The sequence below is a fragment of the Anaeromyxobacter terrae genome (assembly GCF_022690685.1).
Classification (GTDB): Bacteria; Myxococcota; Myxococcia; order Myxococcales; family Anaeromyxobacteraceae; genus Anaeromyxobacter; species Anaeromyxobacter terrae.
Map to the genome: position 1 here is coordinate 1 of NZ_JALCYY010000037.1, position 53,031 is coordinate 53,031.

General features: G+C 74.0%; 43 protein-coding genes and 2 pseudogenes. 20 read left to right on the forward strand and 25 right to left on the reverse strand.

The window, feature by feature from the left end:
- A partial coding sequence (locus tag MNY62_RS16380; RefSeq protein WP_242345262.1) for a M16 family metallopeptidase occupies positions 1-1,486 on the reverse strand: 1,486 nt, incomplete at its 3' end.
- A 157-nt stretch (positions 1,487-1,643) separates the two neighbouring features.
- Between MNY62_RS16380 and MNY62_RS16385 the strand changes: the two genes are divergently transcribed.
- Both MNY62_RS16385 and MNY62_RS16390 read left to right on the forward strand, forming a co-directional pair.
- The gene (locus MNY62_RS16385) at positions 1,644-4,250 is read left to right on the forward strand and encodes a DUF5916 domain-containing protein (RefSeq protein ID WP_242345263.1); all 2,607 of its coding nucleotides are present in this window, start codon (positions 1,644-1,646) and stop codon (positions 4,248-4,250) included.
- A gap of 80 nt (positions 4,251-4,330) precedes the next feature.
- Positions 4,331-4,720 carry a response regulator transcription factor gene (locus MNY62_RS16390; RefSeq protein ID WP_242345264.1) on the forward strand — a complete coding sequence of 130 codons (390 nt, stop codon included), beginning with the start codon at positions 4,331-4,333 and terminating at the stop codon, positions 4,718-4,720.
- 26 nt (positions 4,721-4,746) lie between these two features.
- On the opposite strand, the pseudogene glgC reads toward MNY62_RS16390, so the two are convergent.
- The 3 genes and pseudogenes from glgC to add form a co-directional block, all read right to left on the reverse strand.
- Positions 4,747-5,991: pseudogene (gene glgC / locus MNY62_RS16395) on the reverse strand (glucose-1-phosphate adenylyltransferase); the annotation flags it as partial.
- Positions 5,992-6,201: 210 nt separating this feature from the next.
- Positions 6,202-6,687 carry a methylated-DNA--[protein]-cysteine S-methyltransferase gene (locus tag MNY62_RS16400; protein WP_242345266.1) on the reverse strand — a complete coding sequence of 162 codons (486 nt, stop codon included), beginning with the start codon at positions 6,685-6,687 and terminating at the stop codon, positions 6,202-6,204.
- 10 nt (positions 6,688-6,697) lie between these two features.
- Entirely contained in the window at positions 6,698-7,837 is a 1,140-nt protein-coding gene (add, locus tag MNY62_RS16405) for an adenosine deaminase (protein ID WP_242345267.1), read from the reverse strand.
- 125 nt (positions 7,838-7,962) lie between these two features.
- Between add and MNY62_RS16410 the strand changes: the two genes are divergently transcribed.
- Positions 7,963-9,720, forward strand: a complete 1,758-nt coding sequence (locus MNY62_RS16410; protein ID WP_242345268.1) for a CotH kinase family protein — start codon at positions 7,963-7,965, stop codon at positions 9,718-9,720.
- Here MNY62_RS16410 and MNY62_RS16415 read toward each other — a convergent pair.
- Positions 9,717-12,062: an ATP-dependent helicase gene (locus MNY62_RS16415; RefSeq protein ID WP_242345269.1), complete on the reverse strand. Its 2,346-nt coding sequence runs from the start codon at positions 12,060-12,062 to the stop codon at positions 9,717-9,719. The two genes, MNY62_RS16410 and MNY62_RS16415, sit on opposite strands and share 4 nt — an antisense overlap.
- Before the next feature lie 120 nt (positions 12,063-12,182).
- On the opposite strand from MNY62_RS16415, the gene MNY62_RS16420 reads away from it, so the two are divergent.
- Positions 12,183-12,668: a protease complex subunit PrcB family protein gene (locus tag MNY62_RS16420; protein ID WP_242345270.1), complete on the forward strand. Its 486-nt coding sequence runs from the start codon at positions 12,183-12,185 to the stop codon at positions 12,666-12,668.
- A gap of 17 nt (positions 12,669-12,685) precedes the next feature.
- On the opposite strand, the gene MNY62_RS16425 is transcribed toward MNY62_RS16420, so the two are convergent.
- Positions 12,686-13,807, reverse strand: a complete 1,122-nt coding sequence (locus MNY62_RS16425; protein ID WP_242345271.1) for a hypothetical protein — start codon at positions 13,805-13,807, stop codon at positions 12,686-12,688.
- Positions 13,808-14,025: 218 nt separating this feature from the next.
- Between MNY62_RS16425 and MNY62_RS16430 the strand changes: the two genes are divergently transcribed.
- Genes MNY62_RS16430 through MNY62_RS16440 form a run of 3 tightly spaced genes read left to right on the forward strand, consistent with a single transcriptional unit; the run spans position 14,026 to position 17,036 of the window.
- Positions 14,026-15,678, forward strand: coding sequence for a ribonuclease J (locus tag MNY62_RS16430; RefSeq protein WP_242345272.1), 1,653 nt, complete (start codon positions 14,026-14,028; stop codon positions 15,676-15,678).
- A gap of 42 nt (positions 15,679-15,720) precedes the next feature.
- Positions 15,721-16,209, forward strand: coding sequence for a YajQ family cyclic di-GMP-binding protein (locus MNY62_RS16435; RefSeq protein ID WP_242345273.1), 489 nt, complete (start codon positions 15,721-15,723; stop codon positions 16,207-16,209).
- Entirely contained in the window at positions 16,206-17,036 is an 831-nt protein-coding gene (locus tag MNY62_RS16440; RefSeq protein WP_242345274.1) for a four helix bundle protein, read from the forward strand. The genes MNY62_RS16435 and MNY62_RS16440 overlap by 4 nt, the downstream gene beginning before the upstream one ends.
- 49 nt (positions 17,037-17,085) lie before the next feature.
- On the opposite strand, the gene MNY62_RS25575 is transcribed toward MNY62_RS16440, so the two are convergent.
- Entirely contained in the window at positions 17,086-17,547 is a 462-nt protein-coding gene (locus tag MNY62_RS25575; protein WP_279426689.1) for a four helix bundle protein, read from the reverse strand.
- A 466-nt stretch (positions 17,548-18,013) separates the two neighbouring features.
- Here MNY62_RS25575 and rimO point away from each other — a divergent pair, with 466 nt between their 5' ends.
- Positions 18,014-19,441, forward strand: a complete 1,428-nt coding sequence (gene rimO, locus MNY62_RS16450; RefSeq protein ID WP_242345304.1) for a 30S ribosomal protein S12 methylthiotransferase RimO — start codon at positions 18,014-18,016, stop codon at positions 19,439-19,441.
- Between the two features lie 6 nt (positions 19,442-19,447).
- Here rimO and MNY62_RS16455 read toward each other — a convergent pair whose 3' ends face one another.
- Positions 19,448-21,259 carry a DUF6311 domain-containing protein gene (locus MNY62_RS16455; RefSeq protein ID WP_242345276.1) on the reverse strand — a complete coding sequence of 604 codons (1,812 nt, stop codon included), beginning with the start codon at positions 21,257-21,259 and terminating at the stop codon, positions 19,448-19,450.
- Between the two features lie 83 nt (positions 21,260-21,342).
- On the opposite strand from MNY62_RS16455, the gene MNY62_RS16460 reads away from it, so the two are divergent.
- Positions 21,343-22,095, forward strand: a complete 753-nt coding sequence (locus MNY62_RS16460) for a class I SAM-dependent methyltransferase (RefSeq protein WP_242345277.1) — start codon at positions 21,343-21,345, stop codon at positions 22,093-22,095.
- Entirely contained in the window at positions 22,080-22,835 is a 756-nt protein-coding gene (locus tag MNY62_RS16465) for a glycosyltransferase (RefSeq protein ID WP_242345278.1), read from the forward strand. The genes MNY62_RS16460 and MNY62_RS16465 overlap by 16 nt, the downstream gene beginning before the upstream one ends.
- 13 nt (positions 22,836-22,848) lie before the next feature.
- Here MNY62_RS16465 and MNY62_RS16470 read toward each other — a convergent pair whose 3' ends face one another.
- Together MNY62_RS16470 and MNY62_RS16475 are read right to left on the reverse strand one after the other, a co-directional pair.
- Positions 22,849-24,321 carry a helicase HerA-like domain-containing protein gene (locus tag MNY62_RS16470; protein ID WP_242345279.1) on the reverse strand — a complete coding sequence of 491 codons (1,473 nt, stop codon included), beginning with the start codon at positions 24,319-24,321 and terminating at the stop codon, positions 22,849-22,851.
- A gap of 10 nt (positions 24,322-24,331) precedes the next feature.
- Positions 24,332-24,955, reverse strand: coding sequence for a LolA family protein (locus tag MNY62_RS16475; RefSeq protein WP_242345280.1), 624 nt, complete (start codon positions 24,953-24,955; stop codon positions 24,332-24,334).
- A 101-nt stretch (positions 24,956-25,056) separates the two neighbouring features.
- On the opposite strand from MNY62_RS16475, the gene MNY62_RS16480 reads away from it, so the two are divergent.
- Positions 25,057-25,359 carry a hypothetical protein gene (locus tag MNY62_RS16480; protein WP_242345281.1) on the forward strand — a complete coding sequence of 101 codons (303 nt, stop codon included), beginning with the start codon at positions 25,057-25,059 and terminating at the stop codon, positions 25,357-25,359.
- 51 nt (positions 25,360-25,410) lie between these two features.
- Here the strand turns inward: MNY62_RS16480 and amrS are convergent, their stop codons facing one another.
- Entirely contained in the window at positions 25,411-26,484 is a 1,074-nt protein-coding gene (gene amrS / locus MNY62_RS16485) for an AmmeMemoRadiSam system radical SAM enzyme (RefSeq protein ID WP_242345282.1), read from the reverse strand.
- 204 nt (positions 26,485-26,688) lie between these two features.
- Between amrS and metH the strand changes: the two genes are divergently transcribed.
- The 3 genes from metH (at position 26,689) to MNY62_RS16500 (ending at position 32,661) form a co-directional block, all read left to right on the forward strand.
- Complete coding sequence (gene metH / locus MNY62_RS16490; RefSeq protein ID WP_242345283.1) at positions 26,689-30,141, forward strand: methionine synthase; 3,453 nt, start codon at positions 26,689-26,691, stop codon at positions 30,139-30,141.
- A 621-nt stretch (positions 30,142-30,762) separates the two neighbouring features.
- Positions 30,763-31,644, forward strand: coding sequence for a hypothetical protein (locus MNY62_RS16495; RefSeq protein WP_242345284.1), 882 nt, complete (start codon positions 30,763-30,765; stop codon positions 31,642-31,644).
- A gap of 195 nt (positions 31,645-31,839) precedes the next feature.
- On the forward strand, positions 31,840-32,661 hold the full coding sequence (locus MNY62_RS16500; protein ID WP_242345285.1) for a class I SAM-dependent methyltransferase: 822 nt from the start codon (positions 31,840-31,842) through the stop codon (positions 32,659-32,661).
- Between the two features lie 68 nt (positions 32,662-32,729).
- Here the strand turns inward: MNY62_RS16500 and MNY62_RS16505 are convergent, their stop codons facing one another.
- The gene (locus tag MNY62_RS16505) at positions 32,730-33,143 is read right to left on the reverse strand and encodes a hypothetical protein (protein WP_242345286.1); all 414 of its coding nucleotides are present in this window, start codon (positions 33,141-33,143) and stop codon (positions 32,730-32,732) included.
- A 175-nt stretch (positions 33,144-33,318) separates the two neighbouring features.
- On the opposite strand from MNY62_RS16505, the gene MNY62_RS16510 reads away from it, so the two are divergent.
- Positions 33,319-33,708: a hypothetical protein gene (locus MNY62_RS16510; RefSeq protein ID WP_242345287.1), complete on the forward strand. Its 390-nt coding sequence runs from the start codon at positions 33,319-33,321 to the stop codon at positions 33,706-33,708.
- A 31-nt stretch (positions 33,709-33,739) separates the two neighbouring features.
- Here MNY62_RS16510 and MNY62_RS16515 read toward each other — a convergent pair whose 3' ends face one another.
- From MNY62_RS16515 to MNY62_RS16530, 4 genes are all read right to left on the reverse strand, one after another.
- Positions 33,740-35,224 (reverse strand): M16 family metallopeptidase, encoded by a 1,485-nt coding sequence (locus MNY62_RS16515; protein WP_242345288.1) that lies wholly within the window; start codon positions 35,222-35,224, stop codon positions 33,740-33,742.
- Entirely contained in the window at positions 35,221-36,615 is a 1,395-nt protein-coding gene (locus MNY62_RS16520) for a M16 family metallopeptidase (protein ID WP_242345289.1), read from the reverse strand. The genes MNY62_RS16515 and MNY62_RS16520 overlap by 4 nt, the downstream gene beginning before the upstream one ends.
- Positions 36,616-36,733: 118 nt before the next feature.
- Positions 36,734-38,053, reverse strand: coding sequence for a magnesium transporter (gene mgtE / locus MNY62_RS16525; protein WP_242345290.1), 1,320 nt, complete (start codon positions 38,051-38,053; stop codon positions 36,734-36,736).
- Positions 38,054-38,163: 110 nt separating this feature from the next.
- The gene (locus tag MNY62_RS16530) at positions 38,164-39,003 is read right to left on the reverse strand and encodes an LEA type 2 family protein (protein ID WP_242345291.1); all 840 of its coding nucleotides are present in this window, start codon (positions 39,001-39,003) and stop codon (positions 38,164-38,166) included.
- Positions 39,004-39,259: 256 nt separating this feature from the next.
- Here MNY62_RS16530 and dnaB point away from each other — a divergent pair, with 256 nt between their 5' ends.
- The gene (gene dnaB, locus MNY62_RS16535; protein WP_242345292.1) at positions 39,260-40,684 is read left to right on the forward strand and encodes a replicative DNA helicase; all 1,425 of its coding nucleotides are present in this window, start codon (positions 39,260-39,262) and stop codon (positions 40,682-40,684) included.
- A 34-nt stretch (positions 40,685-40,718) separates the two neighbouring features.
- Here dnaB and MNY62_RS16540 read toward each other — a convergent pair whose 3' ends face one another.
- From MNY62_RS16540 to thiE, 4 genes are read right to left on the reverse strand one after another with little or no spacing between them, the layout of a single operon-like run.
- The gene (locus MNY62_RS16540; protein ID WP_242345293.1) at positions 40,719-41,360 is read right to left on the reverse strand and encodes a hypothetical protein; all 642 of its coding nucleotides are present in this window, start codon (positions 41,358-41,360) and stop codon (positions 40,719-40,721) included.
- A 22-nt stretch (positions 41,361-41,382) separates the two neighbouring features.
- Entirely contained in the window at positions 41,383-42,183 is an 801-nt protein-coding gene (gene thiD, locus MNY62_RS16545) for a bifunctional hydroxymethylpyrimidine kinase/phosphomethylpyrimidine kinase (RefSeq protein ID WP_242345294.1), read from the reverse strand.
- A complete protein-coding gene (locus MNY62_RS16550) occupies positions 42,180-42,893 on the reverse strand; it encodes a gamma-glutamyl-gamma-aminobutyrate hydrolase family protein (protein WP_242345295.1) in 714 nt (237 codons plus the stop codon). The genes thiD and MNY62_RS16550 overlap by 4 nt, the downstream gene beginning before the upstream one ends.
- Positions 42,890-43,558, reverse strand: coding sequence for a thiamine phosphate synthase (gene thiE / locus MNY62_RS16555; RefSeq protein ID WP_242345296.1), 669 nt, complete (start codon positions 43,556-43,558; stop codon positions 42,890-42,892). Before thiE ends, MNY62_RS16550 begins: the two co-directional genes overlap by 4 nt.
- A 79-nt stretch (positions 43,559-43,637) precedes the next feature.
- Between thiE and MNY62_RS16560 the strand changes: the two genes are divergently transcribed.
- The 3 genes from MNY62_RS16560 to MNY62_RS16570 are packed head-to-tail and all read left to right on the forward strand — an operon-like array spanning position 43,638 to position 45,585.
- On the forward strand, positions 43,638-43,871 hold the full coding sequence (locus MNY62_RS16560; RefSeq protein ID WP_242345297.1) for a hypothetical protein: 234 nt from the start codon (positions 43,638-43,640) through the stop codon (positions 43,869-43,871).
- Positions 43,872-43,875: 4 nt separating this feature from the next.
- Positions 43,876-45,258: a trypsin-like peptidase domain-containing protein gene (locus tag MNY62_RS16565; protein WP_242345298.1), complete on the forward strand. Its 1,383-nt coding sequence runs from the start codon at positions 43,876-43,878 to the stop codon at positions 45,256-45,258.
- A 51-nt stretch (positions 45,259-45,309) separates the two neighbouring features.
- A complete protein-coding gene (locus MNY62_RS16570) occupies positions 45,310-45,585 on the forward strand; it encodes a DUF1844 domain-containing protein (protein WP_242345299.1) in 276 nt (91 codons plus the stop codon).
- 164 nt (positions 45,586-45,749) lie between these two features.
- Here MNY62_RS16570 and MNY62_RS16575 read toward each other — a convergent pair whose 3' ends face one another.
- From MNY62_RS16575 to MNY62_RS16595, 5 genes are all read right to left on the reverse strand, one after another.
- Positions 45,750-46,022, reverse strand: a complete 273-nt coding sequence (locus tag MNY62_RS16575) for a hypothetical protein (RefSeq protein ID WP_242345300.1) — start codon at positions 46,020-46,022, stop codon at positions 45,750-45,752.
- Between the two features lie 53 nt (positions 46,023-46,075).
- The gene (gene bioD, locus MNY62_RS16580) at positions 46,076-46,747 is read right to left on the reverse strand and encodes a dethiobiotin synthase (protein ID WP_242345305.1); all 672 of its coding nucleotides are present in this window, start codon (positions 46,745-46,747) and stop codon (positions 46,076-46,078) included.
- A 2-nt stretch (positions 46,748-46,749) separates the two neighbouring features.
- A complete protein-coding gene (bioA, locus tag MNY62_RS16585) occupies positions 46,750-48,144 on the reverse strand; it encodes an adenosylmethionine--8-amino-7-oxononanoate transaminase (RefSeq protein ID WP_242345301.1) in 1,395 nt (464 codons plus the stop codon).
- Positions 48,145-48,228: 84 nt separating this feature from the next.
- Entirely contained in the window at positions 48,229-48,954 is a 726-nt protein-coding gene (locus MNY62_RS16590) for an SGNH/GDSL hydrolase family protein (protein WP_242345302.1), read from the reverse strand.
- A 10-nt stretch (positions 48,955-48,964) separates the two neighbouring features.
- A complete protein-coding gene (locus tag MNY62_RS16595; protein WP_242345303.1) occupies positions 48,965-50,911 on the reverse strand; it encodes a YgiQ family radical SAM protein in 1,947 nt (648 codons plus the stop codon).
- 131 nt (positions 50,912-51,042) lie between these two features.
- Between MNY62_RS16595 and MNY62_RS16600 the strand changes: the two are divergent.
- A pseudogene (locus MNY62_RS16600) lies at positions 51,043-53,031 on the forward strand (hypothetical protein); the annotation flags it as partial.

Sequence of the window (53,031 nt, forward strand, 5' to 3'; positions counted from 1 at the left end):
GGGTCGGCTGGCTGGCGGCAGGGGGCGGCGGGGTCGTCGGGCCGGGCGCCGGCGCGGGGGCGCCGGGGCCGGCGGGTGGGGCGGCCGCGGGCGGGCGCTGCGGCGCCGGGATCTCCGGTGCTCCCGCGGACGGCGTCACGGTGAGGACGACGCGCGCGTCCTTGCGGAGGAAGCGACGGGTGGCGGCGGAGACGTCCGCGGCGGTGAGGGCGCGGAAGCGGGCGAGGTCCTTCGCGAGGTAGCCCGGATCCCCGGCGCGCAGGTAGTAGTCGGCGAGCGTCGCGGCGCGGCCGCCGAAGCCGCCCACCGGCTCGAGCGAGAAGATCGCGCCCGACTCGATGACGTTCTTCGCGCGCTGCAGCTCCTCCGCGGTCGGCGGCTCCGCGGCGAGCCGCGCGACCTCCTCGTCGATCTCCTTCTCGAGCCGCTCGAGCGGGACCCCCGGCTTCGGCGTCGCGACGACGAGGAAGATGCCCGCGAGCGCCTGCGGCGACTGGCCCGCGGAGACGCTCTGCGCGATCCGCTCGTCCATCACGAGCCGCTTCACGAGCCGCGCGCTCTTCCCCTCCGAGAGCACCTGCCCGGCGACGCTGAGCGCCGCGTCGCCGTCGGCGAAGACCTTCGGCGTCTGCCACGCCATGTAGAGGCGGGGGAGCTGCACCCGGTCCTGCATGGTCACGCGCTTCTCTGCCGTGAGGGGCGCCGGCGCGGGCGCGGCCGCCGCCGGCTTCTGCTTGCCGGGGATCCCCCCGAACCACTTCTGGACGAGCGCGCGCGTCTTCCCCGGGTCGATGTCGCCGGCGATGGCGAGCACCGCGTTCTCCGGGCCGTACCAGCGCTGGAAGAACTCCTTCACGTCCCCGAGCGTCGCCGCCTCGAGGTCCTCGTGGGAGCCGATCGGCATCCAGTGGTAGGGGAACTCCGGGCTGAAGAGGTTCGAGAGGATCTTCTCGTAGGCCAGCCCGTACGGCTGCATCTCGTAGTTCTCGCGCCGCTCGTTGCGCACCACGTCGCGCTGGTTGTCGAGCTTGTCCTGCGTGAGCGTGGGCAGGAGGAACCCCATGCGGTCCGCCTCGACGAACAGCATCTGCTCGAGCGCGCTCGTGGGGACCTGCTCCCAGTACTGCGTCGTGTCCTGCGAGGTGGACCCGTTGCCGCTCCCGCCCGCCGCGTCGAGGAGGCGGTCCGCCTCGCCCTTCGGCAGGTGCTCCGTCCCCTGGAACATGAGGTGCTCGAAGAGGTGGGCGAACCCGGTGCGCCCCTCCTTCTCGTTCTTCGAGCCGACGTCGTACTGGACGTGGACGCCGACGATCGGCGTCGTGTGATCCTCGTGGAGGATCACGGTGAGGCCGTTCTCGAGCCGGAAGAGCGTGTAGGGGATCTCGGGCGCGCTCGCCGCCGGGCTCGCCGCGGCGGGAGCCTGCGCGCGGGGGACGGCGGGGAGGAGCGCGACGGCGAGCGCGGTCGCGACGATTCTCGGCGTCATGGCGCCGCGTTATAAGCTCCGCCCCCTCCGCCGTCACGTTCCGCAGCGGGCGCCCTCCTTTCCGCCGGCCCGCCGTGCGAGATTTCCCCCGCCGCGCAGCGCGCCGTCCCGACCTCGACCCCGACTCCAACGCCCCGCCCTGCGCCCACCAGCCCCGATGGTCCGACGCTCGCTCGCGCTCCTCTCGGCCACGCTCGCCCTGCCCGCGCTCGCCGCCGCCCCGGGCGAGCCGCTCACTGCCGCGCGCCGCAGCGGCGAGATCATCCTCGACGGACGGCTCGAGGATCCGGCCTGGGATCTCGCCCCCCTCTACGACGGCTTCGTCCAGAGCTTCCCCGCCGAGGGCGCGGAGCCGTCGGAGCGCACCGAGGTGCGCGTCCTCTTCGACGATCGCGCGCTGTACGTCGGGATCGTCGCGCACGACCGCAGCCCGGGCGAGGTGCGCCGGCCGCTCGGGCGCCGCGATCGCGCGCCCTACTCCGACGCGGTGACGGTGGTCATCGACTCGATGCACGACCACCGCGCCGCCTACGTCTTCGAGATCAACGCGGCCGGGGTGCAGACCGACGCGCTCCTCTTCGAGGACGACTCCTCGACGAACGACTGGGACGCGGTGTGGGACGGCGCGACGGCAGCACTCCCCGACGGCTGGGGCGCCGAGCTGCGCATCCCGCTCGCCGCGCTGCGCTTCTCGAACGCCCCGGTCCAGACCTGGGGGTTCGGGGTGAAGCGCGTCATCGCGCGGCGCCATGAGCAGGTCCTCTCCGTGCTCATCCCGCGCGGCACGCGCGGGCAGGTCGCACGGCTCGGCAGCCTCGTGGGGCTCGAGGGGCTCGTGCCGGTGCAGGAGCTCGAGGTCGCCCCCTACACCGCGGCGCGGCTCGCCTTCCGGCCGCGCGTCTCCGACGCGCCGAGCCCGCGCGACGCCGATCCGGTGGGCGACGTGGGGCTCGACGTGCGCGCGTCGCTCGGCCGCGCCCTCGCGCTCCAGGGCACGCTCAACCCGGACTTCGGGCAGGTCGAGGCGGACGAGATCATCCAGAACCTCTCCACCTTCGAGATCTTCTTCCCGGAGAAGCGCCCCTTCTTCACGCAGGGGATGGATCTCTTCCAGCCGGCCGCGATCCCCGGGCGCCGCTCCCCGCAGCAGCTCTTCTACTCGCGGCGCATCGGCCTCGACGCGCCCATCCTCGGCGCCGCCAAGCTCACCGGGAAGCCCAGCGACAGGCTGCAGGTCGGCCTCGTCGACGCGCTCGTCACCGGCGCGGGCGCGGGCCTTCCGGAGGCGACGCCCGACCGCTCCTTCCGCTTCGAGGCGGCGCAGCCCCTCCACTTCGGCCCGCGCTCCTCGCTCCCGGAGCTCGCGCCGGCGCCGCGGAACTTCCTCGCCGGCGTCGCGCGCTACCAGCCTGCCCCCTCGCGCAGCTTCGGCGCGACCTTCACCTCGGCCCTGCCCCTCGGCCCGGCCTGCTCCATCACCGACGCCGAGAAGGACGACGAGGCGGAGGACCCGCGCGAGCGCCGCCCCGCGCGCTGCGACGTGCTCGGCGGCAACGCCGCCGCGCTCGACTGGAACGTCCGCTCGGCGGATGGCGAGTGGTTCCTCGTCGGCCAGGCCACCGGGTCGCAGGCCCTCGGCGGCGCCCCGTCGCGCCTGGCTCCCGGCGCGCCCGTCGCGCCCCGGTCGCGCACGCTCGCGGACGGGACGGTGCTCCAGGTGGGCGACCCCGGCTACGGCGCCCACGCGGCGCTCGGCCGCGCAGGCGGGGAGCCGTGGCGCTTCGAGGCCCACTGGGAGTACGAGTCCCCGAAGCTCGACGTCAACGCGCTCGGCTACCAGCGGACGCAGAACGAGCAGCTCGGCCGCGCGCTCGTGCGCTACGTCCGGCCCACCGGCGGCGGCCCGTTCCACTCCTACGCGCTCGTCACCGGCGTGGAGGGACATCGCACCACCGACGGGCGCGGCCTCGCGCGAACGAAGCAGTTCTGGATCGGGGGAGAGGCCCAGCTCCGCACGTACCAGTGGCTGGGCTGCACGGCCGTCGTGGAGGGCGCCTCCTGGGACGTGCGCGAGATCTCCGAGACGGGCGTCGCGCTCGAGCGGCCAGGGTTCACGTACGGTGAGTGCTACGTCGCGCTCGACCCCTCGAGGCCGGTCTCGCTCCAGCTCGACGCCGGTGCCGGCCGCACGGCGGCGGCGGGTCCGCTCGCGGCCGTCGGCTACTGGGGGACGAAGGGCCAGCTCGTGGTGCGGCCGCACGCGCGGCTCGAGAGCCGCCTCGACGTGGACTACGAGGCGTCGCGCTGGGGGGCGCGCTACGTCGACGAGCCCACCGCCGGCGTCTACCGGTTCGCCGGTCTCGACGCCCCCTCGCTGTCCGTCACGCTGCGCCAGCAGGTCGTCGTCACCCCCCGCCTCACGCTCCAGGGGTACGCGCAGCTCTTCACGTCCTTCGGCGAGTTCCGCGGGTTCCGCCAGGCCTCGGCGCGCGACCGGAAGGTGACGCTCGCCTCGCTCTCGCCCGCCGACGCGCCGCCGCCGAGCGAGAACGACTTCCGCGAGGGCGCGCTCAACCTGAACGCCGTGCTGCGCTGGGAGTACCGGCTCGGCTCGACCCTCTACCTCGTCTACACCCGCGCCCAGCGCGAGCTCGACTGGGACGGCGCGGGGGCACTGCCCGCCACGCTCCGGCCGCACGCGCTCGGCTCGGGCCCGGCGACCGACACCCTCCTCGTGAAGTGGACGTACTACTGGACGCGCTGACCGATCGGGCGCCGGCAGGCGAGCCATCGTACGCCCCCCAGGGTTGCGCCCGCCCGCTGCGGGGGTATGCTCGCTCCCGCATGACGCCCCCTTCGCAGCCCCCGCTCAGGATCCTCCTCGCAGAGGACGACGCGGCGCTCGCGAAGCTGTACGGCAGCTATGCGACCGACCGGGGGCACGCCGTCTCGTTCGCGCGCGACGGCGTCGAGACCCTGGCCGCGGCCCTGGCGCAGCTGCCGGATGTCATCCTGCTCGACGTCGCCATGCCGACGCTCGACGGCCGCGACGTCCTCCGGCAGCTCAAGGCGGACCCTCGCACCGCGGCCATCCCGGTGCTCGTCGTCTCCGCGCTCGGGGGCGACCAGCACATGCGCGACCTGCTCGTGGAGCTCGGCGCCTCCGACGTGATGGAGAAGCCGGTCGATCTCCAGATCGCCTTCAACAAGGCCGAGCGGATGGTGCGCGGGTAGAGGCGGAGCGCCGAGGCGGGTCGCTTTCAGCGGTCCGGCTCGATCCGCATCGCCTTCGGGATCACCACGATCCCGCTCTCGGTGACGTGGAAGCGCTTGCGGTCCTGCTCGGGGTCGTAGCCGATGGTGGTGTTCGCCGGGATCTCGACGTGCTTGTCGACGATGGCGCGGCGGATCCGGCAGTGGCGCCCGATGTTCACGTTCTCGAAGAGGATCGAGTCCTCGACCGTGGAGTAGCTGTTGATCCGCACCTTGGGCGAGAGGATGCAGTGGTGGGCGTGGCCGCCCGAGATGATGCAGCCCTCCGACACGAGCGAGTCGGTGGCGTGGCCGACGCGGCCCTCCTGCTCGTTGTTGAAGACGAACTTCACGGGCGGGAAGTTGTGCTGCGCGGTGAAGATGGGCCAGCGGTCGTTGTAGAGCGAGAAGGACGGGTCCACGTCCACGAGGTCCATGTTGGCCTGGTAGTAGGCGTCGAGGCTGCCGACGTCGCGCCAGTAGCCGCGCTCCTTCTCGCCCTGCCCCGGCACCACGTTCTTCCCGAAGTCGTAGACGAAGACGCGCTTCCCCTCGTACATCGCGGCGACGATGGACTTGCCGAAGTCGTGCGCGCTCTTGGGATCGCCGGCGTCGCGGACGATCTCCTGCACGAGCGCGTCGGTGGTGAAGAGGTAGTTCCCCATCGACGCGAGCGCGCGGGTGGGATCCCCCGGCATCGTCTTCACGTCGCTCTTCGGCTTCTCGACCCAGCCGATCATCCGCCCGTCGGCGTCCACCTCGATGATCCCGAACTCGCTCGCCTCGTGGACCGGCACCGGGATCGCGGCGACGGTGAGGTCCGCGCGCTTCTCCTCGTGGAACTGCAGCATCTGCCGGACGTCCATCCGGTAGATGTTGTCGGCGCCGAAGATGAAGGTGTACTCGGGCTCCTCGTCGGTGATGATGTTGAGGTTCTGGTAGATCGCGTCGGCAGAGCCCTCGAACCACTTCGGGCCGACGCGCATCTGCGCCGGGACGATCTCCACGTACTGGTCGAGCAGCGCCGTGAGCCGCCAGCCGCGCTGGATGTGGGCGTTCAGGGACTCGGACTTGTACTGCACGAGCACCTTCATCTTGAGGACACCCGAGTTGGCGAAGTTCGACAGGACGAAGTCGATGATCCGGTAGCGACCGCCGAAGGGGACGGCGGGCTTGGCCCGCTCCCGCGTGAGCGGGTCGAGCCGGCGGCCCTCGCCGCCGGCGAGGATCATCGCGAGAAGCTTCGCCATCGGGTCACTCCGCGTGGAGGCTCTTCGAACCCTTCGAGGCTACGCACCCGCGCGAGGCGGGGCAAGGAAGCGGCCGCGCAGCGCGCGGGATGATTCTCGCTCTACCGCGAGGCCAGGCGCGCGAGCGAGGACGCGGACGCGGTCGCCCCGTCAGGGACAGTGAATCGAATTCCTGGACCGAGCCGGTCGGACGAGACGGGAGGAGGCGCGCCATCAAGCGAGCCGCAGGAGCGGCCCGTGGTCCGCCTCGTGCGCGAGGAGCCAGCGCTTCACGTCGAGGCCTCCGGCGTAGCCTCCGAGCCGCCCGCCCGTCTGCACCACCCGATGGCAGGGCACGAGCAAGGCCACCGGGTTCTCGTGGTTCGCGCCGCCCACCGCGCGCGCCGCGCCGGGCCGGCCGAGGCGGGCCGCGAGCTCGCCGTAGCTCCGGGTCTCGCCCCAGGGGATCTCGAGCAGCGCGTCCCACACCGCCCGCTGGAACGGCGTCCCGCGGAGATCCAGGGCGGGCAGCGCCGGCGGGCGGCCCGCGAAGTACGCGTCGAGCGCGGCGCCCGCAGCGTCGAGGTGCCCGCGCGCGCACACGGAGGGCCCCGGCCGCGAGCCGCCGCGGTCGCCGAAGGTCACGCCGAACACGCCCGCGTCGGTCGCCTCCACGGTGAGGACGCCGATGGGGGAGCGGTAGCGGAGGCGCGCGGTCACATCCCGGACTCTAGCGCACCGCGGCCGCGGCGGTCACCGCGGCCCCGGCCTCCTCCGCCGCGCGGCCGCCCGCCGCCGGCGCGGCGAAGCGCGCGAGCACCGCCGCGATCTCGGCGTTCACGTCGCGGAGCAGCTCCGCCTTCTCCCGGAACGGCAGGAACGCGCTCTTGAACCCCTGCACGAGGAGCGTGCAGAGGTCCTCGAGCGTGAAGCCCATCCGCTCGTGCGCGAGGCGCAGCTCCTTCGTGAGGCTCGTGTCGGTGATGAGCCGGTTGTCGGTGTTGAGGGTCACCCGGAGCCCGAAGTCGAAGTAGAACTTGAGCGGGTGGCTCTCGTAGTCCGCGACCGAGCGCGTCTGCACGTTCGACGACGGGCACATCTCGAGCGGGATGCGGTGGTCGTTCAGGTAGTTGAGGAGGTCCCCGTTCTCGCGCAGCCGCACGCCGTGGCCGATGCGGTGGGCCCCGCAGGTGTGGACCGCCTGGGCGATCGACTCGGGGCCGAACGCCTCGCCCGCGTGGATCGTCACGTTCACGTTGTTGTCGAGGATGAGCTGCACCGCCTCGCGATGGCGCCGGGCCGGGTGCCCCTCCTCCGCGCCGGCGAGGTCGAACCCGACCACCCCCTTGCCCTTGTAGGCGACGGCGAGCTCGGCGAGCCGCACCGAGGTCTGCGGGTCGATGTGGCGGATCCCGCAGATGATCACGTTCGAGCGGATGCCGGTCTCGCGGTTGGCCGCGCGCAGGCCGTCGAGCACCGCGTCCACGATCGCGGTGGGCTTCAGCCCCTGCCTCGTGTGGAGGACCGGCGAGTAGCGCACCTCGAGGTAGCGCACGTTCTCCGCGGCGCAGTCGAGCGCGAGCTCGTGGGCCACGCGCCGCAGCGCGTCCTCGGTCTGGAGCACCGAGAGCGTCACGTCGAAGGCGGTGAGGTACTCCTCGAGCGACTCGCACTGCGCGCCCATCCGCACCGCGCGGGCGAGCCCCTCGGGCGTGTCCGCCGGGAGGCGCACGCCCTGCGCCTCCCCGAGCTCGAGCAGGGTGCCGAGGCGCAGCGAGCCGTCGAGGTGGCAGTGCAGGTCGGTCTTCGGCAGCGCCCGGAGCAGCTCGTCGGTCACGGGAATCGCCGCGGGGCCGGTGTTCGCGGTCATCACCCAAGCTTAAGCCCGGCGGGGGCTCGACGGCGACGACCTGCCCGGTCGCCTGCCGCCCCGAGGTGTGGCGATCCCCGCCCGGCGGCTCCCGGATCTGCGCCCCTGGATCGCACGTTCTACGGGTGAAAAGGCAAGCCCCCCTGCTCGTGGCGTTCGTCCTCGCGCTCGGTTGCACCGGGGCCGTCGAGAAGCCCGGCCCCACGCCTCCCCCCGAGGAGCCGCCTCCCTACCAGGAGCTCCCCCCTTCCGGACCGTCCTGGCCCGCGGCCGGCGCGCCGGGCGAGCTCCCCTCGCCCGAGCTCCGCATCCGCCGCCTCGACGTCACGCTCGCGGCCGAGGACCTCGCCCTGCTGGAGGCGAACCCGTACTGGGACGTCATGTACCCGGCGACCGTGAAGCTCGACGGCCGGATGGCGATGGGGCTCGTGCGCTACCGCGGCGCCTCCGCCCGCACGCGCCCGCAGAAGAGCTGGCGGATCGACCTCGACGGCGGCTACGCGCTCGAGGGGCGGGATCGCTTCGCGCTGCTCGCGGAGTACGACGACGCGGCGAAGCTCGTCGAGCGGCTCGCCGTGGACCTCTACCGCGCCCTCGGCCTGCCGGTCCCGTACGCCCGCTTCGTGAAGCTGTACGTGAACGGCGTCTACCGCGGCGTGTTCCTCGACATGGAGCGCGTCGGGGGCGAGTACCTCGTCCACCACGGCCACGAGCCGGACGCCTCCATCTACCGCTGCGGCGACCGAAACTGCGAGATGAAGCAGCTGCCGCGTGCCGAGCTGTCGTACCAGAACGACTTCACGAAGACCCGCAACGAGACGGTGCCCTGGGACGACCTCGACCGCTTCCTCGAGGTCATCAGCCGGACGGACGACGCCGACCTCGAGCGCAGGCTCGGCGAGGTGATGGACCTCGACGCGTACCTCGGGAATCTCGCCGCGAACGAGCTCATCGCGAACACCGTCCTCGAGGACGCGCGCGCGTACTGGGTGCACGAGCTGCACGGCGACCTGTGGACCTACGTGCCGTGGGACCTCAACAACGCGCAGCCCTACTGGTCCCGCGACCTCCCTGCCAGCTCGCCCCTCGGCGGCGTCTGGCGCGAGCCGCAGATCTTCTCGATCTACGACGACGCCGTGAGGCGGATCTACGACGTGCGCGTGAACGAGCGCGTGGGCCAGAGGCCGACCTGGAGCGTGCTCGCGACGCGCATCTGGGATCACCCCGCCCTGCGCGCGCGCCTGCTCGCCAAGCTCGACTCCGCCCTCCAGGGCGTCTTCACGCCGGAGCGCGTCGGCCCGTACCTCGAGGCGCTCTGGGCGGTCGTCGGCCCGGAGATCGTCCAGGATCCGTTCGTGGACGCGACGTGCGCGGAGACCGAGCCCGCCCGGCTCGTGAGGTTCGTCCACGATCGCCGGGAGATCCTCCTCCAGCGCCTGCCGGCGCTGCGCGCGCACGGCTCGGGTCCGCTCGTCGTGAACGAGATCGGGATCCCCGGCGACGCCGAGGCGGGGTACGTCGAGCTCTACAACCGCGGCAGCACGGACCTCGACCTCTCGGGCGCGCAGGTCACGGACGATCTGCGCGTCCCCGCGAAGTATGCGCTGCCGGCGGGGACGGTCCTGCCCGCGCACGGCCACCTCGTGCTCGTCGCGGACGGGACGCCCTGGGCGCCTCCGGGTCCCGCCGCGGAGCCGCCGCACCTGCCCTTCGTCCTCTCCACGTCGGGCGGCGAGCTCGGCGTGTTCCCCCCGGCCGCCGTGCACGCTCCGTACGACCTCGTCTACTTCGGCCCGCGCGCGAGCGGCAGCGCCTATGGCCGGACGAGCGACGGCACCGAGACGTTCGGAGACGTCGCGCGCACGCCGGGAACCGCCAACTAGCCGGGCGAGAGGAAGCGGGCGAGGACGCGCTTCTGGCCCACCTCGTCGAAGACGACGGTCACCTTCGCGCCCGCGCCCGCCCCCTCGCAGGCGAGCACCGTCCCCTCGCCCAGCGAGGCGTGCGCGACGCGCGTTCCGGGCGCGAGCGCGCCCCCGGCCTCCGCCCGCTGGTCGAAGGAGTAGTCGACGACCGGCCCCTGGTGAAGCGGCGCCGCGCGGCGAGGCGGCGGCGTCTCGCGGGGGCCGTCGTCCTCGAGCTCGATGTGCGGCTCGCCCGGGAGCGAGCCCGGCGGGCGGCGGATGATCGGACCGCGCGCGGCGGGCGCGGCGGACGGCGCGAGCCTGGGCGCGAGCCCGAACAGCTCAGGCGGCAGGTCCGCGAGGAAGCGCGACGGCTCCATCGACCGGTAGGAGGGGCCGCCCTCGCCGTAGCCGATGCGGCGGCGCGCGAGCGAGAGGGTGAGCCGCTTCTTCGCCCGCGTCATGCCCACGTAGCAGAGCCGCCGCTCCTCGTCCTCCGCTGCCTCGCGCTCGGCCGGGCCCGCGTCGGACCAGGGACGCTCGTAGGGGAGCGTGCCGTCCTCGAGGCCGGCGAGGAACACCGCCTCGAACTCGAGCCCCTTCGCGGCGTGCAGCGTCATGAGCGAGACGCGCCCCTCCGGCGTCTCGGCGTCCGCCTCGCCGAGGAGCGCGATCTGCTCGAGGAAGCGCGCGAGCGGCGGGGGCCGCACCTCGTCCGGATCGCGGGGCGGCGGCTCGCCGATGAGCGACTCGTCGAACTCGCGCGCGGCGGCGACGAGCTCGACGAGGTTCTCGGCCCGCTCGACCGCCTCGTCGGTGTGCTCCTCCTCGAGACGCGCGAGGAGCCCGGAGCGCTTCAGCGCCTCCTGCACGGCGATCCCGGCGTCGAGCGCGGGGACGTCCGCGACGAGGCCCTCGACGAGCGCGTGGAACTCGGCGAGGGCGCGGCGGGCGGCGGGCTTGAGCTCCAGGACCGCCTCGCGGTCGGCGATGGCGTCGAAGAGCGAGATCCCGCGCGCCTGGGCGTGAGCGCGGAGCCGCTCGACGGTCTTCTCGCCGATGCCCCGCGGCGGACGGTTCACCACCCGCTCGAGGTCGAGGTCGCTCCGGGGCGAGAGGGCGAGGCGCAGGTAGGCGGCCGCGTCCCGCACCTCGGCGCGCTCGTAGAAGCTCGTGCCGCGGACGATCACGTACGGCACGCGCGCCGCGCGCAGGGCCGCCTCGATCGGGCGCGACTGCGCGTTCGTGCGGTAGAGGACGGCGATCTCCTCGCCGGCCGTGCCGCGGGCGCGCTCCGTCTGCACCGCGCGCGCGATGCGCTCCGCCTCGTCGTGCTCGTCCTGCCCGACGACGAGGGCGAGCGGCTCGCCCGCGCCGCTCTCGGTCCAGAGCCGCTTGTCGCGCCGCCGCCGCGCCTTCGAGATCACCGCGTGCGCGGCGTCGAGGACCGTGCGCGTGGAGCGGTAGTTCTGCTCGAGCTTCACGACGCGCGCGCCGGGGAAGCCCTGGTCGAACTCGAGGATGTTCGTCACGTCCGCGCCGCGCCAGCGGTAGATCGCCTGGTCGTCGTCGCCCACCACGCACACGTTCCGCTTCTCGTTCGTGAGGAGCTTCAGGAGCCGGTACTGGGCGGCGTTCGTGTCCTGGAACTCGTCCACGAGCAGGTGGCGGAAGCGGCCCGACCAGGCGCGCCGCACCGCCGCGTCCTCCTCCAGGAGCCGCACCGGGCGGAGGAGCAGGTCGCCGAAGTCCACCGCCCCGGCGCGCGCGAGCGCTGCCTCGAAGCGGCCGTAGACCTCGCGCGCGAGCTGTCCCTCGACGTCGTACTCGCCGACGACGGCCTCGTCCGGACGCAGCGCCGCGTTCTTCCAGCGGTCGATGCGCGAGAGCGCCTGGCGCGCGGTGAGCGGCTCGCCGTCCTCGACGCGCAGCTCCTGGAAGATCCGCTTCACGAGCCGGATCTGGTCGTCGTCGTCGTAGATCGCGAAGGACGGCGGCAGCCCGGCGCGCGCCGCCTCGCGCCGGAGGAAGCGGGCCCCGAAGGCGTGGAAGGTCTGCACCCACAGCTCGTTCGCCTGGACGCCGAGCAGGCGCTCGAGCCGCTCCCGCATCTCGCCCGCCGCCTTGTTCGTGAAGGTGACGGCGAGGATGTGCCAGGGCATCACCCGCTCGTCGCGGACGAGCCGGGCGATGCGGTGGACGATGACGCGCGTCTTGCCGCTGCCCGCCCCGGCGAGGACGAGGAGCGGTCCCTCGCCGTGGAGCACGGCCTCGCGCTGGGCGTCGTTCAGGCCCTCGAGGAGTGGGTCGGACGTCGACATGGGGGCCGGAAGGATAATCGAAGCGGGCCCGGTCCGCGCGGGGGCTGGCGAGCGAGCAGGCGATATGCTCTATTGGTGAATTGTCACGCCCGCGCCCGGGCGGCTCCCCGGAGGAAGACCATGGTCCGATCGTCCGCACTCGCCGTCACCCTCGCGCTCCTCGCCGCCTGCGGCGGAGCTGCCTCCGGCCCCGACCAGCAGCCTTCCGGGATCGTGCTGCCGCAGGCCACGGAGCTCTCGTCTCCCTACAGCGCGTTCACCGGGCCGAGCCGGCTCGTGGTGCGCGACGAGCCGACCTGGGCGGAGGCGTGGGCGACCATCCACGGTCCCGTGAGCGAGCTCCCGCCGCTGCCGGCCGTGGACTTCTCCCGAGAGATGGTCCTCGTGGCAGCGATCGGGCAGCGCCCCTCGGGCGGCTACACGGTGACGTTCTCCGCGGTGACGGCGGTCGGCGATGGCCTGCGCGCGACGGTGCAGGAGTCCGCGCCCGGGCCCGGCTGTGGGACCGCCACGGTGATCACGAGCCCGGTCGTGGCGATCCGGGTGCCGCGGGTGGAGGGCGCGGTGCAGTTCGTGGACGGGCCCGTCGTTCGCCCCGGCTGCTGAGCCGGTGAAGCGAGCGCTCAGCCCCGGGCGGCGGCGCGCTTCGCCTTGCGCGCCGGCTTCTTCCTCGACGCCGGCGCGTCGTACTGGTAGTCCGACTCGGTCCGATCCACCTGCTCGAGCACCCGCGGCTCGCCCTTGGCCCCCTCGGAGTCCGCGAGCGTGGCGCGCACCGAGCGCGTCCAGACGAAGCGGTGGGGGAGCAGCGTCCCCGGCTCGGTGACGAGGAGGAGCTCGTTCTCGACGACGAGCTCGCGGAGCGCGCCCTCGGGGAGCTTCGCCTCCAGCCCGGCGAGCTTCGCCACGACGGCACCCGCGAGGCCCGGGAGCGCGGCCGGGTCCGGCGCCGCGCGCAGCGTGATCTCGACGCAGCGCTCCTCGTGGTCGCGCGCGGAGCACGGCACCCTGCGCCGGACGGAGAACTCCTGCTCGAAGTCGGTCTTGGTGCCGAGGAGCGGCACCTCCGCCTCGGTCTTCATGCCGTAGCGCTCGCCGAGCTCGAGGTCCGCGCCGATCCAGAACCCGACCGACAGGTTCCACATCTCGCGCGCCTGCGCCTGCATCGCCGCCTCGGCGAACGCCAGCGCGCGCTCGAGCTGATCCTCCGGGACCGAGCCCTCGAGCAGCCGCGCCATCGCGGGCCGCAAGGCCTCGACGCCGTCGAGGGCGGCGAACTCGCCCTCCGGCGACACGACCTGCACGACCGACTCGGCCGCCCGCAGGATCCCGTCCACCGCCGCCGGCGGCCCCGGGTACGGGGCGTCGCCCTCCCAGGAGGTGCCGCGGGTGCGGATGCGGAGCACGCCGCCTTCCTGCTCGAGCCGCTGCGTGAAGCGGGTGGTCGTCGTGCTGGGCGGATGGCCGGTGCGGTGGCGGGTCCGTCGCTGCGTCGCCTGCACCTCGGCCGCGGCCGGCCAGGCGAAGCGCAGCCGGACCACGTCCGAGTCGCTCCCGCCGGGTACGGCCGCGGGCGCGGGAGCGGGAGCGGACTGCCCGGTCGCCCGGGCAGGCGCGCGTGCGGGGGCGGTCGCCCTGGCGGGGCTCCCGGGCGAGGACGCGGGCCCGTCCTTCGCGCGCGCCGGATCGCCGGCGAGAGCGATGGAGAACACGAGCACGGCGGCCGCGCGGGCGAGGCTTCGCATGGGCGGCCGAGGCTACCACGGGGCCCTCGTGACACGATCCGGCGGATGCCGGGTCTCTTCTCCCGGGAGGCGTGCCGCGGGCGGTCCGCAGCCGGTCCGCGGCCTCGCGCTTCCCGCCCGGCGAGGAGGATCTCGCCCGGGCGGAGGCGGTGGGGAGCCCGGAGCCAGGGAACCGGGTTCCCGCCCCTCCATGCTGGCGCGAGGAGTAGATTCCCCGCGTGGCGCCTCCCGTCCGCATCGTCCCGCTCGGCGGCCTCGGCGAGATCGGCATGAACTGCATGGCGATCGAGGCGGACGGCCGGATCGCCGTGGTCGACTGCGGGATCCTCTTCCCGAACGAGCCGATCGGCGTCGACCTCATCGCGCCGGACCTCGGCTGGCTGCGCGAGCGGCGCGAGCAGGTGGGCGCGATCTACCTGACGCACGGGCACGAGGACCACATCGGCGCGATGCCGTTCCTGCTCCGGGAGGTGAAGGCGCCGGTGTACGGGACCCGCTTCACGCTCGCGCTCCTGCGCCCGAGGCTCGACGAGGCGGGGGTCGACGCGGACCTGCGCGAGGTGGAGCCCGGCGACCTGCGCCCGGCCGGCGAGGCTTCGCCGCTCGCGGCCGAGTTCTACGCCGTCACCCACTCCATCCCCGACGCGTGCGGCCTCGCCTTCACGACGCCGCAGGGGACGATCGTGCACTCCGGCGACTTCAAGATCGACCCGCACCCCATCGCCGGGCCCGGCTTCGATCTCGCCCGCGTCGAGGCGCTCGGCCGGCGCGGGGTGCGGCTCCTCCTCTCCGACTCCACGAACTCGGAGCGCCCCGGCTCCTCCCTCTCCGAGGCGGAGGTCGGCGCCGCGCTCGAGGAGGCGTTCGAGCGCGCTCCCGGGCGCGTCCTCGTCGCCTGCTTCGCCTCCAACATCCACCGCATCCAGCAGGTCGCGAACGCCGCGCGCGCCTTCGGCCGCCGCCTCGCGCTCCTCGGCCGCTCGATGGAGTCGAACGTCCGGCTCGCCCAGGCGCTCGGGTACCTCGACCTGCCCGGCTGGATGCCGGTCGGGTTCCCGGAGGCGCGCGAGCTGCCGGGAAAGGAGCTCTGCGTCCTCACCACCGGGACGCAGGGCGAGCCGCGGAGCGCCCTCGCCCGCCTCGCGCGCGGCGAGCACCCGGAGCTCGACCTCGCGCCGGGCGACCTCGTCGTCCTCTCGTCGCGCTTCATCCCGGGGAACGAGGTCGCGGTCGGCGAGCTCGTGAACGCGCTCTGCCGCCGCGGCGCCCAGGTCGCCTACGAGGGACTCCGCCCGCTGCACGTCTCCGGGCACGCGCAGGAGGCGGAGCAGCGCCGGCTCATCTCGCTCGCTCGCCCCGAGCACTTCGTGCCCATCCACGGTGAGTACCGCCACCTCGCCCGCCACGCCGCCCACGCCGCCGCTGAGGGCGTGCGCGGGCGCCACCTGCTCCTCGACGGGCAGGTGCTCGAGCTCGGCGACGGCGGGGTGGGCGTGCTCGAGGAGCCCGTGCCGGTGGGGCGCGTCTACACCGACCGGGACACGCTGCTCGGGCAGGACATCGGCGCGATGGTGGTGAAGGACCGGCGCCTGCTCGCGGAGACGGGGCTCTGCATCGCCGTGCTCGCCGTGGACAAGGCGACCGGCGCGGTGATACGCGGGCCGGAGCTCTTCGCCCGCGGCGTCGCCGGGTTCGAGGGGGCGGAGGAGGAGATCCGGGCGGAGGCCCTGCGCGCCCTCGACGAGCTCACCCCGCAGGCGCGCGTGGTGGTCGAGGAGGTGCAGGAGACGCTCCGGGTGGCGGTCCGCCGCTGGCTGAAGCGCGCGACGGGAAAGCGGCCCACCGTGCTGCCGGTGGTGCTCGAGCTCTGACCGGCGCGGCGACGCGCCGGAGAACTGGAAGGGAACGACGGGATGCCGAGCTTCGACGTGGTCTCCGAGCTGAACCTCATGGAGGTGGAGAACGCCTTCAACCAGGCGCGCAAGGAGATCCTCCAGCGCTTCGACTTCAAGGGCACGAACACGGACCTGGAGCGGGACAAGGACCAGCACGTCGTCGTGAAGGCCGCCTCCGAAGGGCGCGCCGAGGCGGCGCTGCAGGTGCTCATGGAGAAGCTCGCCAAGCGCGGCGTCCCGCTCGAGGGGCTCGATCCGCAGAAGGTGGAGCCCGCCTCCGGCGGCTCGGTGCGCCAGCTCGTGAAGCTGAAGCGCGGCCTCAAGCAGGAGGACGCGAAGAAGATCGTGGCGCTCATGAAGGAGAGCGGGCTCAAGGTACAGGCCGCGATCCAGGGCGAGGCGGTGCGGGTGAGCGGCAAGAAGAAGGACGATCTGCAGGCGGCGATGCAGGCGATCCGAGGGGGCGGGCTGGGGATCCCGCTGCAGTTCCAGAACTTCAGGGAGTGAAGCGGGGCGGGCGGGGTCGAGACCCCGACCTCGACCCCGACCTCGACCTCGACCCCGACCCCGACCTCGACCTCGACCTCGACCCTGACCTCGACCTCGACCCCGACGTCGTCATCGCAATCGCGGTCGTCGTCCCGGTCGCGGTCGTGGTCGTCGTCCCGGTCGTGGTCGTCGTCCCGGTCGTCGTCGTCCCGGTCGTGGTCGTCGTCCTCCCGGTCGCGGTCTCTTCCTCGTTCGTCAGCCGCCGCGCCGGGCCTTGCCCGTCACGGCGGCTGAATCGTTCTGCGCGGGTGGATGGGCGGCGGGCTCGAGCTGGCATTGGGCATCGCGGCCTCCTGTCCGGGGTGAAGGAGGCCGCGATGCCCAACACCGTTCTCATCGAGCTCAACCGCAAGTTCACCCCGACCTCGACCCCGACCCTGACCTCGACCCCGACCCCGATCTCGACCACGCCCCCCATCCCCACCCCCACCTCGACCCCGCCCCTCTTCCCCTTCCAGACCCTCGACGCGTACCGCTTCGCCCGCGAGCTCGCCGTTCGCGTCCACTCCGCCCGCATCGCCGATCCCGAGCTCCGCGATCAGGCCACCCGCGCGGCGAAGAGCGCGTTCCTCAACCTGTGCGAGGGGCTCCCCGACGACCGCGCCGCCATGCGGCGCAAGTACTTCCTCTCCTCCGACGGCTCGCTCCACGAGGTCGTCGGTGCAGCAGATCTCGCCTGCGCCATCGGGGCGGTCGGGACCGACGACGCCGCGGAGATCCAGGCCCTGGCGGTCCGGCTGCGCGCGATGCTGCGGGGGCTGCTCCGCAGCGCGCGGTCGGTGTGACCGCGCAGCGGCGCGCGCGTCCCTCGGGGCGCGCGCGCCGCGGGAGCGGTCAGCGGACGAGCCCGGTGAGCAAGCCCACGAGCCGGCTCACGACGCGCGCGACCTCATCGGCGCGAGCGGCCGAGGTGTCCCCGCACAGCGCGGCGATCTCGACGGCGGCGGCCGCCTCGACGGCCTCGGCGCGAGCGATGGCGAAGGCGCGGGCCTTGTCCGCGCGCGTGACGCGGCCAGCCCCTTCCGCGCAGTTGAGGCAGGCGGACTTCGCGGAGCGGACGGCCTCGTCGCGGAGCTTCGCGTCGCGGATGGAGCAGCGGAGCACGGAGAGGAGGAGGTCGCGTGCGACGGAGAAGGCGATGAGCTTGTGGTGCGGGAGAACGGGGGAGGAGGAGGAAAAGGAAGAGGAAGGCGAGGAAGAAGACGAACGGGAGGAAGAGGAAGGAGAAGAGGAAGCGGGAGAGGAAGAGATGGAGGAGGACGGAACGGGAAAGAGCGCAGCGAGTCTGTCGGTCATGGTTCGGCTCCTTTCACCCCGGGACAAGGAGCCGAACCATGACCGACACGAGCCCCCGAACGCCCCCGCCCATCCGCAGGAACGGCGCGTAGCGACGAGAGGCGCAGGCGCAGTGCCACCCACCGGTGGCACGAGCCTGCTGACCGCCCAGCAGCGCCGTTCACCCAGGGAGGAATCGACCCCGACCTCGACCCCGACCTCGACCCCGACCTCGACCCCGACCTCGACCCCGACCCCGACCTCGACCCCGACCTCGACCCCGACCCCGACCCCGACCCCGACCCCGACCGCCACCCCCCCCCCGACCCCGACCCCGACCCCGACCTCGACCCCGACCGCGACCTCGACCCCGACCCCGACCCCAATCCCGACGCCACCCCACCCCTCGACCTACCCCGCCCCCGCCCGCCCGCCCACCCACCTCGGATTGTCCCCGCCCATCCCGTCTGTTAGATCGGGCGCCCCGATGACCACCACCCGCGTCTACCTCCACACGCTCGGCTGCCCGAAGAACCGGGTGGACAGCGAGGTCATGCTCGGCACCCTGACGGGCGCCGGCTATCGCCTCGAGCGCGACCCCGCCAAGGCGGACGTGATCGTCGTGAACACCTGCGGCTTCATCGAGAGCGCCAAGGAGGAATCGGTCGACGCCATCGTCGAGCTCGCGGGCATGAAGCAGGAGGGGCGCTGCAAGAAGCTCGTCGTGACCGGCTGCCTCGTGCAGCGCCACGCCGAGGAGCTGTCGGCCGAGCTGCCGGAGGTGGACCACTTCCTCGGGACCGGCGCCTACGCCGACATCGCGCGCGTCGTCTCGGACGCGCAGGCGAAGCGGCTCGTCGTGCCCGACCCGGACTTCGTCCACTCCGCCTCGACGCCGCGGGTGAACTCGCTCCCCTCGCACACCGCCTACCTCAAGATCTCCGAGGGCTGCGACAACGCCTGCGCGTTCTGCATCATCCCGAAGCTCCGCGGCGCGCAGCGCTCGCGGCCGGTGGACGACGTCGTCGCCGAGGCGGCCGCGCTCGCGGCGCAGGGGACGGTCGAGCTCTCGCTCGTGGCGCAAGACCTCACCGCCTACGGCTACGACCTGCCCGGCAAGGTCCGGCTGCACCATCTCCTGCCCGAGCTCTGCAAGGTGGAGGGGATCCGCTGGCTCAGGCTCCACTACGCGTACCCGCGCGACGTGCCGGACGCCCTCGTGGACGTCGTCGCGCGCGAGCCGAAGATCGTGAAGTACCTCGACATGCCGCTGCAGCACTCCTCCGATCGGCTGCTCCGCTCGATGAAGCGCGGCCGCGACTCGGTGTTCCTGCGCGAGCTCCTCGCGCGCCTGCGGGCGCGCGTGCCCGGGATCGCGCTCAGGACCTCGCTCATCGTCGGGCTCCCCGGCGAGACGGAGGAGGACTTCGAGGACCTGGTGCGCTTCGTCGAGGAGCAGCGCTTCGAGCGGCTCGGGGTGTTCGAGTTCTCGCCCGAGGACGGCACGCCCGCGGCGGAGATGGACGGGCAGCTTCCGGACGAGGTGAAGCGCGCCCGGCGCGATCGCATCATGTCGCTCCAGCAGGAGATCTCGCGCGACCACCAGCGGGCGATGATCGGGCGGCGGCTCGAGGTCCTCGTGGAGGGGCGCTCCGAGGAGACCGAGCACCTCCTCGCCGGCCGCCACGCGCAGCAGGCGCCGGAGATCGACGGCATCACCTACATCAACGACGGCGTCGCCTACCCCGGCGAGCTCGCCACCGTCGAGATCACCGACGCGTCCGAGTACGACCTCGTCGGCCGCGTGGTGGCGCGTGATCCCGAGCGGGCGCGCCGCCCGCTCCCCGCCCCGACCCAGGCTGCGACGGAGCCGAACGGACGGCCGCGCCGCGGCGGGCTCCCCGTCGTCGGCTAGCCCGCCTCAGGGGAGCTTCCGGGCGCGAACGGCCTCGCTGAAGGCATCCCGCCGACCCGCAGCGACGCACACCCGATCCTCGCCGACGAGGCCGCAGTCCGCGCCCGCCGCGCGGAAGCGCGCGACGGCGCTCGGGTGCACGACGTAGATCGTCGCGGGATCGAGCGCGCCGGCGTCGAGCGCGCGGCGGTTCGCCTGGCAGGCCGCGATGGCGCGCTCGGGATCGAGGCGCGCGGTGTACGCGGCGTCGAAGGTGGCGCCGATGCGGTAGGCCACCTCCGCGAGCGGCAGGTAGCTGTCCGGCGGATACAGGTGCGGCCCGCAGAGCTCCGGCTCCGGCGCGATGGGATCCCCGCCCGCGAGGAGGTAGGGCGGGAACATCGAGAGGTGACGGTACGCGCCGCGCGCGAGCGCCCACTCCGGCGCGGGCGGCCTGGGCGCCGGGTGGATGCCGAGCGGCACGGGCGGCCTGACGTCGAGCACCTGCGCCACCAGGGCGAGCGCGAGCACGCCGCGGAGCGCGCGCGGCCGCTCGCCCAGCGCGAGCGCGGCGAGGCCCATCCCGCCGAGGAGGAGCAGGTAGTGAAGCGGCCAGACGAACCGTCCCGAGGAGCGGAAGGTGCCGCCGAGCGCGGGCACCGCCTCGTAGAAGCGGAGGCGCCCGATGACCTCTCCGGCGGCCCGCACGGTGCCGGAGAGCGCGAAGAAGCCGAGCACGAGCGCGACGGCGACGACCGGCGCCGCGCGGGCGAGCGCGCCGGCGGCGGGGGCGCGGCGCAGCGCGACGGAGGCAGCGATCGCCGCGGCGAGCAGGAGGAGGACGCCCGCGCCGAGGTAGCCGAATCCCTCGTACTGTCCGGCGTGGACGGGGAGCCCCGCCCACAGGCGCGACCAGCCCATGGGGTTCACGAGCGTCGCGAGGTCGGCGGAGAAGTAGCCGAAGCCGTTCGCGCGCGCCCGCACGCCGTTCCCGAGGAAGCCGAAGAGGGCGAGCCCCGCCCCCGCCGCGAGGGCGATCGCCGCGAGCCCGCCGGCGAGGAGCGCGGGGCCCGCGCGCCGCTCCACGATCGCGAGCCGCACGACGAGCGCCGCCGAGAGCGCGGCCGACATCACGACGAAGTAGGGGTGCACCCCCGCGGCGGCGAAGACGAGGAGGAGCGCCCCCGCGAGCCGCCGGCCGGGGCGCGAGGCGACCGGCGCGAGCGCGAGCCAGAGGGCGAGGAGCAGGATCCACTGCGCGCAAAGGCTCGCGTGCCCGGTCCTCGGCCCCACGAGCCGGTGCAGGAGCGGCGGCGCGAGCGCGAACAGCGCGCCCCCGAGCGCCTGCGCGAGGCGGTCCTGCGTCGCGAGCCGCGCGAGCTTCGCGCCCACGAAGCCCTGGAGCGCGAAGGCGAGGACGAGCCAGGCACCCACGTACTGGAAGTCCCGCGGGAGGACGGCCGCGAAGGGGCGGAGGGCGACCGCGACGAGCGGCAGCGAGTCGCTGAAGCCGAGTGTCGAGCCGATGGGGAACGGGTAGAGCGGGTTCGCGCCGAGCGGCAGCGCGAGCGGCGCTGAGCGGAAGAAGAGCCAGCCGACGTAGCTCGCACCCCAGTCGCTGCCCATGAGCCAGCCGGTGTTCCCGGGCGCGGCCAGGGCGAGGCCGCCGGCGTGCCAGGCGAGCCAGGCGACGCCCGCGAGCCCGGCGCCGAGCGCGGGGACGTGCGGCGCGAGGAGCGCGCGCACGGCGGCACCGGAGCGCCCGCTCGCCGTCCCGCCCGCGCCACGCGGGCCCGGGCCATTCGAGCCGTCATCGGCGGTGTCGGGCCTGCGTTGCACGCGCCCGCGAGGATCCGTGCGCCCCACGGGCGTGTCAATGTGCTGGCCCGGTCGCATCGATCTGCGAGAAAGTCCCCTTCACCATGGACCTCGTCGAGCTCGCGCGCGCGCCCGTCCGCCGCCACCCCTGGGAGGAGGCGCGGGTCGCCTTCTTCCTGCGCGTGCTGCGCGGCGCGGGCCTGCTCGCGCCGGGGGTCGCGGTGCTGGACGTGGGCGCGGGCGACGGCTTCTTCTCCCGCCGGCTCGCCGAGGCGCTCGGCGCCGGCGCCTCGGTCACCTGCTGGGACGCGAACTACACCGACGCCCACCTCGCCTCGGCGGCGTTCGCGCCCTCCGCGCGCCTGCGCTTCACCCGCGCCGCGCCGGAGGGCGCATTCGGGCTCGCCCTCCTCCTCGACGTCCTCGAGCACGTCGAGGACGACGTCGCGTTCCTCTCGGAGGTTGTGGAGGCGCGGCTCGCGCCCGGCGGGCACGCGCTCGTGTCGGTGCCGGCCTGGCCCGCGCTCTTCTCGAGCCACGACGCGAAGCTCCGACACCACCGGCGCTACGCGCCGCGCACCGCGCGGGCGGTCCTCGCGGGCGCCGGGCTCGAGGTGGTCCGCGGCGGCGGCCTCTTCCACGCCCTCGTCGCGCCGCGCGCCGCGCAGGTCGCCCTCGAGCGGCTCTCCCGCGCGGCCCCCCCGCCGAGGGATCTCGGCGAGTGGGACGCCCCCGGCGCCGTGACCGCGCTCGTCCGCGGCGCGCTCGCGCTCGACGCGTCCCTCTCGCTCCTCTGCGCGCGGCTCGGGCTCGACCTGCCCGGGCTGAGCTTCTGGGCCCTATGCAAGAGGCCGTAGCGCTCGTCATCCCCTGCTTCGACGAGGCGGACCGGCTCGACCGAGCCGAGCTCCTCCGGCTCGTCCGCGCGCGCGAGGGGCTCGCGCTCGTGCTCGTCGACGACGGCTCCACCGACGCGACCCCCACCGTGCTGGAGGAGCTCCGCCGGGCGGAGCCCTCGCGGATCTCGGTCGTGCGCCTCCGGGAGAACCGCGGCAAGGCGGAGGCGGTCCGAGCGGGGCTCCGCGGCGGGCTCTCGGGCGGGGCCGCGATCGTGGGCTACGCCGACGCCGACCTCTCCACGCCCGTCGACGAGCTCCTCCGGCTCGTCGACACCGCGCTCGCCTCGCAGCGCGACGTCGTGCTCGGCTCGCGCGTGCGGCTCCTCGGCAGGCGCATCGAGCGGCGCGCGCACCGGCACTACCTCGGCCGCGTGTTCGCGACCTTCGCCTCGCTCGCCCTCGGGCTCCCGGTCTACGACACCCAGTGCGGCGCGAAGCTCTTCCGCGCGACGCCCGCCCTCGCGGCCGCGCTCGCGGCGCCGTTCCGCACGCGCTGGATCTTCGACGTCGAGCTCCTGGGACGGCTCCGCGGCGGCGCTCCGGGGATCCCACCCCTCGGGGAGGACGCGTTCGAGGAGGTACCCCTCCGCGCCTGGCGCGACGTGGGCGGCTCTAAGCTCGGCCCCGGCGCGATGCTCGCCGCCGGCGTGCAGCTCCTCGCGCTCGCCGCGCGGCTCCGGCTGCGCTCCGGGCGCTGACCGCCCGCGGCGCTCAGCGGGTCCGGCCGCCCCCGAACATGGAGCCCAGGATCCCGCGCATGATCTCGCGGCCGATCTGGGTCCCCGCGGCGCGCATGGCGCTCGTCGCCATCTTGCCGAGCATGTCGCCGGCCTGGCCGAGGGCGCCCGCCTCCTGGCGGCCGCGCTGCGCGCCGCGCGGCTCCGGGGCGCGCTCCGCCTCCCGCTCCGTCGCGCGCTGCTGCAGCCGCTCGTAGGCCGACTCGCGGTCGGCCGGGGCGTCGTAGCGGCCCCGCAGCGGCGAGGCGGCCAGCACCTGCGCGCGCTCCTCGGGCGTGAGCGGCGTGAGCCGCGAGCGTGGCGGCACGACGAGCGCGCGCTCCACCGGGGCGGGCGTACCGCGCGCGTCGAGGAACGACACCAGCGCCTCGCCCACGCCGAGCTCGGTGATGGCCGCCTCGACGTCGACGCCGGGGTTCGCGCGGAAGGTCTCCGCCGCGGCGCGCACCGCCTTCTGGTCGCGCGGGGTGAAGGCGCGCAGCGCGTGCTGCACCCGGTTGCCGAGCTGGCCGAGCACCGCGTCCGGCACGTCGAGCGGGCTCTGCGTGACGAAGTAGACGCCGACGCCCTTCGAGCGGACGAGCCGCACCACCTGCTCGATCTTGGCGCGCAGCTCCTCCGGCGCGTCGTCGAAGAGCAGGTGCGCCTCGTCGAAGAAGAAGACGAGCCGCGGCTTCTCCGGGTCGCCCACCTCCGGCAGCTGCTCGAACAGCTCGGAGAGGAGCCAGAGGAGGAGCGTGGCGTAGAGCTGCGGCGAGCGGACGAGCCGCTCCGCGTGGAGGATCGTCACCTGGCCGCGGCCGGAGAGATCGGTGCGGAGGAGGTCCTCGAGCGCGAGGGCCGGCTCGCCGAAGAGCCGGTCGGCGCCCTGCGACTCGAGCGCGAGGAGCGCGCGCTGGATCGCGCCGACGCTCGCCGAGGAGACGTTCCCGTAGCGCGCGCGGAGCTCCGCTGCGCGCTCGGTGAGGTGCTCCAGCATGGCCCGGAGGTCCTTCACGTCGAGGAGCAAGAGCCCGCCCTCGTCCGCCACCCGGAACGCCATCTGCAGCACGCCCGCCTGGGTCTCGTTGAGCCCGAGCACCCGCGCGAGGAGCAGCGGCCCCATCTCGGAGATCGTGGTCCGGAGGGGGTGGCCCGCCTCGCCGAACACGTCGAGGAAGACGACCGGGCTCGCCTCCGCGGCGAGCGGGACGCCGAGCTCGCGGGCGCGCTCGGCGAGCTTGGGCGAGTCGCCCCCCGGGCGCGCGAGCCCGGAGAGATCGCCCTTCACGTCGGCGAGGAACACCGGCACGCCGATGCGGCTGAAGCCCTCGGCGAGGACGCGCAGCGTGACGGTCTTGCCGGTGCCGGTCGCGCCGGCGACGAGGCCGTGCCGGTTCGCGAGACCCGGGAGGAGCAGCAGCTCGTTCGTGCCCTTGGCGACGAGGAGGGGAGCGGGAGGGGCCATGCCCCTCTCTTTACCGCTCCCCGCCGGGCGGCGCGATCCTGCGGACGTCCTTCGGAAGCTTCACCTCGAAGGCCGCGTCCGAGAGCCCGGCGTTGCGCTTCACCTTCTCGAAGCGGATCTCGTTCACGTTGCCGGCCCCGTCCACGACGCGCGTGGCGCGCACCTCGCCGTCCGCCCCGACGGTGAGCGCGATCGACTCGACGCGCGGATCCTCCTCCTTCGGCCGCAGCAGGAGCGCGCCCGTGCCGTCCACCGAGAGGGCGAACTCGCGGGCGAGGTCGCCCTTGCCGAGGAGGAAGGTGACCGCCGCGCTCATCGCGGTGGCGTCGAAGTGCTCGTCCACGTAGGCCTGGTTCTCCTCGGGCTCGTACTGCACGAGCCGCGAGCCCTTCACCGCGACGGTCTTCGGGGTCGGCGTCTCGTAGTCCCAGCGCATCATCCCCGGCTTCCTCACGCGGAGCGTGCCGGCGGAGACCTGCCGCCGGCCGAAGCCGGAGTAGGTGTAGGTCTGCTGGAAGCGCGCCTCGAGATCGCGGGTGCGCTCGTAGAACGTCTGGACCTTCTTGGCGAGCGCGCTCGCGTCCGCGGGGGGCGGGGCGGCGACGAGGAGGAGGGCGGCGAGGGCGGGGATCATGTCGAGCTAGATAGCAGACGGGCGGACCCGCGGCGGCATTCACGGCGGCGCCCCTGGCGCCTTGACGCGGCGGGCGCCCCAGGTGATCCTCCCCGGCTCCGATGCGCGCCCTCCTCGCCGCCCTCGCCCTCGTCGCGCTCTCCGCCTGCACCGAGCCCTGCCAGGAGCTCGCGAACCGCCTGTGCGAGTGCTCCGGCGGCGGCAGCGCCCGCGACGCCTGCCAGCGCGGCGCCGAGGACCGGCTCTCCACGGTCGGCGCCGGCGACGCGAAGCAGAAGCAGTGCGACGCCTGGCTCGGCACCTGCCACGCGCCGGACGGCGCGAAGTTCTGCGAGTGGATCACCACCACCGACGCCAAGGTGGCCTGCGGGATCTCGCTCGAGGCGCCCGCCACCACGCCGTGAGGATCGGGGGGCGCCGCGCCGCCCCGCCGAGCAGAGCCCGTCGGCGCCCGTTCAGACCTCCGGCAGCCCCAGCATGACGCGCCGCCCGGCGGTCGGGGCGACCTCCCCCTCCGCGAAGCGCCCCGCGATCCGCTCGCCGCAGGCGGCGCAGGCGCCGGCCTTCATCCACACCGCGCGCACGGCGTGCCAGTCGCGCTCGATGACGCGCGCGCCGCAGCGCGGGCAGAAGGTGGTCTGGCCGTCGGGGTCGTGCACGTTGCCGGTGTAGACGTGGCGGAGGCCCGCGGCGCGGGCGATGGCGCGCGCGCGGGTGAGCGTCGCAGCCGGCGTCCGGGGCCGGTCGAGCAGCTTGTAGTCCGGGTGGAAGGCCGTGAAGTGCAGGGGCACGTCCGGGCCCATGTGCTCCGCCACCCAGTCGGCGAGCCGACGGGTCTCGTCCGGCGCGTCGTTGAGGCCGGGGATGAGGAGGTTCGTCACCTCCACCCAGACGTCCGTCTCCTTCGCGAGCCAGGCGAGCGTGTCGAGGACTGGCGCGAGGTGCGAGAGGGTGACGCGGGCGTAGAACTCCTCGGTGAACGCCTTCAGGTCCACGTTCGTCGCGTCCATGTGGCGGAAGATCTCGGCCCGCGCCTCGCCCGCCACGTAGCCGCTCGTCACGAACACCGTGAAGAGGCCGCGCGCGTGCGCCTCCCTGGCGACGTCGATCGCGTACTCCGCCCAGATGATGGGATCGTTGTAGGTGAAGGCGATGCCCGGCGCACCGCGCGCCACGGCGAGGTCCACCACCCGCTCCGGCGTCCAGCGATCCTCGGAGGCGCGGTCGTCGAGGCGGGCCTTGGAGATGTCCCAGTTCTGGCAGAAGCGGCAGCCGAGGCAGCAGCCGGCGGTCCCGAACGAGAGGACGCTCGAGCCCGGCAGGTAGTGCGCGAGCGGCTTCTTCTCGATGGGATCCACCGCGAACCCGGTGGAGCGGCCGTAACCGGCGGTGACGAGCCGGCCCCCGCGGTTCTGGCGGATGAAGCAGAACCCGGCCTGCCCCTCCCCGATGCGGCACGCCCGCGGGCAGAGCGTGCAGAGCAACCGTCCGTCGGCGGTGGGCTGCCAGTGGCGCGCCTCGTGGAGCACGCGGTGATCGTAGCGGCCCGGGCTCGCCGGGGCAGCGGGCGGGCCGGCGGGGCCCCGCCCGCGCGTCCCCCCGCCGCGGGGTCCCGAAGGCGCGTCCCCCGCCCGCGCCGGGTCGTCCGCGCGCTCGATCGATGCGCACGGCGGTGCTATCAGTCGAGGACGGCCCGCGCCGCTCGCGCGGGCCTGCCATTTTCGAGGAGCCCCGTGACCTTTCGCGAAGCCATCGACCGCCGCCCCCTCGTGTTCGACGGCGCGATGGGCACCCAGATCCAGCGCCACCAGCTCACCGCCGCCGAGTTCGGCGGCAAGGAGGGCGCGAACGATCTCCTCACGCTGACGCGGCCCGATCTCGTCGAGGACATCCACGCGCGCTACTTCGCGGCCGGCTGCGACGCCGTCGAGACCAACACGTTCGGCTCGTCGCGCCTCAAGCTCGACGAGTACGGCCTCGGGCACCGGACCTACGAGGTGAACTTCCGCGCCGCCATCCTCGCCCGCCGCGCCGCGGAGCGCTTCCAGACCCCCGAGCACCCCCGCTTCGTCGCCGGCTCCATCGGGCCGACCGGGATGCTGCCCTCCTCCTCCGACCCGGCGCTCGGGAACATCACCTCCGACGCGCTGGAGCGGATCTTCTTCGAGCAGGCGAAGGGGCTCATCGAGGGCGGCGTCGACGCGATCATCATCGAGACCCAGCAGGACATGCTGGAGCTGCGCGCCGCCGTGCTCGCCGCGGACGCCTGCCGCAGGGAGTGCCTGCGCGACGTCTTCATCATCGCCCAGCCGACGCTCATCGACGCGAACGGCCGGATGCTGCTCGGCACCGACGTCGGGAGCGCCCTCGCCACGCTCGAGCGGCTCCCGGTCGACGCCGTCGGCCTCAACTGCTCCACCGGCCCCGCCGAGATGCGCGCGGCGGTGCGCTACCTCGCGGAGCGGTCCTCCCACTACGTCTCGGTCCTCCCGAACGCGGGGATGCCCGAGAACGAGGACGGGCACGCGGTCTACAAGCTCTCGCCGGACGCCCTCGCCGACGCGCTCGCCGGGTTCATCGCCGAGTACGGCGTGGACATCGTGGGCGGCTGCTGCGGGACGACGCCCGAGCACCTGCGCAAGGTCGTCGAGCGGGTGCGCGCGCTCCACGCGCCACGGCGCGCCCGGACGCGTCCCGCCGCCGAGCTGTCGAGCGCCATGAAGGCGGTCCCGCTCGCGATGGAGCCCCGCCCGCTCATCGTGGGCGAGCGGCTCAACAGCCAGGGCTCGAAGAAGGTGAAGGAGCTGCTCCTCGCCGACGACTACCCCGGGCTCGTGCAGATCGCGCGCGGCCAGGTCGAGGCCGGCGCGCACGTGCTCGACGTGTGCGTGGCGCTCAACGAGCGCGACGACGAGGGCGCGCAGATGCGCACGCTCGCGAAGCTCCTCGCCCAGTCGGTGGACGCGCCGCTCATGATCGACTCGACCGAGGCGGACGTGGTCGAGGGCGCGCTCAAGGTGTACCCGGGCCGCTGCATCGTGAACTCGGTGAACCTCGAGAAGTCGGGCGAGCGCGTGAAGCGGGTCCTGCCGCTCGTGCGCCGCTACGGCGCGGCGGTGGTCGCCATGACCATCGACGAGAAGGGCATGGCCCAGACCGGCGAGCGCAAGGCGGAGGTGGCCCGCCGCACCGTGGCGATCGCGAAGGACTACGGCGTCCCGCCGGACAGCCTGGTGTTCGACGCGCTCACCTTCACGCTCGCGACCGGCGGCGAGGAGTACCGCCGGAGCGCGCTCGAGACGCTCGAGGGGATCCGCCGCATCAAGGCGGAGAACCCCGGCGTCCTCACCACCCTCGGCGTCTCGAACGTCTCGTTCGGCCTCGCGAAGAGCGCGCGCGAGGTGGTGAACTCGGTCTTCCTCTACCACGCGGTGCAGGCGGGCCTCGACCTCGCCATCGTGAACCCGAAGGACATCCGCCCCTACCCCTCCATCGTGGAGGAGGAGCGCGCCCTCGCCGAGGACCTCCTCTTCGACCGACGCCCCGACGCGCTCGCGCGGCTCATCGCCCACTTCGGCGCGAAGGGCGCGCCGGAGAAGGCGGCGGTGGACCCGCTCGCCGGGGCGGGCGGTAGGAGCGCGGAGGAGCGGATCCACCTGCAGATCCTCCACCGCCGCCCGGAGGGGATCGAGGCGCTCATCGACGACGCGCTCGCCAGCCGCTCGGCGGTGTCGGTGCTGAACGAGGTGCTCCTGCCGGCGATGAAGGACGTCGGCGACCGGTTCGGCGCGGGCGAGCTCATCCTGCCGTTCGTGCTGCAGTCGGCGGAGGTGATGAAGAAGGCGGTCGCCCACCTCGAGCAGTTCCTCGAGAAGAAGGCCGGCTCGACGAAGGGCACGGTCGTGCTCGCCACGGTCTACGGGGACGTGCACGACATCGGCAAGAACCTCGTGAAGACCATCCTCTCGAACAACGGCTTCACGGTGCACGACCTCGGCAAGCAGGTGCCGGTCGCGACCATCATCGAGAAGGCGGTCGCCACCAACGCCGACGCGATCGGCCTCTCCGCCCTGCTCGTCTCGACCTCCAAGCAGATGCCGTTCTGCGTCGAGGAGCTCGCCCGGCGGAACCTCGCCTTCCCCATCATCATCGGCGGCGCGGCCATCAACCGGCGCTTCGGCTACAAGGCCCACTTCACGCAGGGCGGGACGCCGTACGCGGGCGGGGTCTTCTACGCGAAGGACGCCTTCGAGGGGCTCGAGATCGTCGAGCAGCTCGTCGATCCGGCGAAGCGCGACGCGCTCAAGCACGGGGTGCTGCAGAAGGCCATCGCGAACCGCGACCTGCCGGCCTCCCCGGCGCCGCCGCCCGCGCCCAGGAAGCGCGCGTCGTCCGTCGCGGCCGCGCCGCGCATCCCGGCGCCGCCGTTCTGGGGACCGCGCGTGGTGCCCGCCGGGCAGATCGAGCTCGCCGACGTGTGGCCGATGCTGGACCTGCCGGAGCTCTTCAAGCTGCAGTGGGGCGTGAAGGCGAAGGGCGAGGAGTACGAGAAGCTCATCCGCGAGGAGTTCGGGCCGAAGCTCGAGGAGCTGAAGAGCGAGGCCCAGGCGCAGGGCTGGCTCGTGCCGAAGGTCGTCTACGGGTACTTCCCCTGCCACGCCGAGGGGAACGACCTCGTGGTGCTCGACCCAGCGCACCGCAAGGCCGAGGTCGCGCGCCTCAGGCTCCCGCGCCAGCCCGACGACCGGAACCTCTGCATGGCGGACTGGTTCCGCGAGGAGCGCGGCGCGGACGTGTGCGCCTTCCAGGTCGTCACGGTGGGTGACCAGGCCTCCAGGGTCGCGCACGAGGCGCAGGAGCGGGGCGACTACACGCGCGCGCTCTTCCTGCACGGCCTCGCCGTCGAGACCGCCGAGGCCATGGCGGAGTACTGGCACCGCCAGGTGCGGAAGGAGCTTGGGCTCCCCGACGGTCAGGGCAAGCGCTACTCGCCGGGCTATCCGTCCTGGCCGGACCTCGCCGACCAGCGGCAGCTGTGGAAGCTGCTCGAGCCCGACCGCACCATCGGCGTCTCGCTCACCGAGGCGAACCAGATGGTCCCGGAGGCGTCGACGTCGGCGATCGTGCTGCACCACCCGGACGCGATCTACTTCCTCGTGCGGGGGCTGGAGAGGGCGGCGGGGTAGAACGCGGCCCCGTCACATCTGTCCCGCAGACAGCCGGGCGGAGAAGCTTCGCGCGCCGCTGGCGACGCGATGAGGCCCTATCCAGCTGGAGTGGGATTGCGGGTCGGCTTCGTTCTGCGCAGGCGACGATGAAGCGGCCAGGCGGCGTGGGCGTGACCGAGGGTGTGTCTCGTGCTCTACTGACCGTGACGGACCGCGCTGAAGGGAATCGACGTTGGCCTGCCTGCGGGCCCGAGCACTCGCGCGACCGGACGGGAAGTGTCCGCGGTGCGTCGCAGGCGGTGCGCCTTGCGGCGATCGCAGCGCGCGCCCATGTGCGCCCAGCGCGGGCGCCTACCTCGGGAGGGGAACATGACGCAGTGGACCGTCTGCCGGGCGTGCGGCCTGCGCCACTCCCGAGGGCAGGACAAGTGCCCGCGGTGCAGGTCCCGCGCTGAGGGAGCCCCGGCCCGCGCGACCTCCGCCTCCCCGGCCACCGCGGCGTCGCGGACGGCTCCGACGAGCGAGCCAGCTTGCCGCGCGCGCCGATCATCACGTCTCTCGACCATCCTGGCGCTCGTCAGTACGGCGGTGCTCCTGGCAGCAGCGAACAGGGCCGGTCGATGCGGTGGCACGGAGGCCGTGCGTCACGTCCACTGGCGCGATCCCGCGCTCCTGAGGGCCGAGGAGGAGCTCGAGGCCCAGCTCCGGACGCTTCGGGCGTTGGAACGATCGCTGGAGCCACTGAGGGCCACGGCCGCCGAGGACGAGCGCGCCCTGAAGCAGCGTGCTGCCGCGCTCGCGCGCGCCGTCGGTGGCCTCGAGGACGTGGTCGTGGCCGCCGGGCTCGAGCTCGAGGAGCGGCTCCCCGCGCGGAAGAACGGACGGTGGACCACCACCTCGGTCCGCGTGCGAACTGGCCCCAAGCCGGCCGAGCTGCTGGACCTCGTGGGGCGGATCTCGCTCCCGGAGGGAGCCTGGCTGGAGGCGGCGAGATGCACAGGCGCTGGCTGCAGCTTGGTTCTCTCGGCTGCCACGAGGGAGGAGCCGCAGCGATCACCGACTGCCGCTCGGCCACGCCAGCTGCCCCCGAAGCCGTGGTGGCCCCCCAGCGCCAAGGTCTGGGACCGGGTCCGTCAGGCCAGCGAGGAGTGCACGCGCCTCACGACGGCGGTCAACGAGCTGAACGTGCTCAGGGAGACGCAGCAGGCAGGCACGCTGGTGGAGCTTGTCATCGGGGCGACGCGCAACGAGGAGCATCGCACCGTGATCGCCCGTGCCGTCGGCGCCGCCCTGGCCGCGGGGATGACCGAGGTAGAGGTGATGCGGCGCCCCGAGGGGTTGCACGTCTCCGTGCCCCAGCGGTCCGCCGCGCTCAGGTCCCGGCTAGACGACCTCGGCCGCATCTCGGAGGAGCGCTCCACCAAGTCCGCCACGACGTACGTCCTGACGTTGGGACGCGGCCAGGTGCGGTCGGTCGGCTGGTCCACCGACCTGCCCGCCGGCTACTCATCGGGTTTCTGACCGCTGCAGCCTCGAGAGCGATGCGGCAGGTCCTACCCCTCTTCGTTCCTCAGGCAGTCTCAGCTGGCTCGGCACCCGGCGGCGCTACCTCGCGGCCGCCGCGGCACGACCCCCGACCGGGAGTGGCACACCCCGCCCGCCTCCGAAACCACGCTGCTCCGGGGCGGCCCTGAGCGTCGGCGCCCGGAGCGGAAGATGCCTGACGAGCGGTCGGTGCACGACGTGTGGGCGGTTGGAGCGGCGTACGAGGCGTACGTCGGCCGCTGGAGCCGGCTCGTCGCGCGCGAGTTCGTCGGCTGGCTCGGCGTACCGCCTCACCGGCGCTGGCTCGACGTCGGGTGCGGCGCTGGCGCGCTCGTCGACGCGATCGCCGGAGGCGCCGAGCCGAGCGCGGTGCTGGGAATCGATCGCTCGAGCAGGTTCGCCGCGCACGCACGCGCAGCCGTGACGGACGCGAGGGCGGCGTTCGGAGTCGGGGACGCCCGGGCGCTGCCCGTCGCATCCGCTCGGTTCGACGCCGTCGTCTCCGGGCTGGTCCTGAACTTCGTGCCGGAGGCGGCGCGCATGGTCGCGGAGATGGCGCGCGCCGGACGGCCGGGGAGCACGATCGCGCTGTACGTGTGGGACTACGCCGCCGGGATGGAGCTCGTGCGCCGGTTCTGGGACGCAGCGAAGGAGCGGCATCCCGGGGCGGCTCCTCTCGACGAGGGCGAGCGCTTTCCGATCTGCGCGCCCGCGCCGCTCCGGGCGCTGCTCGATGCGGCGGGCCTCTCGGGGATCGCCTCGCGCGCCGTCGACGTCCCCATGCACTTCCGCGACTTCGACGACCTGTGGTCCCCGTTCCTCGGCGGGCAGGGCCCGGCGCCGGCGTACGTCATGTCGCTTCCGGAGGACCACCGCGCCGCGCTGCGCGAGGGGTTCCGCCGGATGCTGCCGGTCGAGGCGGACGGATCCATCCGGCTCACCGCACGCGCATGGGCCGTGCGTGGGTCCAAGCCGGGCAGGAGCGCGCGTTGATTCGCGACTCTCGTCTCGCGGCCGGCCCCGCCGAGCACGAGCCGGCCTGATCGCCGACGCCTCTGGGCTCAGCGCCCCGACCTCTTCGCGCCTCGCAGCCGGAAGGCCTCCGCGAAGGTGCGCAGCGCCGACCTGCGGATCCGGCTCATCGCGTTCGCGCTCATGAGATCGATCACCGCCACGCGGCGCTCGGCGTACGCGCGGGCGAGCCGGCCGACGACGTCGGCGGTGGCCGGATCGGCTGGCGCGTAGCGGTAGCTCCGCTCGCTCCGCCCCGTGGCCGAGAGGAGCCCCCGCCCGGCGAGCTCGTCGAGCGAGCGCTCCGCCGACGCGAGCGGGAGCCGGAGGGCCTCCGCGACGCGCGCCGCCGTGAAGGGCCCCGCCGCCTCGCGCCGCAGGAGCAGCAGGACCTCGAGCTGCTCGTAGGAGTCCACGCAGGCGAGCATGAACGCCTGGATGTCGGCCGCGATCTCGTCGGACAAAGCGGCGCGCAGACTATGCACCCGACCATATGACGTCAAACGTTCCCGGAGGCAGCCGCGGGTCTTCGCGCGGGCGGACACCCTCGCGGGATCGCTCGTCACGCGCGGGGCCCGACCTCGGGGGGGCGGCCGCTGCGAGGCTCCCTCGGCCACGTGCTAGAAGACCGCACCCCCGATGTCCTGGGAGGCCATGATGGACGTCAGCCGCCGCGCCCGTTTCATCGAGCACAAGGGGAAGCGCCTCTACCTCATCGACGCCGAGGGGCTCGGCGCGGACGGCGTCGTCGCCCTCGCCGCGCAGGTCGCGCGAGACGTGCGCTCCCAGCCGCTCGGCTCGGTCCTCACCATCACGAACGCGAAGAACGTCGTGGCGGACATGAAGCTCATCGAGGCGCTGCGCGCGCTCACCGACGGGAACCGGCCTCACGTGAAGGCGGCGGCCGTGACCGGGCTCTCCGGCATGCACCGCATGGTGTTCAACACGCTCAAGATCCTCGCCCGGCGCGACTTCCACGTCTTCGACACCGTGGACGAGGCGAAGGAGTTCCTCTCGAAGCTCGAGTAGGAGCGCCTCGTCCGCGCCGGCGCGCGGTCGCTCAGGGCCGCTTGCCGGGCGGCCGCTGCTTCGCCGGCGCGGGGGCCTTCGGCGGAGCCGGGGGGACGGGCGGCGTGGCCTCCGGCGGAGGCGCGGCCGGCGGCGGCGCCGGGACGATCTCCCCGAATGGCCGCACCTGCTCCGTCACCTGGGCCGGATCTCCCACCACCACCGCCGTCATCCGAGCGGGGTCGAGCCAGGTCTGCGCCATGCGCCTCACGTCCTCGGGCGTGACGGCGCGGACGTTCCTCACGTAGTCCTCGAGCCACCTCTCGCCGAGGCCGTGCAGGTCCACGAAGCGCAGGCGCGCGACGAGCCCGTCGCGATCGGAGGTCTGCAGGACGAAGGTGCCGGCGAGGAACGCCTGCACCGCGCGCAGCTCCTCCTCGCGCGGCGCCTCGGCGCGGAGCCGCTCCACCTCGCCGAGGACCTCCCCGAGCGCCGCCCCCGTGACCGCCGTGGTGACGTCGGCGACCTCCGCCCAGTAGCCGGTCCCGGCGCGCACCGAGACGACGCTCGTGGGCGAGTAGGTGTAGCCCTTCGCCTCGCGGATGTTGGCGGTGATGCGCGAGGAGAAGTAGCCGCCGAGGAGCGTGTTCGTGACGGCGAGCTTCAGGTAGTCCGGGTGGACCGGATCGAGGACCGGCAGCCCGAGGTAGAGCGAGGACTGGACCGCGCCCGCCCGCGCGACGAGCTGGACGGCGCGGCGCGCCGCCGGTGCGGGCGGTGCGACCACGCGCGGCGTGCCGGGCGGGAGCGAGGCGAGCGCCGCGCGGATGCGGGCCTCGGTCGCGGCGCGGTCGAAGCGCCCGGCGACGTAGAGGTGCGCCCGCCGTGCCCCGTAGCTCGCGGCCTGGAAGGCCCGGGCCTCGTCGACGGTGTAGCCGCGGACGATCTCCGGGGTGGGGAGGAGCTTGCCGTAGGGGTGGTCCGGGTAGAGGGTCGCGAGGAACCGCTCCTGGGCGAGCACCTGCGGCTGGCTCCGCGCGATGGTGATCGAGCGGAGCGTGTCCTGCCGCACGCGCTCCACCTCGCGCGGCGGGAAGGCCGGGTTCATGGCCACGTCGGCGACGAGCGCCACGAGCTCCGGGGCGAACTCCGAGAGCACCGTGCCGCCGACGATCGTCTCGTCGGGCGTCACGTTCGTCTCGATCGCGCCGCCCCAGCGCGCGGCGGCGCCGGCGATCTCGGCGGCGCTGCGCGTCTTCGTGCCCTCCGTGAGGAGCGCGGCGAGGAAGCTCGAGAGCCCGGTCTTGTCCGCCGGGTCGTCGCCCGTGCCGGCGCGGAACACGAGCGCCACGGTGGCCTTGGGGAGCTCACCCATCTCCACCAGCGTGACGGCGAGCCCGTTGGGGAGGGTGAAGTCGTGGGTCCGCGGCAGGCGGAAGTCCGCCGGCGGGCGCGGCGGCGGCGGCGTCTCCCTGGCAGCGGGCGCGGCGGGGGCCTGGGCGACGGCCAGCGCGAGGGCGGCGGCGAGGAAGGTCATGGCGCTCTCCCCTGGTCCTTCGTCTTCACGAGGAACACGGTCCGGTTCGTCGGGCGGAGCCACTCGCGCGCCGTCTCGAGCACGAGCGCCGGGGTGACCGCCTCCAGCTCTCCCTCGATCCGGTTCACGCGCGCGGGATCGTCGTCGAAGAGCGCCTGCGCGGCGAGGAGGTCCACGAGGCCGAAGCCCGCGAACTGCTCCATCTCGGCGTAGAGCGCGGAGCGCGCCTTCACCTTGGCGCGCGCGAGCGTCTCCGCGTCCACGGGCTTCTCGACGTACGGCGCGAGCGCCTCGTCGACGGCGCGCAGGAGCTCCTCCGCCCCCTTGTCCGCGTCGTGGAAGAGGTAGGCGATCTCCAGCATGGGACCCTGGTAGTTCCAGGGGTTCCCGAGCAGGTTCAGCCCGCCGGACACGTCGCCGGTGAGCCCCTTCTCCTGCACGAGCTTCTGGTAGAGCGCGGAGTCGCGCCCCTGGAGGATCATCTGGTCGAGGAGCACGAACGCCGCGTGCTCGGGCGTACCCCGCGGCGGCGCGTGCCAGGCGAGCGCGAGCGCGGGCCGCTCGGCGAGCGAATCCAGCTTCTCGACGCGCTTCTCCCGCTCCTGGCGCGGCTCGGTGAGGTCCGGCCGCGCGGGCTGCGCGGAGGGACGGATGTCGCCGAAGTAGCGCTTCACCCAGCCGAGCGCCTCCTTCGGGTCGAAGTCGCCCGCGAGCGCCACGACCGCGTCGTTCGGCGCGTAGTAGGTCTCGAAGAACTTCTGGACGTCCGGGAGCGTCGCCGCCTGGATGTCGGCGAGGTCGCCGTAGAAGTTGTGGGCGTTGTACCAGTTCTCGTTCGCGACCTGCGGCAGGTCGAGCCAGGGGAACCCGCCGTACGGGCGGTTGAGGACGTTCACCTTCACCTCGTTCGAGACCACGCCCTTCTGGTTGTCGAGGTTCTCCTGCGTGACGGCGAGGCCGCGCATCCGGTCGGCCTCCGCCCAGAGGATCGTCTCGAGCACGTTCGAGGGGACGACCTCGTAGTAGTTCGTGAAGTCGAAGCGGGTGGACCCGTTGACCGTCCCGCCGTTCGACTGCACGAGCTTGATGAACTGCATCTTCCCGAGGTTCCGCGAGCCCTGGAACATCATGTGCTCGAAGAGGTGGGCGAAGCCGGTGCGGTCCTTCGGCTCAACGCGGAAGCCGATGCCGTAGTACACGCCGACCGCGACCTTGGGCACGCTCCGGTCCGGCGAGAGCACGACGCGCAGCCCGTTGTCGAGCTTGTGGTACTCGACGGGCACGGCGAGGCGCGCGCCGGGCGGGTGGGCGGCGGGCGCGCGCGCGGCGCCGCGCGACGACGCGCAGCCGAGCGCGGCCGCGAGCGCGAGGACCAGCAGGACGGGCTTCATCGGCACTCCCTTCGCGGAGGCGCTCGCCTCCGGAGCCCCGAGCCATACCGGAGGTGACGTCGAGCGTGAACGGCCCGCTCGGGCCCCAGCGGGGGCCGATCCCGCCGCAGGCGGTCGGCTACAGCCCGAGGATGAGCCGCGCGGCGGTGAAGTAGATGACGATCCCGCAGACGTCGACGAGGGTCGCGATGAACGGCGCCGAGGCGCTCGCCGGGTCGAAGCCCAGCCGGCGGATGAGCATGGGCAGCATCGATCCCATGAGCGTGCCCCAGGTCACGACGAGCACGAGCGAGCTCGCCACCGTGAGCGCGATGGAGGGGGTGCGCGGGCCGTACGTCCCGAACAGCCCCTGCCAGGCGAAGATGCGCAGGGAGCCGATGATCGCGAGGATGAGACCGAGGGCGAGCCCGGAGAGGACCTCCCGCCGGGCGACGCGCAGAGCATCCCGCACCGCCACCTCGCCGAGCGCCATCGCGCGGATGACGAGCGTCGAGGCCTGCGAGCCGGAGTTGCCGCCCGACGAGATGATGAGCGGGACGAAGAGCGCGAGGACGACCGCGCGCCCGATCTCGTCCTCGAAGCCGGCCATCGCGGTCGCGGTGAACATCTCGCCGATGAAGAGCGCGGCGAGCCAGCCCGCGCGCTTCTTCACCATGGCGAGGAAGCCCGTGTCGAGGTAGGGCGCGTCGAGGGCCTCCATGCCGCCGATCTTCTGGATGTCCTCGGTCGCCTCCTGCTGCACGACGTCGACGACGTCGTCGACCGTGACGATGCCCTGCATGCGGCCCTGCCCGTCCACGACCGGGATGGCGTTCACGTCCTCGTGCGCCATGATGCGCGCGACCGCCTCCTGGTCGAGCGTGTCCGGAACGCTCACCACCTCGCGCTTCATGAGGTCGGCGATGCGGCGGTCCGGCGGCGCGGTGAGGAGGTCGCGGAAGGACACGACGCCGACGAGCTTCTGGTCCGGGTCGAGCACGTACGCGTAGTAGATGGTCTCCGCCTGCTCGCGGGCCTGGCGCCGCAGGTAGCGGATCGCCTCGTCCACCGTCATCTCCGGGCGCAGCCGCGCGAAGCGCGGGCTCATGAGGCCGCCGGCGGCGTCCTCGGCGTAGGCGAGGAGCGCGGTCACCTCGCGGCGCGCCACCGGGTCGAGCAGCTCGATGAGGCGGGGCCGCTCCTCCTCGGGCGTGTCCTGGATGACGTCGGCCGCGTCGTCGGGAGCGAGGAGCCGGATCCACAGCCGCCGCTCGGGGGGCGGCAGGGCGAGGAGCAGCGCCGCCTCGTCGGCGGGGGGCAGCTCGAGGAAGAAGTCGTCCGCCTCGGCGCGGACGAGCCGGTGGAACCCCTCGATCCGCTCCTCCCAGGAGAGGGCCGGCCAGGCGTCCCGGAGCTCCTCCGCCGTGAGCGGCACGTCGACCAGCTGTTCCGCGTCCATGCCGCTCCCTTCGCGACGCGGAGGCTAGTCTCGGGGTGGCAGTGCGTAAAGCGAAACGCTCCTCGTGGAGCGCGTCGCCGGCGCGGCCGCCTCGCGGGGCGGTCCGGTCGTCAGCGCCGGACCGGGACGGTCGCGTCGAGGTCGAGCGGGAGCGGGATGCCCGCCACCTCGGCGGTCCCGGCGATGCCGAGCCGGACCGGCGCGCCGCGGGCGAGCTCGGTGGCGGCGCGAGCGGCGCGCAGGACGTCGAGGCGCACCGGGATCGCGATCGTCTGCGCGCCGCCGCCCGCCACCCGCGCGAGCGCGGAGTCCCGCGCGCGCGCCACCTCGGAGCCCGCGAGCGACAGGGCGTAGTCGAGCCGCCCGGGCGGGAGGGGAAAGGCGTTCGGGTTCTTCACGCGGACCTTCACGTCGAGGGCCATCTCGGTGAGGGACGCCGTGCGGAGCGACACGCCCTCGAGCGAGAAGCTCGGCAGGCCCGGCAGCGCGAGGCGGTCGGAGTGCGAGACCGGCAGATCCACGACGCCAATGGGCGTGCGGACGCCCACCTTGCCGGAGAGCCGGTAGGCGATCGCGTCGCGCCGGCTCGTGAGCAGGCCGACGATGCCCGGCACGTCCTGGAACCGGACGCGGACCGGGATGGTGAGCGGGGCGACGCCGTTCGCCGGGATGGCGAGCCCCCCCGGCATGTCGCCCGTCGCGATGCGGGTCCCCTCCACCTCGACCCCCCAGGCGACGCGGGCGACGTCGAGCCCGAAGCCGTTCGGGTTCTCGAGGTCGAACTTCACGCCGAGGGTGGCGCCCTCGAGATCGAGGGCCTCGACGGTCGCCGTCCGGAAGGTGAGCTTCGGATCCTTGAACGCGACGCGGGCGAGATCCGTGAGGCCCGCGCAGCCGGAGGCCGCGAGGGCGACGACGGCGAGAAGGGCGAGGGCGGCTGTCTTCTTCATGGTGGGAAGTTCTAGCAGCGGGGGGAGTCGCGCCGCGAGGTGGGAGGCGGTCGCCCTCCGGCGTGGCACGGGCGCCCGATCCGCCGGCGGTAGCCCGCGCGCAAGGGACGGACGGTCCGGGCGAGGGCGGCATTCACGGCCCATCCACACGCCGTCCACAGCCGCTCCACAGCGATCTCCCCCACGATTTCCGACGTTTTCCACCGGCCATCCACGGTGATCCCGTCGGACGTCGCTGGTAGGCTGCGCCGGTTCCATGGCCGAGCTCGATCCCGCCCGACGCGCCTCCGAGGCGCTCGTCGCCCCGCTGCGCAGCGCCCGCGACCTGCCCCACAGCCTCGACGCCGAGCAGGCGGTCCTGGGCGCGATCCTGGTCGAGGAGACCGCGTTCGACCAGGTCGCCGCGCTCATCAAGTCGGGCGACTTCTACCTGCTCCAGCACCAGCACGTGTACGCGGTGTGCGAGGAGCTCGCGCGCGAGTCGAAGACCCTCGACCCCATCCTCGTCCAGCAGCGGCTCGACGCGAAGGGGCTCCTCGGCAGCGCGGTTCCGCGCGAGCTGCCGCTCTCGCTCGCCCGCGCCATCGGCACGACCGCCAACGTGCAGCACTACGCGCGCGCCGTGCAGGAGCTCGCCCGGCTGCGCCAGATGATGCTCACCGCCCAGCGGGTGGTGGAGCGCGGCTACGAGGCGGGCCCGAACGTCCAGCAGTTCCTCGACTCCGCCCAGCAGGACGTCTTCGGCGCGGCGGCGGGCACCGGCACCGACACGCTGAAGAAGATCGCCGAGCCGGTGATGCGGGCGATCGAGAACCTCGAGGCGGTCCAGAAGCGCGTCCAGGCCGGCCTCTCGCCCATCACCGGCGTCCCGACCGGCATCCAGTCGCTCGACAAGAACACCCTCGGCTTCCAGCCGGGCACGCTCATCGTCCTTGCCGCGCGCCCGTCGGTCGGCAAGACCGCCTTCGCGCTCAACATCGCCACCCACGCGGCGATCAAGGCGGCGAAGAAGGTGGCGTTCTTCTCGCTCGAGATGCCCTCCGACCAGCTCGCGCTCCGCATGCTCGCCTCCGAGGCGCGGCTCGACTGGCGGCGGCTCTCGGCGGGTCAGCTCTCCGCCTACGACTGGCAGAAGATCGCCACCCACGCCGACAAGATCGGCGCCGCCTCGATCTGGCTCGACGACAACTTCGTCCTCACCCCGGTCGAGCTCCGCTCGAAGTGCCGCAAGCTGAAGCGCGAGAACGGCGGCCTCGACCTCGTGATGATCGACTACCTCCAGCTCATGCACGCCCCTTCGGACCGGGCGACCCAGTCGCGCGAGCAGGAGATCGCCACCATCAGCCGCTCGCTCAAGTCGCTCGCGAAGGAGCTCGAGTGCCCGATCGTGGCGCTCTCGCAGCTGAACCGGAGCGTGGAGAAGCGCAAGGGCGAGCCGCCGATGCTCTCCGACCTGCGCGAGTCGGGCGCGATCGAGCAGGACGCCGACATCGTCATGTTCCTGCACCGGAACGACGAGGACAACAAGGACGTCCAGGCCGGCACGGCGAGCGGCGACACGCTCGAGGTGCAGCTCGTGGTGGCGAAGCAGCGCCAGGGCCCCACCGGCACGATCCCGCTCGTCTTCTTCAAGACGACGACCTACTTCGCCGAGATGGAGAAGCGGCGCGACGGGCCGTGAGGCCGTCCGCCCCGCCCGAGGCCGGGGCTCTCTCTCAGCGCCGGCCGGTGCGGAGCGCCCCGCCGACGCCGATGAAGACGCCGGGCAGCATCGCCCTCCAGGCGTCCCGGAGCGGCACCCGGCCCGCGGCGTCGGCGCCGGAGAACGAGTCCGCGAGCAGCGGCAGGCCGAGGTGGACCTCGGCGGCCACGCCCGCGGCCGTCGTGTAGCGGTAACCGACGAGCGGACCGGCGCCGCACATGAGGTGCGGGCCGATGCGCCGGAAGTCGAGGACGCCGCCGATGAACAGCCCGCGCTCGAAGTCCCCCAGCGCGTACCAGCGGCCCTGACCGCTGAACCCGAGCGCCCACTCCTCCGGGTAGCCCTTCACCGCCACGCTGCCGCCGCCGATCACCACCGCGGACGAGAGGCGGCGGCCCTCCGGCCGTCGCTCGATGCCCGCCTCGAGCCGCCAGCCGCGATCGCCGTCGAAGGGGTTCCCGGCGAGGCCGGCGACGTTGAACAGGAGAACGAGGTTGCGCTCGGGCGGCGGCCGCGTCGAGGGGACGGGGCGCTCCCCCCGCTCGATGAAGGGCACCTGCTCGCCGCGCGCGGGGAGCGGCGCCGTGGCGGCGAGCGCGACGGCCAGCACCGCCGCGGTGACGGCGCGGGAGCTCCGCGAGCGGTTCCACCTCATGCGCACCCCCTCGCGCCGCATTCTAGCGCGCCGCGCGGTCGAGGTAGCGCTCCACGGCGCGCTTACCTGCGCGCACCGCCTCCTCGAGCGACGCGCCGCGCGCGAGGAGCGCCGCGATGGTCGAGGCGAGCCTGCAGCCGGTGCCGCGCGCGGTCCCGCCGCGCCGGCGGCCGGCGATCCGCGTCACTCCGCCGCGCGTCACGAGCAGATCGAGCGGCGCGCCCGCCCGGTGCCCGCCCTTCACGAGCACCGCGCGCGCGGGGAGCGCGCGGGCGGCGCGCACCGCCGCGTCGTCCGTCGAGACGTCGAGGCCGGTGAGCGCCGCGAGCTCGGGCAGGTTCGGCGTGACCAGCCGGGCTCGGGCGAGGAGCGGCGCGAGCGCCTCGCCCGGCTGCTGGCCCTCGGCGTCGAAGAGCGACGCGCCGGAGGAGGCGGCGAGGACCGGGTCGACGACGAGCGGGACCTTCTCGAGCGGGCGCTCGCCGAGCCGGATGGCGAGCGTACGGGCGAGCGTCGCGCCGGCGAGCATGCCGGTCTTCACCGCCCGCGGCCGCTCGGCGCCGAGCACGAGCGCGTCGATCTGGGCGAGCAGGATCCCGGGGCTCGCAGGCTCGAAGCCGCGCGCGCCGCCCGGTCCCTGGGCGGTCAGCGCGGTCGCGACCGCCCAGCCCTCCGCGCCGACCGCCCGGATCGCCTCGACATCGGCGAGGAGCCCGCCGCCGCCGGAAGGATCGAGGCCGGCGACGACGAGGACGCGCGGCGGGGAGCCTCGCGCGGGCCGGGGCGCCCGCGCCGCCCTGGCCGCGGCGGCGCGCGCCCTCACCGGCGGCGGTCCTGCGCCGCGGCGACGAGCCCGCGGTACAGCGCCGCGTGGCGCGGCTCGTGGCGAAGTGCGGCCTCCGGGTGCCACTGGACGCCGAGCGCGAACGGCAGGTCCGGCAGCTCGATCGCCTCGGCGATCCCGTCCGGCGCGCGGGCGGACACGAGCACGCCGGCGCCCGGCTCGCGGATCGCCTGGTGGTGCGTCGAGTTCACGGAGAGCGCGCCTGGGCCGACGAGGGCGGCGAGGTGCGTGCCCGGCTGGACCGCCACCTCGTGGGAGGGGACGTCCTTCGGCGCGGGCTGCTCGTGGCCCTGGATGCCCGCCTCGAGCGGCAGGTCCTGGTAGAGCGTGCCACCGCGGACCACGTTCAGGAGCTGCATGCCGCCGCACACGCCCAGCACCGGGAGGCGCGCGGCGAGCGCAGCCTCGAGGAGGTCCTTCTCGAACGCGGTCCGCTCGGGCTTCGTCGCGCCGCACCCGTCGCGGCGCGCGTCGCCGTAGAGCTCCGGCGGCACGTCGAAGAATCCGCCCGTCACGACGAGCCCGTCGAGGAGCGCGAGGTAGGCGGCGGCGGCGTCCTTCGCGTGGGGGAGCAGGATGGGGAGCCCACCCGCGGCGAGCACCGCCTCGATGTAGGCGCGGCCGAGGAAGTAGCGCCCTTCCCCCTCGTCCGCGTCGAGCGTGAGGCCGATGCGCGGGCGTGCCCTCATGGCGTCGTCCCCTGGAGCAGTCGGCCTCGCTCGAAGCCCTCGGCGAGCCGGGCGGCGTTCTCGCGCGGCTCGCCCGCACCGAAGATCGCCTCGATGACGGCGGCGCAGGCCGCGCCCGCGCGGGCCACCTCGCCGATGTTCGCGAGGCCGATCCCGCCGATGGCGACCACCGGCGCGCCGAGGGCCGAGGCGACCTCGCGGAGCATGGCGGGCCCCCGCGGCGGAACGGCGAGGTCCTTGGAGCGCGACGCGAAGATCGGCCCGAAGCCGACGTGGTCGGCGCCCTCGGCGATCGCGGCCCGCGCCTCCTCGAGCGTGCGGGTGGTGCGGCCCACGAGGAGCTCCGGGCCGACGAGCCGGCGCGCCTCGGCCGGGGGAAGATCGTCGTCGCCGAGGTGGACGCCGTCCGCGCCGGCGAGGAGCGCGAGGTCGGCCCGGTCGTTCACGATGACGAGGGCGCGCCCCCGCGCGAGGGCCACGATCTCCCGCGCCGCGGCGAGCACCGCGCCCGCGGGAGCGTCCTTGATGCGGACCTGCACGACGCGCGCGCCGCCCGCGATCGCGGCTCGCGCCTCTCGCACCGCGTCTCCGCCCCCCACGATGGCGTAGAGCCCCGCGAGCCGCGCGCGCCGCGCGGCGCCCGCCGAGGCATCGGAAGTGGGCATGAGCACAGCGCTAACACGCGCTTGACGGCCCCGCAAGGCGCCGCATATTTTGCCCGCCTCCCGCGTTCCAGGTGGACCCATGGCCGATCAGCCCGAGAACAAGCTCGTCGACAAGCGTGTCGCGAGTCGCTACGTCCGCAAGGGCGTCCTCGACGAGAAGGAATACGAGAAGCACCTGAAGACCCTCCCGGACCTCGCGGATCAGGCGATGCCCATCGAGGCATCGATGGACTCCGACGACTACGACGATCTCGATGACGTCGACGACGAGCCCGAGTCGCCCGCCCCCGGCGGCGAGACGCCTCCCGCCTAGAGTCGTGCGCGCGCACCGCGCGATCCTCGCCTCACTCGCGCTCGGGGCGGCCCTCGCCGCCCCGGGCGCCTCCGCCGCCCGACCGAACGCCCTCCCCCGCCCCGACGAGCGGCCGTCGCCGAACCGGCGCACGCCCGTCGTCCTCGCGGTGGAGAAGGTGCGCGGCGCGGTGGTGAACGTCTCCGCCGAGGAGCTCGTCCGCATCCGCGTGCCGTCGCGGGGGAGCTCCGTGGCGGAGCTCCTCTTCGGCGACTTCTTCGAGCACCCGCGCTACCGCAAGGGCTACGCGGTCTCCTCGCTCGGCTCGGGCGTCATCGTCTCGCCCGACGGCTACGTCCTCACGAACAATCACGTCGTCGAGCGCGGCGCCCGCTTCCGGGTGGGCCTGCTCGACGGGCGCGAGATCATCGCCAAGGTGGTCGGGACCGATCCGTCGAGCGACCTCGCCGTGCTGAAGCTCGAGACGAAGGAGAAGCTCCCCTTCGCCACCACCGGCCGCTCCGACGACCTCCTCATCGGCGAGACCCTCATCGCCATCGGCAACCCCTTCGGCCTCTCGCACACCGTCACCACCGGCGTCGTCTCCGCCGTGCACCGCAACTTCAAGGCGGGCGAGCGGACGCTCTTCGACTTCATCCAGACCGACGCGTCGATCAACCCGGGGAACTCCGGCGGCGCGCTCCTCGACATCGAGGGGCGCCTCGTCGGCATCAACACCGCCATCCTGGGCGACCGGAACGCCGGCATCGGCTTCGCCATCCCCATCGACCGCGCCCGGCGCATCGCCGAGGACCTCATCGAGCACGGCGAGGTGCGCGAGGGCTACCTCGGGGTGGCGGTCGACGACCTGCCCGCGAAGGAGGGCGCGGCGGCGGGCGCGACGGGCGGCGTGGTCGTCACCGCGGTGGATCCCGGCTCGCCGGGCGCGAAGGCGGGCGTCCGGAAGGGCGACGTCGTCGAGACGGTGCAGGGGTTCGCCCCGCAGAGCGCCGAGGAGTTCCGCTTCCGGGTGCGCGACCTCCCCATCGGCAGCGCGGCGAAGCTCGAGCTCGCCCGGCGCGGCCAGCGGCTCGCGCTGTCGGTGCCTTCGGTGGAGCTCTCGGCGCAGGCCGCGGCCGAGCTCGCCGCGCGCGCGACGGGCCTCACGCTCGGAGAGGAGCGCGTGCAGGGCGGGTCGGTGCTGGTCGTGAAGAGCGTCGCCGCCGGCTCGGCCGCCGCGCAGGGGGGCATCCGGCCGGGCGACCTCGTGCGCGAGGTGAACTCGACCGAGGTCTCGACCCTCTCCGCGTTCCGCCGCGCCGCCGCGCGCGCGCGCCGGAGCGGTCAGCTCGTGCTCCTCGTCCAGCGCGGCTACGCGGCGGAGCGGATCGCGTTCGACTTCCAGTAGACTCGGGGGCGCCTGGGCCGCGACCGGGTTCGCGCCCTTCGGGAGGTCGCCATGGACGAGAAGAAGGCCGGCGGGATCGACTTCTACACCTTCGTGCTCTCGCTCGCCTCGAGCGCGTTCATCCACCTCGGCGACGCCCCGCACCCCGACACGGGCGTCCCTGGGAAGCCCGACCTCCCGCTCGCGCACCAGACCATCGACATCCTCGTCATGCTCCGCGAGAAGACGAAGGGCAACCTCACGCCGGAGGAGGAGCAGTTCATGGAGCACCTCCTCACCGATCTGCGCCTACGCTACGTGACGAAGCAGGGCGGCAAGGCGGGGTGAGCTTCCGATCGCTCCGGATACCCGCCTCGGCCGCCCCGGAGTAGTTCCCCGAGGGGAAGCGGCGGATCAACCGGGGCTCGGCCAGGCGCGACGGTCACGGCTCTCCCCTCGACAGGCTGCGCGCGACGGTGAACCACTCGAGGTGAGCCTCGCCGCGGCCGCGGCTACACCCCCGCCTGCAGCATCGCCTCGGCGAGCAGCCGGATGAGCTCGCGGCGGACCACGCGGCGGGTGCGGGAGAGGGCGTTCGGGTCGCGTCGCGCGTGGGGTCCGGCCTTGCGGCGCGCCGCCTGGACCACCCAGGCGATGCGGCGCGCGTCGAGCTTCGGCGCGCGCGACGAGGCGAGGAGGAAGAAGCCGAGGCCGCGCTCCTCGAGGACCTGCTGGAGGACGCGGCGGGCGCGGGAGACGAGCGTGAGGTCGACGACGTTCGGCACGCGGCGATCTCTAGGATCGATCGCGGGCTCGATCCAATTTTCGCGCGCCGCGCCTAAAACTGGATCTTGCCCGCGAGCCTGGATCGCAGAAACCGCTGGCGCTCAGCGATATCGCGCGTGTGCGGCAAGCTCGCGAGCGGTTCACGCCCCGTCACCCGCGCGATCTCCGCCGCGTTGTAAGGGATGGACGGATCGTCCGTGTCGCACGCGCTGTTGAGGACGATCCCCGCGAGGGCCAGCCCGCGCGCGCGGAGCGCCTCGACCGTCAGCGCTGTGTGATTCACGGTGCCGAGCCCCGCCCGCGCGACCAGGAGGACCGGCAGCCCCAGCGCGACGGCGAGGTCGGCGTAGGTGTGCGTGTCGGTGAGCGGCACGATGAGCCCGCCCGCGCCCTCGACCAGCACCGCCTCGTGGCGCGCGGCGAGCGCGCGCACCCGCTCGACGAGCGCCCCGAAAGAGACCGAACGGCCTTCCAGCCGGGCGGCGACCGCCGGCGCGAGCGGCGCGGCGAAGGAGTATGGGCACAGGACGTCGAGCGGCTCGACGCCGTCGCAGGCGGCGTGCAGCCGGTCCGCGTCGGTCGGCTCGCCGGGCGCGACGCCGGACTGGGCCGGCTTCATCGCGACGGCGTCGACGCCCGCGGCGCGCGCGTTCGCGACGAGCGCGCAGGTGACCTCGGTCTTGCCTATTCCGGTGTCGGTCCCGGTGACGAAGAGCCCGCGCAGGGTCATGCTCCTAGCCGCGCCGTGACCTTCTCGATGCTCGCGAGCGCGATCGCGGCGAGCTCCTCGAGCTGCCCTTCGGTCATGGCGAGGGGCGGCATGAGCACGACCACGTTGCCGAGCGGCCGCAGGATGGCGCCCAGCCTGCGCGCCTCCAGGGTCACCTCGTGGCCGGAGCGGAGCGCGTAGGCGTACTCCTCCTTCGTGGCGCGATCGCGCACGAGCTCGATGCCCACCATGAGCCCGCGCTGGCGGACCTCGCCCACGTGCGCCATCCGCTGCGCCGGCTCGAGCGCGCGCGAGAGGGCGGCGATCTTCGCGGGCAGCCCCTCGATGACGCCCCCCTCGCGCAAGAGCTGCATCGAGGCTTTCGCGGCGGCGCAGGCGAGCGGGTTCCCGGCGTAGGTGTGGCCGTGGAAGAAGGTCTTCTTCTCCTCGTACGGCGCGAGGAACGACTCGAACACCCGCTCGGTGGTGACGGTCGCCGCGAGCGGCAGGTAGCCGCCGGTGATCCCCTTCGCCATGGTGAGGATGTCCGGGGCGACGCCCTCCTGCTCGACGGCGAAGGTCGTGCCGGTCCGGCCGAAGCCAGTCGCCACCTCGTCGCAGACGAGGAGCGCCCCGTGCCGGTCGCAGATCTCCCGCATCCGCCGCACGTAGCCGGGCGGCTGGGCGATCATCCCGTCCGCGCCCTGCATCAGCGGCTCCAGGACGAGCGCGGCGATCTTCCCCGGCCGCGCGACGAACACCTCCTCGACCGCGTCGGCGCAGGCCATCCGGCAGGACGACGGCTCCTTCGCGAGCGGGCAGCGGTAGCAGTACGGCTGCGGCGCGTGGTGCACGTCGAAGAGGAGCGGCTTGAAGATGCGGTGGAAGAGGTCGATGCCGCCCACGGACACCGAGCCGATCGTGTCCCCGTGGTAGCCGCCGCGGAGCGCGACGAACTCGGTGCGCGCGGCGTCGCCGCGGAGCTGGTGGTGCTGGAAGGCCATCTTGAGCGCGATCTCCACCGCGGTCGCGCCGGCGTCGGAGAAGAACACGCGCGTGAGGCCGCGCGGCAGGTGGCGCACGAGCTCCTCGGCGCACTCGATCGAGGCGGTCGAGGCGAGCCCGAGCAGCGTCGAGTGGGCCACGCGGTCGAGCTGGGCGCGGATGGCGTCGTCGATCGCCTTCACCCGGTGGCCGTGCACGTTGCACCAGAGCGAGGAGACGCCGTCGAGGTACCGGTTCCCGAGCGTGTCGACGAGGTGCACGCCGTCCGCCGCGTCGACGACGAGCGGCTCCTCGGCGAGCCAGTCCTGCATCTGCGTGAACGGGTGCCAGAGGTGGCGGTGATCGGCCTCGCAGAGACGGCGGTGGCGCGCGGCGCGCGCGGCGGGAGAGCCCGGCGGGTGGTCCATGGGGGCGCGAGGCTATCCCGCGCCCGCGGGCGAAGGGAAGGTGTCGGGCCGCCCCGCGGCGGGCGCGGCGCCGCCTCGAGCGGCCTACCGCTCGCCCGCCGCGGCAGCCGTCCGACGCGCCTGCACGCGCGGGTGCACCACCGCCCGTTCGACGTCCGGCCACATCGCCTCGGCCCAGACCTCGTACCCGGCGGACGACGGGTGGAAGCCGTCCTTGCCGAAGAGCTCGCCCTGACGGTCGCGGAGCTGCCCGCGGCTCTTGCCGTACACGTCCGCGAGCACGAAGCCGTGCCGCTCGGCGACGCGCGCGATGGTCGCGTTGTACGCCTCGATGCGCCGCCCGAGCGAGGGCGGCGCGCCGTAGCCGGCGGGCGAGAAGGTGAGGTCGGGGAGCGTCTGCAGCACCACCGTCGCCTTCGTGCGCCGCACGAGGTCCGCGACGACCTCGAGGTCGCGCGCGAACTCGGACAGCTTTCGCCCCTGCATGAGGTCGTTGATGCCGGTGCCGATGGTGATGAGCGCCGGGCGCGCCGCCAGCACCTTCGGGAGCTGGTCGCGCCGGAGCTCGGCGGTGGTCGCTCCGCTCACCCCGAGGACCGTGAGCTTCACCGGGACGCCGCTCGCCTCGAGGCGGCGCGCGAGCCGCTGCGGGTAGCCCCCGCCCGTCGCGGCGCCCACGCCGACGGCGGTCGAGTCTCCCAGGGCGAGGTAGACGAGGGCCGCTTCGCGCGCGGGCGCGGCCTGCGCGGAGGCGGTGCCCGCGCCGAGGACGATGACGACGAGCGCGAGGCGACGAAGGTGCGAGCTCACGGCGACAAAGCTAGGCACCGCCGCGGCGGCGGGGCCCGTCACCGGAGCCCTGACCGGGGCCGCGCCTCTTCGGGGCCCCGCGCGCCGGCCGCATCCCCGGCCCGAGCCGCTCGCCGGGCCTGAGCCGCCCGAGCTTGCGGAGCGCCTTCTCGATGAGCGGACGGTTCGCCGGGTCGCCCCACCGGAGCAGCGCCTTCTGCATCCGCTTCTCCTCCATGTCGCGCGTGACGTGCACCGGCTCGCCGGTCATCGGGTGGTAGCCCGAGAAGTACATGTCCGAGGCGAGGGTCATGGGCGTCGGCATGAAGTCCTGCACCTGCTGCGGCTTCCAGCGGTTGTCCTGCAGGTACTCCATGAGCTCCGCCGCCTGCTCGAGCGAGGCGCCCGGGTGCGAGGAGATGAAGTACGGGACGAGGTACTGCTCCTTGCCCGCCTCCCGCGAGTAGCGCTCGAAGTCCTTGCGCAGCTTCTCGAACGACGAGACGCCCGGCTTCTTCATGAGCTTCAAGACCGGCTCGCAGACGTGCTCGGGGGCCACCTTGAGCTGACCGGAGACGTGGTGCTGCACGAGGGTCTTGAGGTAGCGGGCGCCGTTCTTCGTGTCCGCCTGGGCGAGGTCGTAGCGCACCCCCGAGCCGACGAAGAGGTGCTTCACGCCCTTCACCTTGCGGGCCTTCTCGTAGAGGTCGACGAGCGGGCCGTGGTCCACCGCGAAGAACTTGCAGACGGTGGGGTAGACGCAGGAGGCGCGCCGGCAGACCGCGTGCGCCCCCGCGTCCGTGCAGCGCATCCCCCACATGTTGGCGGTCGCGCCGCCCACGTCGGTGATGGTGCCCCTGAAGTTCTCCTTCGAGGCGAGCGTCGCGAGCTCGCGCAGCACGCTCGCCTCCGAGCGGCTCGCGATGTCGCGCCCCTGGTGCTCCGTGATGCAGCAGAACGCGCACCCCGCCGCGCAGCCGCGCAGGATCTGGATCGACCAGCGGATCTGCTCGAGCGCGGGGATGTGGGCCCCGCGGTAGGACGGGTGCGCCTCGCGCACGTAGGGCAGCTCGGCGATGCGATCGAGCTCCTCGGTCGAGGGCGCCGCCATCGGCTCGTTCACCACCACGTAGCGGGCCCGCTCCCCGCGGCCGTGGCGCTGCACGAGCACGCGGGCGTTCTCGCCGTTGTGCTCGAGGTGGTAGAGGCGGCTGAACTCGGCGAAGCGCCTCTTGTCGAGCGCGATCTCCTCGTAGGCGGGGAGCTCGAGCGTCTTCCGCGCCCGCCCTTCCAGCATGGCGAGCGCGAGGTCCGGCACCGCGAGCGCGGTGCCCGGCACGTCCACGAGCCCGCAGATGTCCTCGCCCGAGGCGAGCCGGCGCGCGATCTCCAGCACAGGCTTCTCGCCCTGCCCGTACACGAGCAGGTCCGCGCCGGAGGGGACGAGCACCGAGGGCAGCACGCGGTCGTCCCAGTAGTCGTACTGGGCGATGCGCCGGAGCGAGGCCTCGATGCCGCCGAGGACGATGGGCGTCGTGGGGCCGAACGCCTCCCGGCAGAGACGCGCGTAGACCGTGGCCGCGCGATCGGGCCGCTTCCCCGCCGTGGCGTGCGGGGTGTAGGCGTCGTCGGAGCGGCGCCGCTTGTGCGCCGTGTAGTGGTTCACCATCGAGTCCATCGCGCCCGAGGTGATCCCGACGAAGAGGCGCGGCCGGCCCATGCGCGAGACGTCGGCGGTGCTCCGCCAGTCCGGCTGCGCGACGATCCCCACCTTGTAGCCCTGGGCCTCGAGCACGCGACCGATGACCGCCGCGCCGAAGCTCGGGTGGTCGACGTACGCGTCGCCGGTCACCAGCAGGACGTCGAGCGCGCTCCAGCCGCGGGCGCGGACCTCGTCCGGGGTGGTGGGCAGGAACGCGTCGGGGCCGGCCGCGGGCGGCTTCGCGCGGCCGTTCTGGAGCACCGGCAGGGGACTCATGAGCGCGCCATACATGGCCGCCGGAGTTGGGGAAATCAAGGAGGCCTCGCCTTTTGTGGGCTCCGGCCGGCGAGGTATCATCCGCCGTCTCGCTCGGCCCCTCCCGGCCGGCTTCTCCCCCGGAAGACCCGATGCCCGATCCGCGCAGCGTGATGCAGGAGTTCCGGACCCTCGACGCCAAGCGGCTCGCGAAGGGGCTCTCGCCAGAAGAGGAGCGCCGCCACGCCGAGCTTCGCGACCTCGTCGGCGGCGAGGCCGGCGCGGGCGCGCCGCGCGGCGGGTTCGACGTGAACGCGGCCGCGGAGCGGCTGCGCGAGTCGCTCCTGCCTGCCGGGCTGCGAAACCGCCCGCCCCCGCGTCCCGAGCTCTCCCCGGAGCCGGAGCCCGAGCCGTTCTTCCCCGCGCCCGAGGCGCCGGCCGAGGTCGCCTTCGACGCCGCGCTGCCGGACGCCCCCGAGGTGCAGCAACCGCTCGACGACGGCGCAGCCGCGGCGGACCTGTTCGATCCCGCCCTCCTCGGCTGGGAAGGGGAGCCCGCCGCGGCGCCCCCGCACGATCCCGCCGCCCTCGGCGGCGCCTGGGACCCGAACGCCGCGTGGGATCCGAACGCCGCGCAGGCGTGGGATCCCAACGCCCTTCCCCAGGATCCGGGCGGATGGGACCCGAACGCCGTTCCGCTCGACGCCGCCGGGCAGCCCTGGGATCCGAGCACGGCCGGCTGGGATCCTGCCGCAGGCGCGCTCGGGGCGGGCGGCGCCGCGGGCTGGGATCCGAGCGCGCACGCAGACCTTGCCGTGGCCGGCCAGTGGGACCCGAACGCGTATCCCACCGGCACCGCGCCGCTCGACCTCTCCGCCGAGCCGGACGGCACGTTCGATCCCGCCGCGCTCGCGGGCGAGGAGACCGCCCAGGCGGCGCCCCTCGAGGCGGGGCTCGAGCCGGCGTGGGACCCCACGCTCGCGCCGGACGCCCCCGAGCCGACGCTCGCGCTCGACCTCGGCGCGGCGACGCCCGAGCTCGGCGCGGCGGAGGCCGAGCTGCCCGCGCTCGAGCTCGAGCCGCTCGACGACGCGGCCTTCGAGCTCGCGCCGGCGCCGGACGACGCGCTCGCCGGATTCGATCCGACCGCGCTCGACGCCGCCGCGACGCCCGAGCCGACCCAGATCCTCGGCCTCGCCGCCGAGCCGGAGCCCACGCTCACGATGCCGCTCACCGGCGACGCCGGTGAGCTCCCGCCGGCGGGCTGGGAGCCGACGCCCGCAGCCGAGCACGCGCCGGAGGGTGCCGCGTTCGGCGCCTACGACGAGCTCGCGAGCGGCGCCGCTCCCGCGTTCGGGGACGGCACCGACGACCTCGCGGCGGAGATCGACGCCGGCCTCGACGCGAGCCTCGATCCGTCCGCGCCGGCGCCGGTGTTCGCGCCCGCGGCGGGCGAGCTCGGCGGCGAGTACGACGACGCGGCGGCCTTCGACGTGGCCGCCGCCCTCGCCTCGCCGGGGGACGGCGGCTTCGAGACCGGCCAGCCGCTCTCGCTCTCGACCGACGGCACGGGCGAATGGCATGGCGACAGCGCGCTCGAGGAGGGCTTCGCGCTCGCCTCGGGCGGCTCGTTCGACGCGCATGACCCGACCGCCGGGTGGGCGACCGCGGAGGCGCCCGCTCCGTGGGAGGCCGCGCCCGCGGAGGGCGCCGGCCCGCCGGCCCCCGCGGCCGCCGGCACCACCGCGGGCGCGGGTGGCCTCGAGCCCGAGGCCGACCCCGTGACGGAGAGTCATCGCCTCTCCGCGGCGCCCGCGGACGACGACCTCGCCCTGCCGGAGATCGTGGAGGAGCTGCCGACCGTGGACGGGGCGGAGATCCTCGAGGAGATTCCCGCCGACGAGGCGGACACGCCGCCGCCGTCGCTCGACTTCGGCGCGCTCCCGCCCGTCGCCGCCCCGCTCGTCACCGCGTCCGCGCCGCTGCCGGTCGCGGCGCCCGCGCGCGGCGCTGGGCCCGTCCCCAGAGCGTCCTCTCCCACCGCCTCACCTGCCCTCGTCCCCGCCCCGAGCGCGGCCAAGCCCGCCTCGCCGGCCGTGGCGCCGCCCGCGCCCGCCCCTCGGCGCGGCGCCGCCCCGGCC

Excerpts from the sequence above, each read along its gene's own strand:
- dnaB (WP_242345292.1), top strand. The coding sequence starts at position 39,260 with ATGGCCGAGCTCGATCCCGCCCGACGCGCCTCCGAGGCGCTCGTCGCC.
- MNY62_RS16435 (WP_242345273.1), top strand. The coding sequence starts at position 15,721 with ATGCCGAGCTTCGACGTGGTCTCCGAGCTGAACCTCATGGAGGTGGAG.
- MNY62_RS16510 (WP_242345287.1), top strand. The coding sequence starts at position 33,319 with ATGTCCTGGGAGGCCATGATGGACGTCAGCCGCCGCGCCCGTTTCATC.
- MNY62_RS16420 (WP_242345270.1), top strand. The coding sequence starts at position 12,183 with ATGGTCCGATCGTCCGCACTCGCCGTCACCCTCGCGCTCCTCGCCGCC.
- MNY62_RS16390 (WP_242345264.1), top strand. The coding sequence starts at position 4,331 with ATGACGCCCCCTTCGCAGCCCCCGCTCAGGATCCTCCTCGCAGAGGAC.
- MNY62_RS16480 (WP_242345281.1), top strand. The coding sequence starts at position 25,057 with ATGCGCGCCCTCCTCGCCGCCCTCGCCCTCGTCGCGCTCTCCGCCTGC.
- MNY62_RS16500 (WP_242345285.1), top strand. The coding sequence starts at position 31,840 with ATGCCTGACGAGCGGTCGGTGCACGACGTGTGGGCGGTTGGAGCGGCG.
- mgtE (WP_242345290.1), bottom strand. The coding sequence starts at position 38,053 with ATGGACGCGGAACAGCTGGTCGACGTGCCGCTCACGGCGGAGGAGCTC.
- MNY62_RS16570 (WP_242345299.1), top strand. The coding sequence starts at position 45,310 with ATGGACGAGAAGAAGGCCGGCGGGATCGACTTCTACACCTTCGTGCTC.
- MNY62_RS16475 (WP_242345280.1), bottom strand. The coding sequence starts at position 24,955 with ATGATCCCCGCCCTCGCCGCCCTCCTCCTCGTCGCCGCCCCGCCCCCC.
- MNY62_RS16415 (WP_242345269.1), bottom strand. The coding sequence starts at position 12,062 with ATGTCGACGTCCGACCCACTCCTCGAGGGCCTGAACGACGCCCAGCGC.
- MNY62_RS16595 (WP_242345303.1), bottom strand. The coding sequence starts at position 50,911 with ATGAGTCCCCTGCCGGTGCTCCAGAACGGCCGCGCGAAGCCGCCCGCG.
- MNY62_RS16385 (WP_242345263.1), top strand. The coding sequence starts at position 1,644 with ATGGTCCGACGCTCGCTCGCGCTCCTCTCGGCCACGCTCGCCCTGCCC.
- MNY62_RS25575 (WP_279426689.1), bottom strand. The coding sequence starts at position 17,547 with ATGACCGACAGACTCGCTGCGCTCTTTCCCGTTCCGTCCTCCTCCATC.
- MNY62_RS16425 (WP_242345271.1), bottom strand. The coding sequence starts at position 13,807 with ATGCGAAGCCTCGCCCGCGCGGCCGCCGTGCTCGTGTTCTCCATCGCT.
- MNY62_RS16530 (WP_242345291.1), bottom strand. The coding sequence starts at position 39,003 with ATGAAGAAGACAGCCGCCCTCGCCCTTCTCGCCGTCGTCGCCCTCGCG.
- MNY62_RS16515 (WP_242345288.1), bottom strand. The coding sequence starts at position 35,224 with ATGACCTTCCTCGCCGCCGCCCTCGCGCTGGCCGTCGCCCAGGCCCCC.
- rimO (WP_242345304.1), top strand. The coding sequence starts at position 18,014 with ATGACCACCACCCGCGTCTACCTCCACACGCTCGGCTGCCCGAAGAAC.
- MNY62_RS16540 (WP_242345293.1), bottom strand. The coding sequence starts at position 41,360 with ATGAGGTGGAACCGCTCGCGGAGCTCCCGCGCCGTCACCGCGGCGGTG.
- bioA (WP_242345301.1), bottom strand. The coding sequence starts at position 48,144 with ATGGACCACCCGCCGGGCTCTCCCGCCGCGCGCGCCGCGCGCCACCGC.
- MNY62_RS16470 (WP_242345279.1), bottom strand. The coding sequence starts at position 24,321 with ATGGCCCCTCCCGCTCCCCTCCTCGTCGCCAAGGGCACGAACGAGCTG.
- MNY62_RS16465 (WP_242345278.1), top strand. The coding sequence starts at position 22,080 with ATGCAAGAGGCCGTAGCGCTCGTCATCCCCTGCTTCGACGAGGCGGAC.
- MNY62_RS16460 (WP_242345277.1), top strand. The coding sequence starts at position 21,343 with ATGGACCTCGTCGAGCTCGCGCGCGCGCCCGTCCGCCGCCACCCCTGG.
- MNY62_RS16560 (WP_242345297.1), top strand. The coding sequence starts at position 43,638 with ATGGCCGATCAGCCCGAGAACAAGCTCGTCGACAAGCGTGTCGCGAGT.
- MNY62_RS16520 (WP_242345289.1), bottom strand. The coding sequence starts at position 36,615 with ATGAAGCCCGTCCTGCTGGTCCTCGCGCTCGCGGCCGCGCTCGGCTGC.
- add (WP_242345267.1), bottom strand. The coding sequence starts at position 7,837 with ATGACCGCGAACACCGGCCCCGCGGCGATTCCCGTGACCGACGAGCTG.
- MNY62_RS16550 (WP_242345295.1), bottom strand. The coding sequence starts at position 42,893 with ATGAGGGCACGCCCGCGCATCGGCCTCACGCTCGACGCGGACGAGGGG.
- thiE (WP_242345296.1), bottom strand. The coding sequence starts at position 43,558 with ATGCCCACTTCCGATGCCTCGGCGGGCGCCGCGCGGCGCGCGCGGCTC.